The 43,026-nt window shown below is 45.1% G+C and carries 47 protein-coding genes, 32 tRNA genes and 1 pseudogene (1 of these 80 running past the window's edge); 65 read left to right on the top strand and 15 right to left on the bottom strand.

Annotated elements, in window-relative coordinates; all coding sequences use genetic code 11:
* Positions 1-106: 106 nt before the first annotated feature.
* The 3 genes from QUA54_RS07835 to QUA54_RS07825 all read right to left on the bottom strand — a co-directional run bounded on the left by QUA54_RS07835 (position 107) and on the right by QUA54_RS07825 (position 2,408).
* Positions 107-757 carry an ABC transporter permease gene (locus QUA54_RS07835; protein ID WP_333414054.1) on the bottom strand — a complete coding sequence of 217 codons (651 nt, stop codon included), beginning with the start codon at positions 755-757 and terminating at the stop codon, positions 107-109.
* 153 nt (positions 758-910) lie between these two features.
* Positions 911-1,666 carry an ATP-binding cassette domain-containing protein gene (locus tag QUA54_RS07830; protein WP_333414053.1) on the bottom strand — a complete coding sequence of 252 codons (756 nt, stop codon included), beginning with the start codon at positions 1,664-1,666 and terminating at the stop codon, positions 911-913.
* 184 nt (positions 1,667-1,850) lie between these two features.
* Entirely contained in the window at positions 1,851-2,408 is a 558-nt protein-coding gene (locus QUA54_RS07825) for an NUDIX hydrolase (RefSeq protein WP_333414052.1), read from the bottom strand.
* Between the two features lie 252 nt (positions 2,409-2,660).
* Here QUA54_RS07825 and QUA54_RS07820 point away from each other — a divergent pair, with 252 nt between their 5' ends.
* On the top strand, positions 2,661-2,933 hold the full coding sequence (locus tag QUA54_RS07820) for a hypothetical protein (RefSeq protein ID WP_172189516.1): 273 nt from the start codon (positions 2,661-2,663) through the stop codon (positions 2,931-2,933).
* 440 nt (positions 2,934-3,373) lie between these two features.
* Here the strand turns inward: QUA54_RS07820 and QUA54_RS07815 are convergent, their stop codons facing one another.
* Positions 3,374-3,805, bottom strand: a complete 432-nt coding sequence (locus QUA54_RS07815; RefSeq protein ID WP_172189517.1) for a hypothetical protein — start codon at positions 3,803-3,805, stop codon at positions 3,374-3,376.
* Between the two features lie 267 nt (positions 3,806-4,072).
* Here QUA54_RS07815 and QUA54_RS07810 point away from each other — a divergent pair, with 267 nt between their 5' ends.
* From QUA54_RS07810 to QUA54_RS07790, 5 genes and pseudogenes are all read left to right on the top strand, one after another.
* Entirely contained in the window at positions 4,073-4,246 is a 174-nt protein-coding gene (locus QUA54_RS07810) for a hypothetical protein (RefSeq protein ID WP_333414051.1), read from the top strand.
* A 68-nt stretch (positions 4,247-4,314) separates the two neighbouring features.
* Positions 4,315-5,226, top strand: a complete 912-nt coding sequence (gene era, locus QUA54_RS07805; RefSeq protein WP_333414059.1) for a GTPase Era — start codon at positions 4,315-4,317, stop codon at positions 5,224-5,226.
* Between the two features lie 90 nt (positions 5,227-5,316).
* Positions 5,317-6,144: a TIGR02452 family protein gene (locus tag QUA54_RS07800; RefSeq protein WP_333414050.1), complete on the top strand. Its 828-nt coding sequence runs from the start codon at positions 5,317-5,319 to the stop codon at positions 6,142-6,144.
* A gap of 293 nt (positions 6,145-6,437) precedes the next feature.
* Positions 6,438-6,669, top strand: a pseudogene (locus QUA54_RS07795) (DUF433 domain-containing protein).
* Positions 6,666-6,881 carry a DUF5615 family PIN-like protein gene (locus tag QUA54_RS07790; RefSeq protein ID WP_333414049.1) on the top strand — a complete coding sequence of 72 codons (216 nt, stop codon included), beginning with the start codon at positions 6,666-6,668 and terminating at the stop codon, positions 6,879-6,881. The pseudogene QUA54_RS07795 and the gene QUA54_RS07790 overlap by 4 nt, the downstream one beginning before the upstream one ends.
* A 29-nt stretch (positions 6,882-6,910) precedes the next feature.
* On the opposite strand, the gene ppsA is transcribed toward QUA54_RS07790, so the two are convergent.
* On the bottom strand, positions 6,911-9,619 hold the full coding sequence (gene ppsA, locus QUA54_RS07785; RefSeq protein WP_333414048.1) for a phosphoenolpyruvate synthase: 2,709 nt from the start codon (positions 9,617-9,619) through the stop codon (positions 6,911-6,913).
* 113 nt (positions 9,620-9,732) lie between these two features.
* Between ppsA and QUA54_RS07780 the strand changes: the two genes are divergently transcribed.
* The gene (locus QUA54_RS07780; protein WP_333414047.1) at positions 9,733-9,981 is read left to right on the top strand and encodes a hypothetical protein; all 249 of its coding nucleotides are present in this window, start codon (positions 9,733-9,735) and stop codon (positions 9,979-9,981) included.
* 314 nt (positions 9,982-10,295) lie between these two features.
* On the top strand, positions 10,296-11,420 hold the full coding sequence (locus QUA54_RS07775) for a PD-(D/E)XK nuclease family protein (RefSeq protein ID WP_333414046.1): 1,125 nt from the start codon (positions 10,296-10,298) through the stop codon (positions 11,418-11,420).
* Positions 11,421-11,471: 51 nt separating this feature from the next.
* On the opposite strand, the gene QUA54_RS07770 is transcribed toward QUA54_RS07775, so the two are convergent.
* Positions 11,472-11,678 carry a hypothetical protein gene (locus QUA54_RS07770; RefSeq protein ID WP_333414045.1) on the bottom strand — a complete coding sequence of 69 codons (207 nt, stop codon included), beginning with the start codon at positions 11,676-11,678 and terminating at the stop codon, positions 11,472-11,474.
* On the opposite strand from QUA54_RS07770, the gene QUA54_RS07765 reads away from it, so the two are divergent.
* The 3 genes from QUA54_RS07765 to QUA54_RS07755 are packed head-to-tail and all read left to right on the top strand — an operon-like array spanning position 11,659 to position 12,524.
* Positions 11,659-11,880 carry a hypothetical protein gene (locus QUA54_RS07765; protein ID WP_333414044.1) on the top strand — a complete coding sequence of 74 codons (222 nt, stop codon included), beginning with the start codon at positions 11,659-11,661 and terminating at the stop codon, positions 11,878-11,880. The genes QUA54_RS07770 and QUA54_RS07765 overlap by 20 nt on opposite strands.
* Entirely contained in the window at positions 11,873-12,295 is a 423-nt protein-coding gene (locus QUA54_RS07760; RefSeq protein ID WP_333414043.1) for an aspartyl protease family protein, read from the top strand. The genes QUA54_RS07765 and QUA54_RS07760 overlap by 8 nt, the downstream gene beginning before the upstream one ends.
* Positions 12,288-12,524, top strand: coding sequence for a hypothetical protein (locus QUA54_RS07755; RefSeq protein WP_333414042.1), 237 nt, complete (start codon positions 12,288-12,290; stop codon positions 12,522-12,524). The genes QUA54_RS07760 and QUA54_RS07755 overlap by 8 nt, the downstream gene beginning before the upstream one ends.
* A 79-nt stretch (positions 12,525-12,603) precedes the next feature.
* Here the strand turns inward: QUA54_RS07755 and QUA54_RS07750 are convergent, their stop codons facing one another.
* The 3 genes from QUA54_RS07750 to petM form a co-directional block, all read right to left on the bottom strand.
* The gene (locus tag QUA54_RS07750) at positions 12,604-13,521 is read right to left on the bottom strand and encodes an NAD(+) kinase (RefSeq protein ID WP_172189530.1); all 918 of its coding nucleotides are present in this window, start codon (positions 13,519-13,521) and stop codon (positions 12,604-12,606) included.
* Position 13,522: 1 nt separating this feature from the next.
* Positions 13,523-14,500, bottom strand: coding sequence for an NmrA family NAD(P)-binding protein (locus QUA54_RS07745; protein WP_333414041.1), 978 nt, complete (start codon positions 14,498-14,500; stop codon positions 13,523-13,525).
* 198 nt (positions 14,501-14,698) lie between these two features.
* Positions 14,699-14,803: a cytochrome b6-f complex subunit PetM gene (petM, locus tag QUA54_RS07740; RefSeq protein WP_172189541.1), complete on the bottom strand. Its 105-nt coding sequence runs from the start codon at positions 14,801-14,803 to the stop codon at positions 14,699-14,701.
* 70 nt (positions 14,804-14,873) lie between these two features.
* On the opposite strand from petM, the gene pdxA reads away from it, so the two are divergent.
* Together pdxA and QUA54_RS07730 are read left to right on the top strand one after the other, a co-directional pair.
* Positions 14,874-15,977: a 4-hydroxythreonine-4-phosphate dehydrogenase PdxA gene (gene pdxA, locus QUA54_RS07735; RefSeq protein WP_333414040.1), complete on the top strand. Its 1,104-nt coding sequence runs from the start codon at positions 14,874-14,876 to the stop codon at positions 15,975-15,977.
* A gap of 114 nt (positions 15,978-16,091) precedes the next feature.
* Positions 16,092-19,700 (top strand): OmpA family protein, encoded by a 3,609-nt coding sequence (locus QUA54_RS07730; RefSeq protein WP_333414039.1) that lies wholly within the window; start codon positions 16,092-16,094, stop codon positions 19,698-19,700.
* 240 nt (positions 19,701-19,940) lie between these two features.
* Here the strand turns inward: QUA54_RS07730 and QUA54_RS07725 are convergent, their stop codons facing one another.
* Both QUA54_RS07725 and QUA54_RS07720 read right to left on the bottom strand, forming a co-directional pair.
* Positions 19,941-20,765, bottom strand: coding sequence for a biotin--[acetyl-CoA-carboxylase] ligase (locus QUA54_RS07725; RefSeq protein WP_333414038.1), 825 nt, complete (start codon positions 20,763-20,765; stop codon positions 19,941-19,943).
* Positions 20,766-21,132: 367 nt separating this feature from the next.
* Positions 21,133-21,255, bottom strand: a complete 123-nt coding sequence (locus QUA54_RS07720) for a hypothetical protein (RefSeq protein WP_278187183.1) — start codon at positions 21,253-21,255, stop codon at positions 21,133-21,135.
* Between the two features lie 6 nt (positions 21,256-21,261).
* Between QUA54_RS07720 and QUA54_RS07715 the strand changes: the two genes are divergently transcribed.
* From QUA54_RS07715 to QUA54_RS07570, 30 genes are all read left to right on the top strand, one after another.
* Positions 21,262-21,335 (top strand) — tRNA-Asp (locus tag QUA54_RS07715).
* Between the two features lie 132 nt (positions 21,336-21,467).
* Positions 21,468-21,542, top strand: a tRNA-Glu gene (locus QUA54_RS07710).
* Positions 21,543-21,616, top strand: a tRNA-Cys gene (locus QUA54_RS07705). It begins immediately after the preceding tRNA gene.
* A 102-nt stretch (positions 21,617-21,718) separates the two neighbouring features.
* Positions 21,719-21,814: transfer RNA gene (locus QUA54_RS07700), tRNA-Ile, on the top strand.
* A gap of 3 nt (positions 21,815-21,817) precedes the next feature.
* Positions 21,818-21,892 (top strand) — tRNA-Trp (locus QUA54_RS07695).
* A gap of 6 nt (positions 21,893-21,898) precedes the next feature.
* Positions 21,899-21,975: transfer RNA gene (locus tag QUA54_RS07690), tRNA-Glu, on the top strand.
* Between the two features lie 4 nt (positions 21,976-21,979).
* Positions 21,980-22,061, top strand: a tRNA-Tyr gene (locus tag QUA54_RS07685).
* 34 nt (positions 22,062-22,095) lie between these two features.
* Positions 22,096-22,169, top strand: a tRNA-Tyr gene (locus tag QUA54_RS07680).
* An 8-nt stretch (positions 22,170-22,177) separates the two neighbouring features.
* A tRNA-Ser gene (locus QUA54_RS07675) sits at positions 22,178-22,262 on the top strand.
* Positions 22,263-22,271: 9 nt separating this feature from the next.
* Positions 22,272-22,344: transfer RNA gene (locus QUA54_RS07670), tRNA-Phe, on the top strand.
* A 6-nt stretch (positions 22,345-22,350) separates the two neighbouring features.
* A tRNA-Asn gene (locus QUA54_RS07665) sits at positions 22,351-22,425 on the top strand.
* Positions 22,426-22,435: 10 nt separating this feature from the next.
* Positions 22,436-22,514: transfer RNA gene (locus QUA54_RS07660), tRNA-Gln, on the top strand.
* A gap of 5 nt (positions 22,515-22,519) precedes the next feature.
* Positions 22,520-22,593 (top strand) — tRNA-Gln (locus tag QUA54_RS07655).
* Positions 22,594-22,622: 29 nt separating this feature from the next.
* A tRNA-Leu gene (locus tag QUA54_RS07650) sits at positions 22,623-22,699 on the top strand.
* Between the two features lie 23 nt (positions 22,700-22,722).
* Positions 22,723-22,803: transfer RNA gene (locus tag QUA54_RS07645), tRNA-Leu, on the top strand.
* A 4-nt stretch (positions 22,804-22,807) separates the two neighbouring features.
* Positions 22,808-22,880 (top strand) — tRNA-Pro (locus tag QUA54_RS07640).
* A 131-nt stretch (positions 22,881-23,011) separates the two neighbouring features.
* Positions 23,012-23,085 (top strand) — tRNA-Leu (locus QUA54_RS07635).
* An 11-nt stretch (positions 23,086-23,096) separates the two neighbouring features.
* A tRNA-Met gene (locus tag QUA54_RS07630) sits at positions 23,097-23,175 on the top strand.
* Between the two features lie 5 nt (positions 23,176-23,180).
* Positions 23,181-23,252: transfer RNA gene (locus QUA54_RS07625), tRNA-Thr, on the top strand.
* A 6-nt stretch (positions 23,253-23,258) separates the two neighbouring features.
* Positions 23,259-23,335, top strand: a tRNA-Thr gene (locus QUA54_RS07620).
* Positions 23,336-23,340: 5 nt separating this feature from the next.
* Positions 23,341-23,411: transfer RNA gene (locus QUA54_RS07615), tRNA-Gly, on the top strand.
* Between the two features lie 179 nt (positions 23,412-23,590).
* Positions 23,591-23,662: transfer RNA gene (locus QUA54_RS07610), tRNA-Gly, on the top strand.
* Between the two features lie 5 nt (positions 23,663-23,667).
* Positions 23,668-23,742 (top strand) — tRNA-Val (locus QUA54_RS07605).
* A gap of 4 nt (positions 23,743-23,746) precedes the next feature.
* A tRNA-Arg gene (locus QUA54_RS07600) sits at positions 23,747-23,819 on the top strand.
* 332 nt (positions 23,820-24,151) lie between these two features.
* Positions 24,152-24,225 (top strand) — tRNA-Arg (locus tag QUA54_RS07595).
* 7 nt (positions 24,226-24,232) lie between these two features.
* A tRNA-Ala gene (locus QUA54_RS07590) sits at positions 24,233-24,309 on the top strand.
* 195 nt (positions 24,310-24,504) lie between these two features.
* Positions 24,505-24,577, top strand: a tRNA-Ala gene (locus tag QUA54_RS07585).
* 5 nt (positions 24,578-24,582) lie between these two features.
* A tRNA-His gene (locus QUA54_RS07580) sits at positions 24,583-24,656 on the top strand.
* Between the two features lie 4 nt (positions 24,657-24,660).
* Positions 24,661-24,743 (top strand) — tRNA-Ser (locus tag QUA54_RS07575).
* A 148-nt stretch (positions 24,744-24,891) separates the two neighbouring features.
* On the top strand, positions 24,892-25,461 hold the full coding sequence (locus QUA54_RS07570) for a 3'-5' exonuclease (protein ID WP_333186656.1): 570 nt from the start codon (positions 24,892-24,894) through the stop codon (positions 25,459-25,461).
* 183 nt (positions 25,462-25,644) lie between these two features.
* Here QUA54_RS07570 and QUA54_RS07565 read toward each other — a convergent pair whose 3' ends face one another.
* Complete coding sequence (locus tag QUA54_RS07565) at positions 25,645-25,767, bottom strand: hypothetical protein (protein WP_333414037.1); 123 nt, start codon at positions 25,765-25,767, stop codon at positions 25,645-25,647.
* A gap of 22 nt (positions 25,768-25,789) precedes the next feature.
* Here QUA54_RS07565 and QUA54_RS07560 point away from each other — a divergent pair, with 22 nt between their 5' ends.
* The 17 genes from QUA54_RS07560 to QUA54_RS07485 all read left to right on the top strand — a co-directional run bounded on the left by QUA54_RS07560 (position 25,790) and on the right by QUA54_RS07485 (position 37,655).
* Positions 25,790-26,362: a dihydrofolate reductase family protein gene (locus QUA54_RS07560; protein WP_333414036.1), complete on the top strand. Its 573-nt coding sequence runs from the start codon at positions 25,790-25,792 to the stop codon at positions 26,360-26,362.
* Between the two features lie 101 nt (positions 26,363-26,463).
* Positions 26,464-26,535: transfer RNA gene (locus tag QUA54_RS07555), tRNA-Lys, on the top strand.
* 345 nt (positions 26,536-26,880) lie between these two features.
* Positions 26,881-28,110, top strand: coding sequence for an elongation factor Tu (gene tuf / locus QUA54_RS07550; RefSeq protein ID WP_333414035.1), 1,230 nt, complete (start codon positions 26,881-26,883; stop codon positions 28,108-28,110).
* A 115-nt stretch (positions 28,111-28,225) separates the two neighbouring features.
* On the top strand, positions 28,226-29,008 hold the full coding sequence (locus QUA54_RS07545; RefSeq protein ID WP_333414034.1) for an ATP-grasp domain-containing protein: 783 nt from the start codon (positions 28,226-28,228) through the stop codon (positions 29,006-29,008).
* A 127-nt stretch (positions 29,009-29,135) separates the two neighbouring features.
* The gene (locus tag QUA54_RS34415; RefSeq protein WP_445301535.1) at positions 29,136-29,285 is read left to right on the top strand and encodes a DUF6888 family protein; all 150 of its coding nucleotides are present in this window, start codon (positions 29,136-29,138) and stop codon (positions 29,283-29,285) included.
* Positions 29,285-29,491 (top strand): DUF6887 family protein, encoded by a 207-nt coding sequence (locus tag QUA54_RS07540; protein WP_333414033.1) that lies wholly within the window; start codon positions 29,285-29,287, stop codon positions 29,489-29,491. The genes QUA54_RS34415 and QUA54_RS07540 overlap by 1 nt, the downstream gene beginning before the upstream one ends.
* Before the next feature lie 178 nt (positions 29,492-29,669).
* Positions 29,670-29,743 (top strand) — tRNA-Lys (locus tag QUA54_RS07535).
* 189 nt (positions 29,744-29,932) lie between these two features.
* A complete protein-coding gene (locus QUA54_RS07530; RefSeq protein ID WP_333414032.1) occupies positions 29,933-30,895 on the top strand; it encodes a GNAT family N-acetyltransferase in 963 nt (320 codons plus the stop codon).
* A 304-nt stretch (positions 30,896-31,199) separates the two neighbouring features.
* Positions 31,200-31,397 (top strand): radical SAM protein, encoded by a 198-nt coding sequence (locus QUA54_RS07525; protein ID WP_333186638.1) that lies wholly within the window; start codon positions 31,200-31,202, stop codon positions 31,395-31,397.
* A 126-nt stretch (positions 31,398-31,523) separates the two neighbouring features.
* The gene (locus tag QUA54_RS07520; protein WP_172191997.1) at positions 31,524-31,724 is read left to right on the top strand and encodes a hypothetical protein; all 201 of its coding nucleotides are present in this window, start codon (positions 31,524-31,526) and stop codon (positions 31,722-31,724) included.
* A 539-nt stretch (positions 31,725-32,263) separates the two neighbouring features.
* A tRNA-Lys gene (locus QUA54_RS07515) sits at positions 32,264-32,331 on the top strand.
* A 371-nt stretch (positions 32,332-32,702) separates the two neighbouring features.
* A complete protein-coding gene (locus QUA54_RS07510) occupies positions 32,703-33,395 on the top strand; it encodes a hypothetical protein (RefSeq protein WP_333414031.1) in 693 nt (230 codons plus the stop codon).
* A gap of 53 nt (positions 33,396-33,448) precedes the next feature.
* A complete protein-coding gene (locus QUA54_RS07505) occupies positions 33,449-33,946 on the top strand; it encodes a hypothetical protein (protein WP_333414030.1) in 498 nt (165 codons plus the stop codon).
* A 27-nt stretch (positions 33,947-33,973) separates the two neighbouring features.
* Positions 33,974-35,413 (top strand): hypothetical protein, encoded by a 1,440-nt coding sequence (locus QUA54_RS07500; protein WP_333414058.1) that lies wholly within the window; start codon positions 33,974-33,976, stop codon positions 35,411-35,413.
* Positions 35,414-35,486: 73 nt separating this feature from the next.
* On the top strand, positions 35,487-35,945 hold the full coding sequence (locus QUA54_RS07495) for a DIP1984 family protein (RefSeq protein ID WP_333414029.1): 459 nt from the start codon (positions 35,487-35,489) through the stop codon (positions 35,943-35,945).
* A 287-nt stretch (positions 35,946-36,232) separates the two neighbouring features.
* Positions 36,233-36,502: a type II toxin-antitoxin system prevent-host-death family antitoxin gene (locus QUA54_RS07490; protein WP_333414057.1), complete on the top strand. Its 270-nt coding sequence runs from the start codon at positions 36,233-36,235 to the stop codon at positions 36,500-36,502.
* 220 nt (positions 36,503-36,722) lie between these two features.
* A complete protein-coding gene (locus QUA54_RS07485; RefSeq protein WP_333200851.1) occupies positions 36,723-37,655 on the top strand; it encodes a hypothetical protein in 933 nt (310 codons plus the stop codon).
* A 168-nt stretch (positions 37,656-37,823) separates the two neighbouring features.
* Here QUA54_RS07485 and QUA54_RS07480 read toward each other — a convergent pair whose 3' ends face one another.
* Positions 37,824-38,078: a DUF433 domain-containing protein gene (locus QUA54_RS07480; RefSeq protein WP_333200853.1), complete on the bottom strand. Its 255-nt coding sequence runs from the start codon at positions 38,076-38,078 to the stop codon at positions 37,824-37,826.
* A 429-nt stretch (positions 38,079-38,507) separates the two neighbouring features.
* Here QUA54_RS07480 and QUA54_RS07475 point away from each other — a divergent pair, with 429 nt between their 5' ends.
* Positions 38,508-38,855: a hypothetical protein gene (locus tag QUA54_RS07475; RefSeq protein WP_172192009.1), complete on the top strand. Its 348-nt coding sequence runs from the start codon at positions 38,508-38,510 to the stop codon at positions 38,853-38,855.
* A 135-nt stretch (positions 38,856-38,990) separates the two neighbouring features.
* On the opposite strand, the gene QUA54_RS07470 is transcribed toward QUA54_RS07475, so the two are convergent.
* Entirely contained in the window at positions 38,991-39,383 is a 393-nt protein-coding gene (locus QUA54_RS07470; protein WP_172192011.1) for a DUF4189 domain-containing protein, read from the bottom strand.
* 152 nt (positions 39,384-39,535) lie between these two features.
* Between QUA54_RS07470 and QUA54_RS07465 the strand changes: the two genes are divergently transcribed.
* From QUA54_RS07465 to QUA54_RS07450, 4 genes are all read left to right on the top strand, one after another.
* On the top strand, positions 39,536-40,363 hold the full coding sequence (locus tag QUA54_RS07465) for a hypothetical protein (protein WP_333200856.1): 828 nt from the start codon (positions 39,536-39,538) through the stop codon (positions 40,361-40,363).
* Positions 40,364-40,375: 12 nt separating this feature from the next.
* Positions 40,376-41,014 (top strand): ThiF family adenylyltransferase, encoded by a 639-nt coding sequence (locus tag QUA54_RS07460; protein WP_333414028.1) that lies wholly within the window; start codon positions 40,376-40,378, stop codon positions 41,012-41,014.
* Between the two features lie 125 nt (positions 41,015-41,139).
* A complete protein-coding gene (locus QUA54_RS07455) occupies positions 41,140-41,496 on the top strand; it encodes a peptidoglycan-binding domain-containing protein (RefSeq protein WP_172192017.1) in 357 nt (118 codons plus the stop codon).
* A 281-nt stretch (positions 41,497-41,777) separates the two neighbouring features.
* The gene (locus QUA54_RS07450) at positions 41,778-42,344 is read left to right on the top strand and encodes a DUF924 family protein (protein ID WP_333414027.1); all 567 of its coding nucleotides are present in this window, start codon (positions 41,778-41,780) and stop codon (positions 42,342-42,344) included.
* Positions 42,345-42,555: 211 nt separating this feature from the next.
* On the opposite strand, the gene QUA54_RS07445 is transcribed toward QUA54_RS07450, so the two are convergent.
* Positions 42,556-43,026 carry the 3' portion of a sorbosone dehydrogenase family protein gene (locus tag QUA54_RS07445; protein WP_333414026.1) on the bottom strand. Its footprint extends 876 nt past the window's final position, so only the last 471 of its 1,347 coding nucleotides appear in the window; its start codon lies off the right edge, out of view; the stop codon is at positions 42,556-42,558.

Raw genomic sequence — 43,026 nt, 5'->3', positions numbered from 1 at the left:
TAAGTTAGGAGTTGGGATTCAATCAACTCTCAGCAAAACTTTTCATTATATCATAAAATTATTTTGCAAGAGGTCTATTTTATCCGCAAATTTTGTAGTGAGGAAGTTAGTCATCATTAATAGTTTTTAATGCAGTTTTCGAGAGTCGCCCTTCTATTAAGCCCAGCCCAAAATCCGCCGCTAATGCCATCAAAGCCGCGGGAATTGCCCCAGCCAAAAGTAACTGATTGTTGACTGTAGCAACGCCCCGAAAAATAAACACCCCCAAGCCACCGGCACCAATTGCAGCCGCAATCGTTGCCAGTCCGATCGCAATTACTGCTGCAACTCGCACGCCCGCCAGAATCACGCCCAGTGCCAGGGGAATTTCCACTTGCCATAACAGTTGCATATCAGTCATTCCCATTCCTCTCCCGGCTTCCGTAATCGCCGGATCGACGCCGACAATACCGGTATAAGTATTGCGGATAATAGGCAGTAAAGAATACAGAGTGAGGGCGATAATTGCCGTGTTATCGCCTATTCCACCCACTATCGGCACCGGGATTAGCAAGCCAAACAAAGCTAAACTGGGAATTGTTTGCATAATATTAGCAAATCCCAAAATGGGCTTTTTCAATTTTGGTTTTCTGGTGACTAAAATCCCGAGGGGAATCCCCACACTAATAGCGATAAAAATTGCAACAGTTACTAAATATAAGTGTTCGGTCGCGCGCTGAACTATCTCCGCACCATACCGATTGATAAATTGCATCATGTGGAAATTAGTAATTAGGAATTGACAATTGTAAATTTTACTATAATCGAATATCTCGTAGGAGTCGGTTCACCAATATCTTTAATTTCCCGCCATCAGCTTCAAAAACCGACCCATAGCTATAAACGAATGATGGGATCGCACATCATATTATTACCCAGTCCCGGGTAATTGCAAACATTCAAGAAATGCGCGAGCTTCTGGATGCTGAGATTTTAGAAAATCAGCGGGCGATGCCAATTCAACCAACCGTCCATCTTGCATCAAACCTATTCTAGAAGCTAACAAAAAAGCTTCTTGAATGCCGTGAGTCACAAAAATCACTGTTTTGCCCAGTTGCTGCTGCAATTGACCGAATTCCCGCTGCAATTCCAGACGAGTAATCGGGTCTAAAGCACCAAACGGTTCGTCCATTAACAATATCGGAGGGTCAGCCGCCAGTGCTCTAGCGACGCCCACCCGCTGCCGCTGTCCGCCGGATAACTGATGGGGATAGCGTTTGGCGAAGTGCTGGGGGTCGAGGTTGACTAATTCTAACAGTTTGCGGACGCGAGATTGAATGCGATCGCCCTCCCAACCTTCTAATTTCGGCACTAAACCGACGTTTTGTTCGACGGTAAAATGGGGAAACAAACCGATTTCTTGAATCACATAACCAATTTTTCGGCGCAGTTGAATTGGGTTCCACTGAGTTGTCGGTTTTCCCATGACAAGAACTTCGCCGCTGCTTGGCGTTAGTAAATTGTTAATCAATTTCATGGTAGTAGTTTTGCCACTCCCGCTGCGCCCCAGCAATACTAAAACTTCTCCTTGCAGCACTTTGAAATTGAGTTTGTCTACTAAATGCCTGCGGTTGAGGCGATATGTCACGTCGAGACATTCGACAGCAACTTCATTATTGAGAGGCATGATTAGTTCCGGTGATTTGGGTTTTCAAGAATTTTAGAACTTACAGACAAGGGGATAGAAACCCGGTTTTTTTCTTAGATAATTTACTGCTTAACCCAAGATTTGTCAGAGAAACCGGGTTTATGAGCGTAAGTCCTAAAATTAAAACCAGCGAGCGTCGGGGGACAATTCCCAATTCTAAAATCTAAAATCTAAAATCGATTTGATTTTGCCATTCTAGCAGTAAGGCTCGACATTGGAGGCAAGTTAATTTTTTGAGTAAGTCGCGAATTCCGTCTGGGGTGGCCGGATATGCAGCACCGATCAGTTCGGGGCTTACTGTTGCTGTAGGGTGCAATTCTGCAACAAAACCGTAGAGTTTTTGATTGGAGAAGGAACTGTTTATTGCCCAGCCAATGGTGTTGATCGGTTCGATGCGGGCGATCGCGCTTTCTGTCACGCCTAGTTCCCTCTGAATTATAGGTGGAACAGCCTCTGCTGGCGTGGCTTCGGCTGGTACGCGACCGCCGGGAAAATCCAGGGTTGCGGATGCCACGCCGGGGCGATACATCGGTGAGGGAAACACAAATTTTTCAGCTTGAATTGTCAAGATTACAACTGAATCTGCTCTTTCTACTCGCCAATATTCTACTGTTTTTCCTTCGGTTGTTTCGAGATGTTCGGCGATTAGTTTTACCCAATGAGACTTGATTTCTACAAAGCGATCTAGAGTTTTCCACTGGGATTTGGCAGTTGGGTTCATGTGGGAATTTTTGAAATAAATCAGATGTTGTTTGCTATGGTAGTCTATCGTTGCCGAACCCAACAATAAAAGATCGACCTTTTCAGCTTTGAGCCAGTTTTTTCCTCTCGATTGTAAATTTTTGCTACAACCCTACACATTCGCCTCGATAATTCGGTAACATAGACTACATAATCAAAGTTTATCTGCGCCTTCGCTCTGGGTTGTTTTAACCGCGCCCTGGTGCAGACTCTTAGCTAGACAGGAGTAGTTATGCAACTGCAAACAGATATTCGTACTTGGCAATCCCAAGCAACCCCAGGAAGCTTCGCCAGTGCCGGCGACTGGGAAAAATTTGGCTGCGCCGTACCTGCACCAAAATTGACTCCTTCTATGTGGGTTAAATTATTCAATCCGCCAACAGCATTCAGCTTTGACGAAGCGTGGCTGTTGTGTGAATGTTCTGATGAAAAGTGGCTGGCTTGGATTCCTGATTATGGCGAAATTTTACTGAGTAAACATGAATTTTGCGCTACTAAATCGTGAATTACGCAGACAAACTTTCATAAACCGGGTGTTAAAATCCATATCCCTCGGGTTCCACGGGATATTTTGGACAAAAGCTGGTTTCTGCGTAATTATGTCGTTTGCAGAGAGGAATGCAAGTCCTCAAAGTTTGATAAGGACTTGCATTCCTCTCTGCAAACCTGTTATATGATGTCATTTTAGCGGACATCATATAAGCCCTAATAGATATTAATTGAAATTTCACTAACAAAAAGAGCAATAGGTCTTCTATTGCTCTTTTTGTTTAAAAACACTCTCTAGTTTTTGTCTTCAGACACTGGAAGTTATATCAAGTGGGGTCGATTGACCACAATATCGTCGCGGTGAGGGGTTTACTGTATCGATGCTTGCATTGGAGATATTGGTGAACCCGTCCCTACAGCAATTACGGTCAATTTAGCCGCCGTGATATTGCTGGCTTATCTGCAAACTGCACGGTTATTTACGTTTCTAACAATCGTGCCTACTCTGCCATTAATCTGAACCGGGTTCTTGGTGCTGGCTCGAATCAAGAGTGGTTGTTTGGCGAGACATTCTCTGATTGATGCTGCCCATGCGGTGAGAGCTCCGGTGTATTCTGTACGACCCGCTGGGGCGCGAAACTGATCGGTAATTAGGTAATCCGAGGTGATGCTAGTGTCAGTAGCAACATTGGTAATAATTGGAAAGTCAAAGGCTTTGGGCAAGGTTCTGTCCTGGATTCTGCCCGGTAGCAACTGGTATTTCATCGAGCCACCCTTGTAGTCAAAACCTGCTTGAGGGCTGGTTGGAGGGCTTGTTTGAGCCAAGGCGGGAACAGGCAAGCTTGCTACCAAAACGGTGCAAAAACTCCAAAATAATTTCGATTTCATCCGATTCATCTCCTCAACTTTATGACGATTAGCACTAATTTAGGTACGATTAAAAGACACTCGCTTTTATTGAGAAAGCGCCTGATGATATTGAGCTTTTGAGTTTGAACTCAACGCAGCTAATTTATTACCAAACATTCTCAAAAATGTTAAAACTGGTTTGCCTGACAAACTGTAGAAAAGTTTCAGTTGAGTTAGACATTTACACACCTGAAGTTGTTACAGCATTGGGGAGTCGGTTTTACCAGAATGATTCATTTTCGATCGATGTCATTGGAACTTTATCAAATTTTGTCTCAGATATCAAGTTTTGCCGATCGCGTATCACGTTTTAACACTGGTTTGCGGCTCGATCGAGGTTTTGGTGTTGCGGGCTATACCTGGGCGAGAAAGATGCTAGAGTGCATCGATGGGCGTTTGAGTATTTTCAGGCGACAATAGACACAGAAGGGGCTTGAAAATAGGTGATTTTAGTGGAAGATAGTAAATTTATCGACGTATCGGACATTATGGGTGTTCCCGTGGCTCCGGCGGGTTACAAATCGGGATTTGTAGGTATTGTCGGACGCCCGAATGTCGGAAAATCAACGCTGATGAATCAGTTAGTGGGGCAGAAAATTGCGATTACTTCGCCGGTGTCTCAGACGACGCGTAACAGGCTGCGGGGCATCCTAACGACACCGGAAGCACAAATTATTTTTGTAGATACTCCCGGAATTCACAAGCCGCACCACCAATTGGGCAAGGTTTTGGTGCAGAATGCCCGCACAGCGATTCAGTCGGTGGATGTGGTGCTGTTTGTGGTGGATGGTTCGGTGGAATCGGGAGGGGGCGATCGATATATTGTCGAAATTCTCAGCAATACCAAAATTCCGGTGATTTTGGGGATGAATAAATTGGACGAACAACCGTCGGATTGCGTGTTGATCGATCGAACTTACGAGCAAATCGTCAATCCTGAGTGGCCGGTGGTGAAATTTTCGGCTCTCACGGGCGAGGGTGTCGAGCCGCTGCAACAATTGTTAATCGAACATTTGGAGGTTGGGCCTTATTATTATCCGCCCGATTTGGTGACTGACCAGCCGGAACGCTTTATTATGGGCGAATTGATTCGGGAACAGATTTTGCTGCTGACGCGGGAAGAAGTGCCGCATTCCGTAGCAATTGCGATCGACATAGTTCAAGAAGAAGCAAAAATTACTCGCATTCTGGCGACAATTCACGTCGAACGAGATTCCCAAAAAGGCATTTTAATCGGTAAAAGCGGCAGTATGCTCAAGTCGATCGGCAGTGCGGCCCGCGAACAGATTCAAAAGTTAATTGAAGGCAAAGTATATTTGGAGTTATTTGTCAAGGTGCAGCCGAAATGGCGGCAGTCGCGCACTCGTTTGGCGGAATTGGGTTATCGGGTAGAAGAATAAAACTTTATCTGTGGGCAGTTTCCCTCTCTTAATCCTGATGTGCTCAGAAGCAGAGTTGAGAACTTCATCGAAACCACCAAGGAGGAGTGTATGTCGTTAACAGGTATAGCCAAGGAAACATTACAGATTCTAGAAAAAGGCGAGTTCATTTCAAAGCACGGCCATGTTATTAATTTTGCTACCGAGCAGAAGCTGGCAGAGAAAAATACTAAGTTGTATCGACCCGAAGAAGTTGAAAATTTATTGCAAAATACGCAATGTGATGCGAAACAGAGTCTTTTGGTGGAAGTTACCGATGAGACCACTCAAGTAGCCGCCTACCGTTTGGTAAAAGGTGAAGGTTGCCGCGATCTCGTGCTCCTAAACTATGCCTCCGCTCGAAATCCTGGCGGCGGATTTATTAATGGTGCAAAAGCACAAGAAGAAGATTTGGCTCGCTGTTCCGGGTTATATCCCTGTCAATTGACACAACCCGAGTATTATGAAGCAAACCGATCGCAAGATTCTCTTCTTTACACCGATTACCTGATTTATACTCCAAAAGTTCCTTGGTTTAGAATCCGCAGTCGTGAATTGCTCGATGATTATTTTGTAGCATCTGTTATTACTGCGCCCGCACCAAATGCAGGTCAAGTATTGCGTCGCGATCCCAATGCGCTTCCCGATATTGAAAAAGCATTGCGGCGACGTGCTGGATATGTACTTGCGGTGGCACAAGATAATGGACATCGATCGTTGTTACTCGGTGCATGGGGGTGTGGCGTGTTTTGCAACGATGCCAGTATGGTAGCAGATGCTTTTGGTCAGTGGCTTGAGAGTCCGCGATTTCATGGATGTTTCGATCGTGTAGTTTTTGGTATATACGATTCGGCTAAGAGTAAGGATACATTGAAGGCATTTAAAAATAGATTTAAGTAAAAGTATTGCATTCTCAGCCTCGCTGTCGTCAATGCCTCTAACAATCCCAACGCACGCCGACTTTCAGGAGGTCATCGGCTGGAGTTTGAGGTAGTTTTTAGCAGGCGATTGGGAGCGTTATCTCGCAAACACTGCCTGACCTTGGAGATGATTCGGAAGCTCGATCGAGAGCTTTACCTACAGAAAATTGGTAGAATAAATAGATACGCTTCGATCGCGCACCTATGCAACAAGCTAGTATATCCAATCTTTTCACCAAACATCAAACTAGGAGATTCTCAAAAATTCCAACTATGAACTACCGACACCACATCACGATCGAAGCAAATAAACGCAGTGGTAAGCCTTGTGTACGCGGCTTGCGAATTACGGTTTATGAAGTGCTTGAGTACCTGGCTTCCGAAATGACCGAAGCTGAAATTTAAGGGCGATTTTCCAGATTTGACGCGAGAAGATTTAAAAGCCTGCATTACTTATGCTGCTGACCGCGAGCGTCGGTTTATGACCGATCCCTTATCCGCATGAAATTACTTTTTGATGGAAATTTGTCGCCCAAGTTGCCGAATCGTTTGAGCGCTCTTTTCCCAAATTCGCTTCACGTTCGAGATGTGGGAATGAAAGCAACGATCGACCTAATAGTTTGGGATTATGCAAAAGATATGACTGCGCACTTCTTAGTCAAACGCAGTCAGCCTGGGAACCCTAGCAATAGGGATATTTTGACAGAAATGTCTTAAGAATTCCCCTACCTTCAGGTCGAGGAGTGTCAAAGGATTTCTACATACCCTTCTGTTCCATGTACGCGAATTCGTTGCCCATCTTCGATCAGTTTGGTGGCATTTTCTACTCCGACAACTGCCGGTAAGCCATATTCACGTGCGATAACTGCTCCATGGGTCATCAGTCCACCAACTTCGGTGACTAGACCTTTTATGGATACAAATAATGGTGTCCAGCTAGGGTCAGTAAACGAGGTGACTAATATATCTCCATCTTCTAGATCGGCGTCTTCCATGTTTAGGATGACACGTGCTCGTCCCTCTATAACTCCGGAAGAAACAGCCAGGCCTACAATAGCTTCAGCCGGGAAGTTTTCTCGTTTGTACGCACCGGCAATCATTTCACCATCAGAAGTGAGAACACGTGGGGGAGTTAGTTTTTCAAATGATCTGTACTCGTCTTTTCGTGTGCTGACGATCTGGTAATCCAGTTTATTTGTGCGTACAACTTCGTGCAGTTCTTCAAAAGTGAGGTAGTAAATATCCTGTCTTTCATGAATAACGTTGGCTTGTACGAGTTGTTCCGCTTCTTTCAGCAACGCCTCCTTATAAACGAAGTAGCGATTAACGATGCCGTATTTTGGATATTCACGATAGCCTGCGAAATTCCGGACTAGGCCGATCATCCGCTTTGTTTCTTTGGCTTTTTGTTCACCATCCGGTAATTGCTTCAATCGTTCTAACAACTCTTGTTCTTTGTTCAAAGCCGCCTGTCGCCCCTGCTCAAATTTCCGCTTACCGGCACCAGGCTCAAAGTTTTTGATGTTACTAAGGATTATGGGAAAAAGTGTCGTTGGTTTTTCGCTCCAACGAGTTCTAGTAATATCGATTTCTCCGGCACATCGCATTCCGTATTTGTTGAGAAAAGCATAGATGGCGTCCTGGGCTTCCTGTCCACCATCAAGCTTAACCAGCTCATCCAAAAAGCTATCGTCTTTTAGATGTTGCAAGTAATTGATTACTTCTGGATACGGGCGAATCACATCTGCAACATCCAACAACTCCAGACCCATTTCCGAAGTAATATTGTTGGATACGGATTGAGAAAGCGTGTCTGCTACGTTCTTTTCACTTAACCACTCCATCATTTTCTCATTGATCCAGGAGGAAGCATTCATACCAGTCATAAGCACACCAAAACTCTGTGAATCAGAGTTGGTCTTCTTTAATTGCTGGATATCTTCCAGGATAAAATCAAACAGATCCGATCCTGATTTCGTTTGGATGGTTTGTTTTAACGCTTCGATCGAGGTTTGACTCTGTTGAATCAAATCAGCAACAATCGCCGGATCGTAGTCGTTTAGGGTTTGAAAATCAGCAGGCGATCGACCTTTACTGCTTTTGCCGAGACTCCGATCGTCGGGTAACGATTTTATAAAATCTCCCCGCTCTATGATGGTTGTAAGTGCGTCTTTCATGAGCGGATCGGATTTTCCCAATGTGACGTTTAATACAGTTTCTCTGCTGACAGGTGAAGCCAGCGTCGCTGTAACATCAACAAATAACCTTCCACCAGCAGTGTGCATGGGTGCATGGGTCGTTAACAGGAAAAAAGACAATCCCAATGGTTTCATGGCATCGGTCATCATTTGGTTGTGACCGACAGATACATAGACGTGGTTTTCCCGATCGTTCGCTTCAGGGATGGGGTATAAAGTAGTGATTGGCCGACTCTGGACAATATAAAATGTATCATCAACCAAACACCATTCGATGTCCTGGGGACAGCCGAAATGTTCTTCGATCTTTCTGCCCGTGCGCTCAAGCTGTAAAATCTGCTCATCCGTCAGCGCTTGCCTGTTCTGCTGCTCAGGCTCAATTTCCTGCTCTTTCGTGCCGCCATCTTTTAAGGCATAAACAGCCAGTTTCTTGGTAGATATTTTCTTATCGACAATCGTGCCGTTACACACTTTATAGTTATCGGCATTCACCAGGCCGGAGACCAAGGCCTCGCCAAGTCCGAAGCTGGCATCAATGGATAACACTTTTCTATTAGAAGTTACGGGATCGGCAGTAAACAAAATGCCTGCCACCTGCGGGAAGACCATCTTCTGAACAACCACAGACAGGTGGACTTTACGGTGGTCGAAGCCGTTTTGAAGGCGGTAAATTACTGCTCTCTCGGTAAATAGCGATGCCCAGCACTTGCTGATATGCTGATAGATTGCCTCCTTTCCGATAATGTTCAAATACGTATCCTGCTGGCCTGCAAAAGAGGCAGTCGGTAAATCCTCTGCAGTTGCGCTGGATCTTACTGCATAGGCATTTTTTTCATCAAGCCTGGAGAGGAGGCGGGCGATCTCTTCATTAATGTCTTGAGGAATGGCTATCCCTTCGATGACCCTACGAATCTCACCGCTAAGTTCACCGATTTTATCCCGGTCTTCCACCTTTAGAAGCGATAACCGATCCAGTAATTCGTTAATCGACGGCGTTTCCCCAATGATTCTTTTAAAGGCTGCAGTAGAAATACAGTAGCCATCCGGTACGCGGATTCCTTCAATCTTGGAAAGTTCCCCCAGGTTTGCGCCTTTACCCCCAACAAGCATGATTTTTGTTTTGTCAATCTCCTGAAAACCAAGCACATAGGAACTCATATATTTACCTCCTGTGGCAATTCCTTCTTTAATAATTTTGATGACATCCTTCGGGCTAAAACGATTTACCGGAGTATTGTACTTCAACTCGACACTCAAAAGTGCATCTTATCCCGAAATAGCCCCTCATTTAGTGTTGATGGCATTTCTGCATCGAGTGATTAATGGTGGGGGAACATTGGAGCCGGACATATGCCATTGGACGCGACTGAATGGATTTATGTTTGCGTTATGGTGAGGTAACATTGGGAATTGAACAGAAGGTTTGGCGAACTCGGAAAGTCGATCCGTTGAGTAAAGGGTTGGAACAGTTAGATGGATATTTGGCTCGATTGGGACAAGATGAAGGGTGGTTGATTGTATTCGATCGACGCGAGAATGCGATCGAATTAGAAGAACGACTGAATACTGAAATTCATCTGACACCAATGGGGCGAACCGTTACAGTTATTCGTGCGTGAAGAAGTTCTGATGAATGCCTCGATTTTTGCGCTCGCCGAAAGTGTGCGATCGACTCTAATCTCAAAGATAATAAAGATAGCTTTTTTCAGTGCGACGGCTTAAGTGTTTAAGTTGAATTGTGCGGCGAACTCGATCGAGGAAAGGAGATTCTGATGGGGAGTAAGAAGAGGTTGACATACATCCTCAAGCGGCGGTATTATTCGACTATATGCAGTGTTGTACCGCAAATGCGATACAATTATAAGTTAGGTAGCTTGAGCCTCTGGCTAGGGCCGTACGGTAAACTCACTTGTTGATAGTAAAACATAGGTGAATGTTAGTGGCGCTTTTCAGTCGGCTCTTAAATCTCAATACAGGCAGTATTCCGCTAGAAGATTTCTTCACTGAGTTGGTCGCCTACCTCTTCAGTACAGACAAGGAAATTCTCTATTCTTGGCTTAAGAATTTAAACTTATTGGATATAAATATTTATTTGGATGCCTATGTTTCAACACAGAGGGAGTTTGAGCCTCTTGATGATCATCGTTTAGCTAGCCGCCCAGATATCTTAATTGAGCTAGTAGATGCTAAAAGTCGTAGCATCATCTTTATCGAAAGTAAGATTGGCTCTCAGGAAGGCTACGAGCAGCTTTCAAGGTATGCCGAGATTTTGCATGGAATTTCAGGGTTCCAGCACAAATTTCTTTTGTACATTACTCGTGATTTTGATCCAAAAGATCAAGCAGATATTTTCAAGAATATTTCTCAATCTACCGTTCAGTTCAGGCAATTGAGGTGGCATCAGTTCTATCGATTTTTGAAATCTCAGGCAGATACAATGCTTGTTAAAGAAATTGTGAAATTTATGGATGAGTATCGCATGGCACATAACAATCAGTTCTCTTCTATTGACGTGATTGCGTTAGCAAATTTCACAAAATCACTAAAACTTATGGAAGAGACAATGTGGGGAGAAGTCAGTCAGCGCTTTGAGAAAGTTCTGGGAGCAATTAAGCAAAAGTCTACAGCTCTTACCCAGATTCAATGGCATGGGCGGTATTTAATGACTGCCTCAATGCCAAGTGGAAGATGGTGGTGTGGTCTAGGCTTTATTCTAAAGACATCACATTTAACTGATTACCCAATAGTACGTCTCGTACTTGAAGTAGATCCTAATTCACCGCGTCGAGCAGAAATTATTGAAACGATGAAAGATATTTGCGAACAGTACGGTTGGAGGGGTTATAACTTAGATAGCTCAAAAGACTGGGCAGGAATAGTTCGAGACAAAAGTTTACAGGATTTTCTTTCTGAAGAAGACCATGTGGTGGCTGTCAAAAGATTTTTCCTGCAAGCACTAGATGAGTTAGAAAAGATCAAAGATCAGTATTCAAAACTTCCTTGGGTAGCAATTCAAGGCAATGGAGAAAGCTCTGATGATACGTTGCCAGCTACCTAACAAATCGTTGCAACGGCGGAATAAAGATAATCGGTGGGGATGCCAGGGTTACTAACCGCCGTTGAACTCAATCGTTATCTCGCAAACGCTGCCTGACTTTGGAGATGATTCGGAATCTCGATCGAGAGCTTGACCTACAGAAACTTGGTAGAATAAATAGACACGCTTCGATCGCGCACCATGCAACAAGCTAGTAGCTCCAATCTTTTCACCGAACATCAAACGAGGAGATCCCCAAATGCCATTGGCTGAACTCATCTCACAAATCCAGGAACTTTCAAAAATTGACAAGCTTCGGCTGATGCAGTTTCTGGCAACAGAACTGGTCAAAGAAGAAGATGCAACAAACTTTTTTGTTGCCGATCGAGAGTATCCGGTCTGGTCGCCTTACAATTGCTCTGAGGCTGCCAATGTTTTAATGAATCTTCTGACGACAAAACAACAAGAACAGAATGATTGACGCTCAGAGATTTCCCTACAAAATCATTGACAGCAGTCTTGGCATGGTCGATCGAATGCCGTATCTGCCATTGACACTCAGCCTGAACGGTCAATCTTTGAACGCTGAGGGCTTATTAGATACAGGCGCAAGCGTTAATGTTTTGCCCTACGAGTTAGGGCTACAACTGGGCTTAGTCTGGGAAAATGAGACACTCTCAATCGTATTGGCTGGGAATTTGGCTCGATTTGAAGCCCGCGCAGTCGTTGTTAATGCTCGAGTTAGTTCATTCCCAACGCTTAACCTGGCATTTGCCTGGACACAAGCAACCAATGTACCTTTGATTTTGGGGCAAGCTAATTTCTTATTCGAGTTTGATGTCTGTTTCTTCCGGGCACGTTCAGAATTTGAAATCCGTCCTAAGCAGAGTGAATAGAAATGAAGACACTCCAACTATACCGTTATCTCGTAAACGCAGCCTGACTTTGGAGATAATTCGGAAGCTCGATCGAGAATTAAGGATTCCGGTGGATAAATGTCGCCCTACATTACCAACACTAATTGCTGCTTTATTCTACGATTTATCAACAGATAAAAAAATCCAAATCCCTTCAATCGGCGAAAAACGGGAACGGGAATTGCGATCTCCTACAGCTAGGACTTGATATGATATCTACGAGCAAGCCAACTGGTTGAGCCAACAATCCCCGTACCTTGATAGTCGGGGAGTGTCAACAACAACTATCAAGGCAACTCAACGGAACTCGGTTTAGCAATGTGAGGCAAGCCCCAGCCCAATTTTTCCCGCAAAATGTGGAAAAACTCAAAAGATTGCACCCGAATAAAGCGGGCTGGGTACGGAGAACGCTCGACTTGCACCCAATCTTCGGGCAGAACATAACATCCGCCGTTACCGTCTACCACCATTACCAGGCGGTTTGGACTCGCCGGCAAAATCTTGACCGGCTCGGTGTTGGAAAACACCAAAGCCCGCGAAGCCATTGAATGCGGGCAAATAGGCAGCAACTGCAGCACCGGCACTCCGGGAATGATGACAGGGCCGCCGGCAGAAAGGGCGTAAGCTGTCGATCCTGTGGGAGTCGCGATGATAACTCCATCTGCGGCAATGTCAATAGAGGCGTGTTGCCCGATCGCCACTTCAAAATGACACATACAAGTCAGCGGTTCCCGGTGCAGCACCATTTCATTGAGACAAAGAGCTTCCCAGAGGCAGTCGTTTTCTCGAAACAGCCGCACCGCCAGCATCGATCTTTCTTCTATTTCGTATTCTCCGGCGATTACCTTTTCCAAAGCTTGCGGCAGCAAGTTCAGGTAAGTTTCTGTTAAAAAGCCCATGTGACCGGTATTGACAGTCAGCAGCGGCACTCCAATCGGAGCGACTTGGCGAAATGCCGACAGCACCGTACCGTCGCCGCCCAAAACCACTGCAAACTCCATGTCGCTGTCAAAACCGGGGGGGACGAGTTGTTCGATCGGGTTGTGGCACAGGGGGCGATCGGGGCTAGAATAGCCCAGAATTCCTCCGGAACCAGAAACCGAGCAAACCTCCCAGCCGCGGGCAGTCAGCTTGTCTTCTAACTCTGCGGCGATACGACAAGCCACAGGTTTAACGTCGTTGTATATAATCCCAGCTTTCGGCACTTTAAAATGTAAAGGGCATTTTTTGTTTACTCCGTTTTTTAGTTTTAAGCTGCTCGTACTCTATTTCCTTGAGCTTCTTCATAATCAGATTAAAGTATTCTTCCAGATAAGACTCCAAAGTAGTAGTTTCTTTGGGGTCGATTCCGAAGACACTGTAAACGTCATCCATCGGAGCTTTCAAGGGTTTTCCGGCTGCCAAAACTTCTGAAAAAGCCAATCTGTCAGCTACGTTCCAACTCCACTGAAAGAACTTAGCAAATTGACGAGTAGCCTTCAACAAGGCGTCTGGGGTGCGCGTAATTTTAGCTTGCTTCCCTGACAGCCTTTCGCACAAACGCACGATTTCTTCAGCATCCCAAGCGCGATTTCCGACAACCGGAAAGCTTTTTTTCTCGGTTTCAGGAACGGACAGAGCCCGGACGGCAAATTTAGCAACGTCCTGAGTGTTCATGTAGGCAAGGGCTGACGGCTTTTTGGGCAGCCAGACTGCCTGATTGTCCAAAATCGGCATTGCATACAGACTCAGCAGTCCTTGCAAAAAGCCGCAAGGTCTCAAGATTGTATAGTCTAGACCGGATTCTGCTAAGAACAATTCGGTACAGCGCTTGATTTCCAACAAGGGGACTTGAGGATATTTCTCGGCGTCGAGAAAGGAAAAGAATATGTAACGCTTGATGCCTGCTGCTGCTGCTGCTTGAATCAGCGATACTTTTCCGTCCCAGTCTACTCTTTTGATGCTGACAGAATCCGCAGCACTGGCTGTTGCTGCATCGATAATAGCACTGACGCCTTCTAGGGCCGGAGGCAGACTGTCTGGCTGGCAAAGGTTCCCCGGTACGAGTTCAGCGCCCCATTCTTTCAAAAATGCAGCTTTTCTGTAACTTCTGACTAAACAGCGCACCTGGTAGCCCTCGTCTAGGGCGCGGCGGGCTATTTGGCGGCCGAGAGTGCCGGTGGCACCTAAAATCAATAAAGTCATCTAGGGATTAATTTATGAATCTTAAACTTTCAATAAGATGGTATCAGGTTTTTGTTAAGTTTTTTATAAAAACTTAACAAAAACCTGAATTTTTCTCATTTTAGGCTTGAGATATTCGGCAGAAGGCTTGCTTTCGGCAGAAAGTAGACACTAGAAGGCAGAAGGTAGAAGGCTTCTGAAGGATTGGTTGAAAAAAACTTATTCTTCGCCGCCTTGCAATTTGAGCAGGAGGAAGCCTCCACCTATACCCACGAAAATTAGGGAAAAGGACAAAAAGGCTGCATTGAAAATTTCAGGATTCATTGTTTGATAAGTCCAATTGGGCGATCGCATTAAATAAAGATAATATAATTTGGGGCTACCAGCTACATGAATGCTAAAATTTCAGTGCCCAAATTCCTGTATTTTGTTGGAGAGAACTGCCTTGAGTCTCGATCGGGAAGCAAAACTAGCTGTAACTCTGGGAGATCCGGCGGGAATTGGCCCGGAAGTGATTCTCAAGGCATTGGCAGATCCCGCTGCTGCTTTGAGGGCGACGGTTATAGGTTCTAGGAGAGTTTTGCAGCAAACTTACGATAAGTTGCGATCGAGCAATCCAGCAGCAGAAGCGGCAAATCCCGAAACATTAAACATTATTGATATTGAACCAGACAGCAAGTGGGGCGAAATTGTCCCGGGCGTCGGGAGTGCAGCTAGCGGGGCGGCTAGCTTTGCTTACATGGAAAGCGCGATCGCCCGTACCATCGCCGGCGAATTCTCCGCGATCGTGACAGGCCCGATTTCCAAAACTTGCTGGCAAGCGGCAGGTTACAATTATCCCGGACAAACAGAACTCCTCGCAGAAAGGGCAAAATCGCAGCGATTCGGAATGCTGTTTGCCGCCACATCTCCCCACAGCGGCTGGACGCTCGTAACTTTACTGGCTACCACACATATTTCCCTCCGTCAAGTCCCCGATGCTTTGAGTCCAGAATTGCTGAGCGAAAAACTAGAATTGCTGGTAGAGTGTTTGCGGGAAGATTTTGGGCTGGAAAGACCAAAAATAGCTATTTCTGGCTTAAATCCTCACAGCGGCGAAAATGGCAAACTGGGAAATGAAGAGCAAGACTGGATGATACCTTGGTTGGAAACGCAGCGCGATCGCTTTCCTCAAGTGCAGTTAGACGGGCCAGTCCCCCCCGATACTCTCTGGGTAAAACCGGCTAAAGTTTGGTACGGTTTAGCCACAGAAGCTCACGACGGTTACTTGGCAATGTACCACGACCAAGGGTTGATTCCAGTAAAATTGATGGCTTTCGACAAAGCTGTCAACACTACAATTGGCTTGCCTTTTGTCCGCACATCTCCGGATCACGGCACAGCTTTTGATATTGTAGGTCAAGGGATTGCAGATGCCTCCAGCATGAAGGCAGCATTGCAGTTGGCGGCTCAGTTGGCTAGTCGCAGAACAGCAGTTAAAATAGGGCGAGAGCTTTAGTACGCCTGACGCTTGGAAAAATTGTGTCATTCCTATTGATTTTCGCTGGGGTGAGGCGGCAAGCAAGCTGATAATTTCCTTCGGTAGATTAAAATCACGTTTAGGTAGCGCAGTATGACACCATCTAATGATAATTCAGGCAAAATATATCAGTCAGAAAAAGAGGTTTCTGATGCAACTATGGCAAGTTCTAAAGCTGGAGAGCAACTTCAGGAATTGCTAACCATACTGACTGAATTCCAGTTATTAAAAAAATCAAAAAAAGAACCGAGCGAGCTGAAATTACCGCTTTCTGAAAAGTCTGTTCAGCGATTTGAGGATGAGGAAAATCGGCGCAACCAATTGTCTTTTCGGATCGAATCACCGCCTATTGTACCCGAAGTATTAACTGACAATGAAGAGATGCCCTCTCAAAGACAAGAAAAAAATAATGAAAAACCTGATTTATCTATAATCGCGAATGTAGAAAAAAATTATAGACCGTCGGAGGAAGAATTAGAACAAGCAGTGGAGGAGTTTAAGCGGTTACAGCAACTGCTGTTTGAAAGAGATTTACCGGAATTTTACAGTAATGTTTTGAGCGTGGAACAAAGGTTAGAAAATTTTGAGCAGCTCATGTCTGAGCCCGAAGAGTTGAGGAATTTACTGAGACCGTTAATTCCTGAGTTAGTGAGAGAAGAATTAGAGGGGTTGAAGTCGGAATTCAAAAAGGCGATGGAACTCGCGAGCAATAATAAAATTAATGGACTCGAATTGCCGACGAAATTAGCGGATTTGGAAAATCAAATTGCTAAATTCAACCAGCAGCAACTGCCGAATGCTGAACAGTTAATGCAACGGCTAATACCGGTGGTGGGCGAGCTGCTCAACCGCAAGCTAGAGGAGTCTAAGTTAGAAGTAGCTTCGGCGATCGCACCGAAAGTCAATCAAGTAATTTACAATCAAAACGGACTTGAAGAACACGTAGTAAGAATTGAAGATAGAGTTGCGAATATTCAGCAGCGTTACCAGCAGCAACCAGAAGATTTAATCAAGCAGCTAGTACCGGTAGTTAGCGAGTTGCTGAACCGCAAAATTAGTGAATTGAAGTTAGAGGTTATAGCAAGTGTCGCACCCTCAGTACAAGTAAGAATAGCTTGGGTAGAAATAGAAGAAAAAGTATTGAGTATCATCGAACGCCGGCTGGCTGCGCAACAGTCGCCAATCCAAAAGCCAGAAGAGATAATGGCGATGCTAATGCCAGCAATAACTGATTTGCTGAACCGGAAAATCGATGAATCAAAATCAGAGGTAACAGCGGCGATCGAACCTTTGATAGAATCAGCAATTCTTCAAAGAGAAGTTCAAGGAAAATTGAGCGACGTAGAAAGTAGACTAAATAATCTTCAGCGACAGCAAAAGTCTCAGCCGGAAGAAATAATGGCAAGGTTGATGCCGTTAATGATTGAGTCGCTGAACCGGAAAATCGACGAGACAAAGTTAGAGGTGAGAGAGGCGATCGCGCCGGCTGTCAACAGGGCTATTCAAAACAGCGGTATTGCAGCACAAATATTAAATAATGACAGTAAGATTGTCGCAGTTCAGCAGCAAGTTTTAGCCGAAATAGAAGGGTTGATGGCAAGAATAATGCCAGTGATTGTAGAAATGTTGTCCCGAAACATCGGCGAAGCAAAGCTAGAGATAGAATCTGCGATCGCCCCGGCTGTTGATGCAATCATTCAGAATAAAAGGATCGATCAAAGACTCGGGAAGATCGAACAACAGATTGTGGCGATCGAACACCGGATTTATGAATCGACAGACTTGTTTACAGATTTACTGAAACCTTTGATTGATGAGCTGATGGTTAGCCATCACGCCCAACTAAAAAAATCGGTACTCGAATCTATTTTACCATTGTTAGATGAAGTTGTCGGTTATAATTACAGACTCAACGATAAAGTAGGGGAACTCGATCGCAAAATTACTGATGCTGAATGGGGAGGCAATCGGGAAGAATTACTGGCCAGAATTAAAATCATCTTTCCGGAAATGATGATTCAAACAATTAATGAGTCAAAAAAATCGTTTGCCGAAACCATAGCTCCAATAATTGATGAAGTAATTAATACCAAAACCCGACAAAACAGGCAGTCGATGGGAGTAGCCATATCGCCGGCTATTCCTGTGGGAATCAGCCACAGAATCAGTGAATCTCCCGATGAAATTGCAATGGCGATCGCGCCGGAAATGGCCGCCGCTATCAAACAGCAAATTCATCTCAAGCGAGAAGCAATGTCGGATGCACTTTATCCGATTATCGGCAGCACGATTTTAAAATACATCGCCGAGAGGATGCGGGAGATTAATGAAAAACTCGAATCAGCTTTAAGTCCAGAGGGAATTAGTCGCAAAATTAAAGCCAAATTTCAGGGCATTTCTGAAGCAGAATTGCTGATGAAAGAAACGACAGCACTGAGTGTTAAAGCTGTTTTTTTAATTCAAGCAAAATCGGGATTAGTAATTTCAGCAGTGCAGCATTCTCAACGCGAACAGCTAGAATTAGACACGGTAGCAGGGATGCTGACTGCTATTCGGGCTGTTGTCAACGATTGCATATCTCAGTCGAGAAATATTGCAGAGATTGATGCTATAGAATACGGCACATCTACGATCGTATTGGAAATAGCGAATTCGTGTTATCTGGCAGTAGTTATGCAAGGAGAAACCCGCCAGTGGTTTAAGTACAAAATGCGAGCGATATTCAAAAAGATTGTTCAAGAATACGGGGTTCAAATCCAGTCATTTAACGGCGATCCAGCCACTGTGCCGGCAGAAGTAAACTCGTACTTGCAAAAATTAATCGATACAGAGGTAAAAGTTAAATCTCCTCAACTTCCAATTTTACCAATTATCTGTTTGGCAGCGTTAGGTGTAATTGGTATACCTTGGGGAATTCATCAATACCGCAGCGGAGTTGAAGCGAGCTTAGAAGCAGATACGAATTTAGCTTTACAATCTGCTCCGGAGTTATCGGTTTATCGCCTCGCGGCAGATGTTAAAGATAAAATATTGGAGATTTCTGGACGAGTGCCGAATCAAAAGCTGCGCTCGAAAGCGGAAAAAATCGCTCAGCAAGCGGCTCCAAAATTAGGAATTGAAAATAAAATTATAGCTGTTGAAGTCCCTCCCGATCCGGTTTTAGTCGAAGCCGATGTCAAGCGGACGGCAGCTCTTTTGAATAAGGTAGAAAGCATTGATATCTCGGCTCGCTATGCAGAGGGAAAAGTCGCCGTTGCAGGTAGCGTGAGCAAAGTGCCAGATGCTCAAAAAATAACTCAAGCTTTTGAGAAAATTCCGGGGGTGAAGTCTGTAACAAATACAGTAATAATAGGAACTAAACCGCAGTCAAAAATAATGGCAGTTCGCGTGTATTTCGGTGCCGGTTCGGCAAGTTTGCAGGCGAAAGACGTAGCACAAAAGCTTAGCAAAGTCAAGGAATATATGGAGGAAAATAGGACGAAGAATTTGAGGATAATTGGCTACAGCGATTTTAAAAGTGCTCCGGCCGAAAATCAAAAGTTGGCACTGGAAAGGGCGACAAATGTGAAAGGTATTTTGGTTAAACAAGGGATAAATGGCAACAGAATACAAGTTGCTTCTACTAAGGGTCGTCCCGAAGGTGTGGAACCAAGTCAACCGCTGTGGCTGAACAGATTGGTAGTATTTGAGGTGATAAATTAAAATGGGGAATAGCGAATAGGGGATAGGGAATAGGGGATAGTTAATTGGGAATTTTCCCTAATGACTAATGACTAATGACTTATTTCTCTTAATTTATAGTAACTGGCAAGAAGGTTAGGACATTTTTTATCGCTGAAAATATTGCTCTGACTGCATTTCCCTTCTTCCTTCTTCCTTCTTCCCTCTTCCTTCTTCCTTCTTCCCTCTTCCTTCTTCCTTCTTCCTTCTTCCTTCTTCCTCTTAAATTAATCTAACTCGCCCGGAGGTAAAGGGTTGTATTCGATCGCCCGCCAAGCATACTAACAAGCGGCCGCATCCATCAATGCCCGCGGCTTCTCCGCAGATGGTTTCGGAGGAAAGTTCGATCGCCACCGGGCAGCCAATCAACGCATCGCGGCGGCGCAATTCCGGCAAAAGTAGCGCTAAACCGGACTTGGAGGCTGGCTTGTCTGCGGTAGAAAACATATCGGCTAGTTCGAGTAAATAGTGTCGCAGCCGATCGAGCAAACACAGTTCATCTGGTACTGTACTAGCAATAGAATGCAAGCTTACCGCATTGCCGATCGCCCTTTCATCCAATCCCGCAGCCGCGAAATCTACGCAGCGGTTGAGTCCAATTCCGACAACAGCGCGAGTTTTACCAAAAACATTGCCGGAAGTAGCTTCGCAGAGAATTCCGGCTAATTTGTGGCGATCGACCCAGACATCGTTTGGCCATTTCAGGCGCAGCATATCGCGACAGTCGGGAACCAAATCTTCGATCGCGTAAATCACGGCTAAACCGGCTGCTAAACTGAGTCCTGGCAACAGATTGGGGTTGAGGTTGTCGAGTACAAAACTAACAGTCAAGACACCGCTTGGGGCGTGCCAGGTGCGCCCGTGTTGGCCGCGCCCGCTGGTTTGTCGCCTAGTAAATACAGCATCTCCGTGGTGGAGTTGGGCCGCGCGGGCGATCGCCCAACTGTTGGTACTCGGACAGGTATCCAAGGAGTGTAGCCAGTGAGGGAGGTTTGGGCGATCGGGTTCTGGGGTTGCGGGCACGGGAGTTAAGGGCAATTCAGACAAGGTGTGATTTGTAGTATTTGATATCTAAAAGCTGATTATCGCATTTTCCAGAAGTGCGACCTCGCGCGACGGCGAGAACTCAGAGAAATTGGAGTGTAGTACAGTTTCAGCATCAGATTTACCTTACGCCACCACATCAGTTTAGCCGCACAATTTCTTGATTTATAAGGGTTTGGGGGAACGCAGAGGGTTGGTTGGAGCGATCGACACCCCTTTAAAAAACCCAATTTTAAAAAAAGTTGTATTACCCCCTTGACAGTCTTGTATTATGCAATGTAGTATAAATGTATGGCGAAGGGGAAAGAGCTTCAAAGCCTTACCCCACGAGCAATATGAACCTTGAAAACAGAATAGGAAGTTAATCGTGTCACATAATTGTGGACATCGGCGGTGTAGACTCCGGCAACAATAGCCCGATCGGGTTGTAGTACGCGGAATCAACCGCCACCCCGTCCCAACTTGAATAATTCAAGGACAGAATATTGTTCATTTTCGCGGGGGTATAGCTCAACTGGTCAGAGCAGTCGCCTGTCGAGCGAAAGGTTGCGAGTTCAAGTCTCGTTACTCCCGTCAGTCGATTTTAGATTTTAGATTTTAGATTTTAGATTTACTCCACAGGAGAAGAATCTGTGAATTGGAACTTTGGTCTAAAATCCACACCTCCTGTCGGAAAGCAAGTATCCGTTTTTCGGCGGGGGTCAAAGTCCCGTAGGCAAAAGTCAAGCCGTCTCCCCCTCAAGGAGAAGATTGCGAGTGCAAACCTCGTCGGGACTCCCAGGTTAGGTGGCCGAGTGGTTGAAGGCGTCGGTCTGCAAAACCGAATTTCGCGGGTTCAAATCCCGCCCTAACCTCTGTTCCCAATCAGAAGTTAAAAATTAGAAATTAAAAGATTAAACTAACAGTCTTTTAATTGATTTTTTTAACTTTGAAAAGGAACGAAACGAAAGTGACATTGCAGCGTAGCTTAATCGTAAAGCGCCAAGTTCATACCTTGGTCAATGCGGGTACCGCTTCGCGGAAGCAAGCTACAAATCCCGCCGCTGCCACCACAAGCAGGGATGGTGTAACTGGCAACACTCTGGTCTCCAAAACCAGCATTCTGAGTTCAAATCTCAGTTCCTGTGCCAATTTATAGTGCTGTAGGCAAATGGTTTAAGCCGCTTGGTTTTCACCCAAGTGATTGCGGGTTCAACTCCCGTCAGCACTTCCAAACTGGGTCGGCCCTCCTATTGGCGTGGGTAGCTGTCTGTAAAACAGTAGCTTAAAGCGTTGCTGGTTCAATTCCAGCCCGACCCATTTGTAACTGCATTTAATCCGCAGTTGCAATTTTGAGAACGTGGTGTAGCCGGATAACATCTCAGTTAATAAAACTGAAGATTGAGGGTTCAAATCCCTCCGTTCTCGCTCGCTGAGGAGAGGTGGCCGAGAGGCTTAAGGCACCTGTTTGCTAAACAGAATCGGATCAAACCGACGCAGGTTCAAATCCTGTCCTCTCCGTTGAAATTTCCCCCGATAGCTCAGTTGGTAGAGTGCTTGTGTGAAGAACAAGAGGTCGTCAGTTCGATACTGACTTGGGGGATTGCGTTGCCTTATAGCTCAATGGTAGAGCAAGCGGTTGTTAACCGCTAGGTTGTAGGTTCGAGTCCTACTGGGGCAGCCATTTTTTAAATTGCCGGGTAGACAAATTGGTAAAGTCGCCTATCTCTGAAATAGGAGTTTATGTAGGTTCAAAGCCTACCCCGGCACCCAATTATTGGGAAGTCGCCTAATCGGTATGGCACCGCTCTTTGAAAGCGGAAAAATGCAGGTTCGATCCCTGCCTTCCCAGTTCTGCTATTACCAAAGCAGATCAATTACACTCCTGTAGCCCAATTGGCAGAGGCCGCAGTTTCAAAAATTGTGTTGTGTGAGTTCAAATCTCACCAGGAGTACCAAATTTTTAACTAAGTTTCTACTTGCTCCTATGGCGGAATTGGCAGACGCGGCAGACTTAAAATCTGTTTTATTTTGAGTGTGAGTTCGAGTCTCACTAGGAGCATGAACGGGATGTAATTCAGCGGCCAGAAGCCATGCTTTGGGAGCATGGAGTCGTTGGTTCAAATCCAACCATCCCGACTTTACCCCTGTGATGTAATTGGAAAACATCACTCGCTCAGAACGAGTGTTTTTTGCAGGTTCGAGGCCTGTCAGGGGTATAAGGTTTTATTCAATCTCAAATCTCAAATCTCAAATCTCAAATCGGTTTTGCCCCTGTAGCCCAATTGGTAGAGGCGCTAGATTTAGGATCTAGTTAGTGCTGGTTCGATGCCAGTCAGGGGTATTTGGTGACATCGCGGGTGAAGTAGCCTGGGTAGGCTTGGAGGTCTCATAAGCCTCTTAATAGCAGGTTCAACTCCTGCCCCCGCTACCAAAAATGCAGGTGTGATGTAATTGGCAACATAAGGCTCTTGTAAAGCTTTCTTGCGAGTTCAAATCTCGCCATCGGCTTGGCGTGCTGGTGTAGCTCAATTAGGCAGAGCAACTGATTTGTAATCAGTCGGTTGTAGGTTCAATTCCTATCACCAGCCCCACAATTGCGGATATGGTGTAACGGTAGCATTCGAGTCTTCCAAACTCTAGGCACGAGTTCGAGCCTCGTTATCCGCTTGGGCAAACAAGAAGTTTTTTAATCTCACATCTTGCACCATTCTCAAGAACAGGCAAGATGCCTGTTCCACAAAGAGTAGATTTTCTTGTGGAACGGGCCGGAGAGCGCGTTCAAAAGGCTTATTCACAAGGGTGCAACATCTCAGTTCAATCCAAAATCTCAAATCTCAAATCGGTTTGCGGGTGTGATGTAAAGGCTAGCATCTGAGTATGCCATTCTCAGCGCATGGGTTCGAGTCCCATCATCCGCTTTTGTAGTCCTGTAGCTCAACGGTAGAGCGTTTGCCTTACAAGCAAGATGTTGCAGGTTCAAATCCTGTCAGGACTACCAATATGGGAGTGTAGCTCAATGGATAGAGCGCCGCGCTTCGGACGCGGATGTTGTGGGTTCAAGTCCTGCCACTCTCGTTGTTTTTACTTTAATTTAAGGAGGTTGATTCCATTGAATGGATAATTTTTTATATTAAGAGCGATCGCCCTTTGCGTGTCCCAATTTTTGGAGCCTACATACTTTAGTACGAGAGGAAAGGTAACGCTGTCAAAATCAGCGGGCGTTTGAGAACGAGGAGTGCATTGAACCCGGCAGGTTGGCTTAAAGGTAGCCATCCTTTAAAGAGTGTGTAATAACTCATCGGCGGAGTTCCTCTAGTAACTGATAAAACGCAATGCTCTAGTAACTTGCACGGAAAGTGCGTGAAGCGCAGCTATCCCGTAGGGAATCGCGCATTAACAAAAAACATGGGAGCGTAACTCAACTGGATAGAGTGTCGAGCTTCTACCTCGAATGTTGTGGGTTCAAGTCCTACCGCTGCTGCTGTCTGGGGTTCGTAGCTTAATTGGTAAAGCATCTAACTGGCTGTTAGAAAGATATCGGTTCAAATCCGATCGCAATCCACCACACCAATTTTAGATTTTAGATTTTAGATTTTAGATTTACTCCAGAGGTGAATCTTTGACGCGAGGTGATTCGATTTTAGATTTTAGATTTTAGATTTTAGATTTACTCCACAGGTGAATCTTTGACGCGGGGTCATTCGATTTTAGATTTTAGATTTTAGATTTTAGATTTACTCAACAAGTGAATCTTTGACGCGGGGTCATAGCTCAATTGGTAGAGCGCTTGCTTTGCACGCAAGAGGTTAGGAGTTCGATTCTCCTTGATTCCACTGCGGTGTCTGAAGCCAAATCGGTAGCGGCGCTGGTTTGTGGAACCAGTAATAGCGGGTTCAATTCCCGTCAGACACCCCTTGGAAGATGCCGCTAAATGGTTGGCAACCAGTCTTGAAAACTGGGGTACAGTTAACTGTAAGGGTTCGATTCCTTCATCTTCCTTTTAATTAACCACCGGAAGTCGAAAAGCGAGACACCGTGCTGATAACGCGGCGATAGGAGGGGCAGTACCTCCTCGGTGGATGGATTGGTTTATAATAAGTCTAGGTGAACTTGTTGTGATTTCACCGGATAAAAATAAAGGTTAAATATGAATTTAAAAGATTACAATTACTATCTAGTGCTTGACCTTGAAGCGACCTGCTGTGACAAACAAAGAACTATCAAACAGAGTGAGATGGAGATTATTGAGATTGGAGCCGTTATGCTTGAAGCAGAAACGCTAACTATTATTGATGAGTTTCAAAGCTTTATTAAGCCAGTTCGCCATCCTATGCTGACTGAATTCTGCAAATTGCTAACATCTATTTCTCAGGCACAAGTCGAGGAAGCTCCCACTTACCCGGAGGCGATCGCACTTTTGAAAAAATGGCTGTCTGGTTACTCAAACGGCGTGTTTGCTTCTTGGGGTGATTTCGATCGCAAACAATTTGAACAAGACAGCAATTTTCACAAAGTACCTTTTCCCATTGCTTATCCTCATGTCAATCTCAAACAATTGTTTACAGAAAAGCAAGGTTTGCGAAAACGGTATGGCATGGCGAAAGCTCTGCAACTCGCGGGTTTACCGCTAGAAGGAACTCATCACCGAGGCATAGATGATGCTAGAAATATCGCCAAACTGTTGCCTTACATTCTGGAGCGAAAACAGTTGTCCTGATTTGCGATCGTACTAGAGTAAGAAAAATTATGGGGAGGTCGCCTAAGTGGAATGGCACCGTAAAAACTTTGGAAAAGCGGCTCCCAAAAGGACGATCGGGTTTGTTGAGTAGGGTAAAAAGTTGCTTCGCGACGTTCCCTGAAAACGCAAACTGGCAGCGGGTTGCAGAAGCACTGAAAGGAATTAACAGTCCGAGATGGGGGCAGTTCCCGTCTGCTTGCGGGCAGTAAGGAAGCGCGTTTCCTGAAAGTTGCTGTCGATCGATGCGGGTTCGAGTCCCGTCCTCTCCATATTATTGTCTTTCATTTTAACAAAATCGAGGTTAAACATGAGAAAACTAAAATATTACGTTGCTTCCACCGTTGACGGGTTTATTGCTCGCGAAGATGGCTCATTTGATTGTTTTCCTATGGAAGGAGAGCATTTCGCAGATTTGTTCGATTCCTTTCCTGAAACTTTTCCGGCTCACTTTCAGCAAGCACGAGGCATTCGTGCAGAGAACAAGCAGTTTGATGCTGTTTTGATGGGACGGAAAACCTATGAGGTAGGGCTAAATGTTGGTGTAACTAATCCTTATCCTACCTTGAAACAGTATGTCTTTTCGCGCACTATGAAAGCCAGTCCCGATGAGAATATAGAACTTGTTTGGGACAATCCTGTCGCAGTAGTTAAGGAATTGAAAAAAGAAACGGGTAAAGACATCTGGCTCGGCGGTGGTGGCGCTTTAGCGGCAACTCTTTTTTCTGAGATTGACGAGATGATTGTAAAGTTGAATCCGCTAGTTATCGGATCGGGAATTCCTCTTTTTTCCGGTTCAATCGAGCCGACCAATTTGGAACTTGGCGATCGCAAAATTTATAGCAACGGTTTCATGTTGCTTCATTATCGAGTGAAACATTAGCAATCAGGACTTTATTCGTTGCAATTGCGGCGAGCAAGAAACGAGTGAAGTCCTTACTACAAAGTGATTTTATACCACTTACACAAAAGCTGAATTTTTATGGGTGGTTAGCAAAGCGGTTATGCACCCGGCTTTTAACCGGTACCAGATAGGTTCAACTCCTATACCACCCACTCAATCGATTTTAGATTTTAGATTTTAGATTTTAGATTGAGGGATATCTGTGAGATTTTAGATTTTAGATGGAAGGGTAGATTGTTGCGGCTCTGCTGCGTTTATCTGCGTTCATCTGCGTTATCTGCAATTATCTGCGGTTAAAAATCAAAAACTTGGAAAGTGCGGCTGTGCGGACAGCAACTGGTTGGGAATACCAGCGTAGAGCGAAAGCTGTAGAGGTTCGACTCCTCCACTTTCCTTTTTAATCATTAGTCATTAGTCATTAGTCATCAATAACAGGCTAAGGACTAAAAACTCATGATTAAAAACCAAAAACAACTCTTAGAGAAGAATCAAATGTAATGTCACGCACCAAATTTGAACGGAACAAACCCCACGTCAATGTCGGTACGATCGGTCACGTTGACCACGGCAAAACAACCCTAACAGCGGCGATTACAATGACGCTGGCTGCACAGGGTCGGGCCAAGGCTAAAAAATACGATGAAATCGATGCTGCACCGGAAGAAAAACAGCGGGGAATCACGATTAATACGGCTCACGTTGAGTATGAAACTGGCGATCGCCATTACGCTCACGTTGATTGTCCGGGTCACGCTGATTACGTGAAAAACATGATCGTGGGTGCCGCTCAAATGGATGGTGCAATCCTCGTCGTGTCGGCCGCCGATGGGTCGATGCCTCAAACTCGCGAACATATCTTGTTAGCACGGCAAGTGGGAGTGCCGAAGTTGGTTGTCTTTTTAAACAAGAAAGATATGGTGGACGATGCGGAAATTTTGGAGTTAGTCGAGTTAGAAATTCGCGAACTTCTCAGTTCTTACGGTTTCCCGGGCGATGATATTCCAATTGTCGCAGGTTCGGCACTGAAAGCGCTCGAAAAGATGACTGCTAATCCGAAAATACATCGCGGCGAGGATGAGTGGGTTGATGGCATTTACAATTTGATGGATGCGGTAGATGACTGGATTTCTACGCCCGATCGCGATATTGACAAACCTTTCCTGATGGCTGTGGAAGATGTGTTCTCGATCAAAGGTCGGGGAACTGTCGCCACGGGCAAAATCGAGCGGGGTAAAATCAAAGTCGGCGATACTGTGGAATTGGTGGGAATCCAAAACACTCGCACGATAACTGTGATCGGTGTTGAAATGTTCCAGCAAATTCTGGATGAAGGAATGGCTGGAGATAATGTCGGTTTGTTGCTTCGCGGCATCCAAAAAGACGAAATTGAGCGGGGGATGGTGCTTGCTAAACCCGGTTCAATTCAACCTCACACTGAATTCGATTCTGAGGTTTACGTGCTGTCTGAAAAAGAAGGCGGCCGCCGCACTCCTTTCTTTGCGGGATATCGCCCTCAATTCTTCGTGCGGACAACGGATGTTACAGGTACGATCGCATCTTTTACCACTGATGACGGCAGCGCGATCAACATGGTAGTTCCGGGCGATCGGGTTAATATGACTGTGAAGTTGTTGCAGCCGATCGCGATCGAACAAAATATGCGTTTTGCCATCCGCGAAGGTAATCGCACTGTCGGCGCCGGTGTCGTCTCCCACATTCTCAAGTAGACGCTTCCGGAACCAATTAGAATCAGTAGGGTGGGCAAAAGTCCACCTTACTGATTATTTTTTATGTACAATTACTCATATTATTGTTCTGCTATGTACCAAAAATAAAGCTGTCATGATATTTCTTTTTCCTAGCGATTACTTCAATCCAAAACAGGTTGATGAGATGTACATTGAGCAAGCTGCATCGCTTAATAAAGCAGGATTCAACACTGCGGCTATCTGCTTAGAATCCTTGGGGGACAATTCACCTAAAATCAGCCCGCCGCTTCCCCCAAACTCAGAAGTAGTTTACAGAGGTTGGATGCTTTCACCCTCGGACTACGAACTGTTGGTTAATGCTGTAGAGAGCGCAGGAGCTTTTCCCTTTACCTCCCAAGCTGAGTATTTATTAACGCACTATCTGCCAAATTGGTATCCTGCGATCGCCGATTTAACCCCAGCAACTAAGTTTTACACCATTGATGATGATTTGGAAAGCGAATTGAGAACATTAGGCTGGGAAAGGTTTTTTATCAAAGATTACGTTAAGTCTCTCAAAACCTCAGGCGGTTCAATTATTGAACACCCATCAGAAATTAGAGCGATCGTTGCCGAAATGCAAAAGTTCCGAGGAACCATAGAAGGTGGGATTTGTGTGCGACTTGTCGAGGATTTTGTTGTAGAATCAGAGAAGCGTTACTTCGCTGTACGCGGCAAACTATTTGCTGCTTGTGAGGGCGAAGAAATCCCTGATATTGTGAGGGAATGTGCTGCCAGAATTTACAGCAAATTTTTCAGTGTGGATGCAGTAGAGCGCCAAGATGGAGTCAAGCGAATTGTCGAGATTGGAGATGGGCAAGTATCAGACTTGGTTGGATGGTCTGCCGAACGTTTTGCACAACTCTGGGGCAGATAAGGTAGGATCGGAAAGACTCATTATTTTATAATGTTGAGCATAGGCGATCGGTAGAATAAATTGTATACTGAAAAAATATGATTTAACTAACAGGGGTTAAATGCCTACCAACGCACAATAGAGGGGTTTGTATCGAATTGGCTACCAGTTGACGTATTTAATGTTTCAGCCCATTCACCTCATTTGCATTGACGATCGCACTCAAAATTTATTCATCTTGGCAGGAAATAACGAGGAAATCGAGTTGGAAATTACGCCGAATGGGGAGGTGCTGTAATGAGTCAAATTAACTACAGTGCAATGTCTTACCGAGAGTTAAGGCGGTACTTTCTTGACCACCGAGACGATCGAGCTGCTTTTCAAGCTTATCTAGCAAAACGTCGGGAACGATCGCCGAGAGTCATTACAACAGTTGACGATCCAGACTTCGATGTCAAAATTCAGACAGCAATTCGCCAGCAAATGGCACAGCATCAGAAGTAGCGCAGTACAGCGCCATAACACCGCATTGCAGCGAATAAACGAAAGCCGCTACTTAAGTTACTTGAGGTTGTAATGGCGCGATCGCACTTGCGTTAAATATTGACCCCGGGCGATCGCCACAAATTTATACAAAAATAGTTGAATTTTCAGAACAGTTGTGTTATAGTAGCCTAGATGCGGGAGTATAGCTCAGTTGGTTAGAGCAGGTGACTCTTAATCTCAAGGTCGAAGGTTCAAGTCCTTCTACTCCCATCCCAAATCCTGAAACCAAATTTATCGAAACTCACGAGTGCAATCAACTGCTGTAGAGGTTGGATGCGTCTGGGTATTTGCGTTGTGGGATTTTTAATGTCGATCGACAGATCCGATCTGTCGATCGATAAAAGTGCGATCGCCCAAGCTATTTTTAAACTGAATAACAACAGGAAATGGTGATTAGCTATGATGGCAAATCTCTCGGCGCGCTGCTATTCGGGCGATCGCGATTTAGAGGCGATCGCACATTTAATCAATACTTGCGAAGAAGTCGATCGGCTCGATGAAGGTACTTCCATCTCGGAATTGCAACAAGAATTTAACGCGCCATCCCTAGACAAAGCCCGCGATATCCGCCTTTGGGAAGATGCGGAGGGAAAATTAATCGGTTTTGCTCAGTTGTCGGTTTCTGAACCGGGCGAAGTAATTGACGGTTGGCTGTGGTTTCGCGTCCACCCAGACGCGCGCGGAGGTGATGTGGAAGCAGCGGCGATCGCCTGGGGTGAAGTGCGAATGCGCGAGGTGTCTGCGATGCGGGGCGGGCGCGTGAAGCTGCGAACCTACGCGCGCGCTGAGGATGGCGATCGCATTTCTGTGCTGGCAAGTTGCGGTTTTAAGGTCGATCGCTATTTTTACCGAATGGCGCGATCGCTCTCTGAACCGATCCCAGAACCGCACTTTCTCGAAGGTTTCGCCCTGCGTCAGTTCCCCGGCGAACAGGAGGCGGCAGCTTGGGTAGAAATGTTCAACCAGTCATTTATCGATCACTGGAATCATCACGATTTAACAGTGGATAAATTTAAGCACAAGTTAGCTAAACCCGATTACAGAAATGATTTAGACTTGATTGCTGTTGCTGATGACGGCACATTTGTCAGTTTTTGTTACTGCGAGATTAGTGTGGAAGAGTGCGATCGTACCGGGCGCAATGAAGGCTGGATTGCTTGTCTCGGCACTAGGCGCGGCTTCCGCAAAATGGGATTGGGACGAGCGATGTTGCTCGCTGGTTTGCATCGACTGAAAGCTGCCGGTGTGGCTACTGCTATTCTCGGCGTCGATGCTGAAAATTCCTCAGGTGCATTGCGTCTTTACGAGTCTGCTGGCTTCCACAATATTCGCAACAGCATTTCCTATGTTAAGGATGTTTAACCCATGTTACAGTTCGCGATCGCGCTTTGACCCAAGAAACCCGGTTTTTTACCTGATCTGCGGGTAGCAACGAAACATTTTCCGGAAAAAACCTGGTTTCTCGCCACTCGTGTAAGTTTTATCTAAAAAACTTTTGCTACCCCCTTGACACCTGTGTAGTATGTTTGTAGTATGTAAATATGGAAAGCGCAGGACAAGCAAAAACCTGTATTTTTCGTGCAAATTCTGAACGTTGACAACTAAATATTGCTCAAAATTTCAAGAAACATCAATTTGAAAGTCTTGCAATACAGACTCGATTGTCATGTTGTTACTTTATACGAAACTGTTCGGTTACAAACTGACTCGCCCCGAGTCAGATGTTGTACGAAATCAGTCTAATTTCAACGAATTTCATGCGGATTCAGAACAGACAAGCTCTGCCAGATTTCAATCAACCAAAAAGGCTGAGGAACTCCGCAAAATCAAACAAGCTTATCATTTAGAACGGCGCTTATTTTAGTAAAGATTATCATATTTCGTGAATCTTTACCGATACTGGCAATTTGCTAAATCTCACAAAAAGCCAAAGTCGAGAGCAGATAAGCTACCAATCCCAAATCCAAAATTGCTCTAGGAGGTATCGGTAATGGTTCACATTCGTTTTGAAGGACGTTCCTATGACTTGGCAGAAAACCAAGTGGGGATCGCGGCAGGAATGAGCGATCGAGCTATTAAAGAACGTCTGGCCAACCATTTTGATGTCAAGGGCGATCGCTTCGAGTCTTACGTGCTCGATCGGCGTCCCAGCGGCGATTTAATTGTCCGCCCAGAAGCCGTTTACGGCTAGAAATTCACTTTGATTCCGCGCCCCAATTCGAGAAGCCTACACACATTAGGGTTCTAGCTCTGAAAAGATTGCGGGTTCGAGTCCCGCTGAAGGCTTCGGCTTTTATGGTGGAATGGTAGACACACTAGAAACTGTCCAAAGCTTTTTATACTTGCGCGGAACAAAAATTTCATCAGCTATTAGGGGGCGCACCCCAACTAAAGAAGCTTACAAACTGGCAACGTTCGACTAAACATCGAATAGTAGGTTCGATTCCTACCTCGCCGCGAGGCGCAAAAAAAACAAAGCTTCTCTGACTTGTGCGCTGCCTCTTATACCTGAATTTTTTAGAGTTGAAAAACAGCTACACCGCACCCCAACAGTTGAAGCTTACACACTTTTTGGTCTTCTAAACCAAAGGTAATAGGTTCGACTCCTATCATCCCCGCCTCGGGGATGTAGCTCAACGGATAGAGCACATAATGTCAATAGCTTTAGCGACTTGTGCGGGGTATCTGTCAGGTAGTGAAAAAACACTTCGCGTCCTAACTGAGGAAGCTTACATACTAGCTCATGGTAGAGCAATTCCCTCTTAAGGAAAAGGTCGCGGGTTCAACTCCTGCGTATGAACAACGGCTTTCTTGACTTGCGCGAAGTGATTTTCACTATTATAAATAGTCACCATGATTTAGCAATTAGTCTCGATGTTTAAAAATCTTGTTCCGCGCCCTCACAAATGAAGCGAATACACACAATCCATCCGATTTGTCGCAGGTTCAAATCCTGCCAGTCCCTTAAAAGGGACTGTAGCTCAGGGGTAGAGCGTTCGGCCTGTCAAAACGCTTTGCTAACTTGCGCGGAACATCTCATATCAAATCAGGTTTCAATATCTCCTTTCTTAGTCTCTTAGAGAGAGACTTTGTTTGACTATTGATCTGTTTTAACCGAGTACGCAATGAATTTTTAACGCTAATTTAGTATCTTAGGCAAAGTTGACTTATGAGCGAACATCGCTTAGCTGAAAATGTCATTGAGCGGCCTCGTGGAGGGTTGAGAATCAGCTCAAGAAAGGTAAAAGGGCAAAAAACATCTCTGGTAAAACTAACTGAAGAAGCTACTACAGATGGACTGCTTAGCCCCTACTTAATTAAGCCTAGAAACAAGACAAAATGGTTTTCCGATTGTCTGGGCCCGCTGTACCAATGGCTGCAATCTCATGTAGGTCAGTATTGGGATGATGTTTACAGCAAACTGTGTCAAATTCTCGATATCACTACTTTATCCGGCCAACATATTCTCTCTCACGTATGGGGCTATGTGGAACGGAATGCTGTGTTAATTGATGGGGTTCCTTATCGAAAAAAACGTGGATTTTATGGTACAGATATTCCTCTTGGTTATTGGTACAAGCAACTTTATATCCATCCTGAGACTGGAATTCTTTGTTTAGCTAAGAGAATTCCGAAAGTACCTAAAAAAAAGCCAGATGATTTTGTATTCGTAGATGCTTATCATCATTATCGCAAAATAGATGATTTGTGGTATGCGTTCGAGCTAGCAGATATTGAACCCTTGGCAATAAACACAAATAAATCTTCTGTGAACCGGGAGAAGTACGTTGCGAGCAAACGTCAGTGCAACAAAAAACAAATTAAGTTAATTATGGAACAACTAGCTAAAACTAAGGACTGAAGTCCTGACTGCAAACGAAAGATGTGAAAGTGGTGAGGAAGGAGAATTAAATTATGAAAACTACAACTATAATTTACCGATCGCCCAAGGAGATAGACAGTCTGATTCATGCTTTCCAAGAATGCAGCTTGCCGCGAAGTCAATGGACGCACGAAGCGCATTTAACGGTTGCTCTGTGGTATCTGTTTTATGACTCCGAGCAAGAAGCAATCAATGCGATTCGCAATGGCATTAAACGTTACAACTCGGTTCAAGGAATTGAAACCACACAAAACAGCGGGTATCACGAAACGGTAACGCTATTTTGGGTGCGAAATGTTGGCCGATATCTCGCCGATGAAAGTCACAATCGCTCGATCGTACATCTGGCTAACGGTTTAATTGCAAAATATGCCGATTGCACTTTACCATTTCGCTATTACACCCGCGATCGCCTGATGTCCTGGGAAGCCAGAAATAGCTGGGTTGAACCCGATTTGAAGCCCCTCGAATCCGAAACAGCCAGGGATTTCAATCCATCGCGGAATGAGGCGATAAGCACAAAATATTAGTTAACAATCAAAATGGGAGATTGTACAATGAATATGAATGCAGCCGAGCGGGATTTACGTTTGGAAATGCTCAACAGTCTGCTCACCACTCCTCACCGTCTATTAGAAAAAGTAGCAGAAATTCACAAGTTAATTATCGAATTAGACCCAATTTTTTACGGTCATTTAGCAGTGTGGTATCAGCGTCACGGCGACGTGCGCGATCACAAGGAAGTTTTTGCCGGAAACTTGCTAACTTCGGCGCTGACGGAACACCGAGATGCCGGTTTTATGATGCTGCAAGAGTTCCCTCCCTACGAGGTTTCGCGGATTGTGGACTTTATGAAGCAGCACCAGAATAAGGTGCCCCGCAGCGCGCGTACTGCTGTCACTCGCTATCTGAAATCGCGGGAAAAGAATGCACAGTTTTTCGATCGTGCCGCCATCCGCAACCGCAAGGCGATGAAGCATTTGTACGCAACGCTGCACGTCAAGCCGAGCGATCGCGCTAACGCTATTCTGTTTAAAGACAATCCGCCGGAAGACTCTCTGGCATTCGTTTTGAAGCAGTTAGCAAAGGCGGCGACACCTGCGGAACAGGCGAATTTGATTGTGGAGTACAAGATTCCGTACACGATCGCAGTTGGTGCGATCAGACAGCTAACGCCAACGGTTTTGGCCGCGCTGATTAACTCGATGTCGCCGCAGGAAGTCATCAACAATTTGAAATCGATTCAGTCGCGCGGCGCGATGGATCACGCGGAAGTCAAGCAGTTGATTGACTCGAAGCTGGATGAAGCTGCAAAGTGCGATCGGGTTTCTGCTTACAAAGCGAGTGTTGCGGGCGCGGGCGCAAACTTCGACGCAGCAACGGCGGCGAAGCTGGAAGCGGTGACAAACGAACAGGTGAAGAAGCGGGGCAAGATTGTTAAAGCGACTGGTTTGTTGATTGACAAGTCGGGAAGCATGGAAAGTGCGATCGAAGTCGGGAAGCGTCTCGCTGCTTTGATTTCCGGCATTTCCGATGCTGCACTGTTCGTTTATGCCTTTGACACAATGCCGTATCCAGTGCAAGCAAACGGCAGCGAATTGACAGACTGGGAACGCGCTTTCAAGCACATTCGCGCTGGCGGCGGCACAAGTTGCGGTTGCGCAGTGGAAGCAATGCGAATTAAAAAGCAGGTTGTCGAGCAATTCATTATGGTAACAGATGAAGGCGAAAACACTGCACCTTATTTTGCAGATGCTTATCAGAAATACTGCCGCAGTTTGGGGGTGATTCCTGATGTTGTGATTGTGCGAGTTGGCGCTTGGTGCGAATATGTTCAGAAGCAATTGAAGGAGAAAAAAGTATCGGTAGAAACCTTTACGTTTGCGGGAGATTATTACTCCTTACCGAATTTAGTGCCGATGTTGAGTCGTCCTTCCCGACTAGAATTGTTGATGGAAGTTCTGGACACGCCGCTGCCGGTGAGGGATGATAAGTAAATTGTAGGGTGCGCCGTAGCGCACCTTACTTATTATATAGTTACAATTAGTACGGAGCTGAAGGACACACACTATGAAACTAGCTGAAGCTTTAATTTTAAGAGCTGACTGTCAAAAAAGAATGGAACAACTGCGATCCAGATTGACAAGAAGTGCTAAAGTACAGGAAGGAGAAGAACCTGCAGAAAATCCCCAAGCACTGATGAGCGAAATAGATGCTGGGGTGCAAGAGCTGGAAGACTTAATTAAAAAAATTAACAAAACTAATTCGCTGACAACTCTGGAAGATGGAGTGACTTTATCGGATGCTTTAGCCAAAAGAGATGCTCTCGGGCTTAAGCGTGGCATCTACAATTCTGTAGTTGACGCAAGCGCTTTGAGGCAAGACCGCTATACTCGATCGGAAGTCAAATTTTTCAGTACGATCGACGTTGGTGAACTGCAAACGCAAATGGATCGAATGTCTAGACAGTATCGGGAGTTAGATACTAAAATACAGCAAGCAAACTGGAATACTGAACTTATTGATTGAGCAAGTTGGTAGCCAAACCAATAGAAGCGAGCACAAAACCCTGCCAATTGGGTTAAGTTGGCACCAGCCTTTTAAGCTGGCATGAGGGGTCATGCTAAAACCTCACAAATTAAGCCCAGTATTGTTACAAGGGTACAGGGCATTGTTAAAGTTACTACCGCGTGCAGGTCTATTGATATTGGTGAGGGTGGGTTAGGGGTTTCTTGCTCAATTGCAAAAAATATTGGGAATTCCAGTATGATGTCAACTAAGATTACATACACTGAAGCTGAAGCAAATTTAAAAATCTGTGCGATCGCGCTGTTGAAACTGGGGAGGTAATAGTTATTACTAGACCGAACGGCAAAAATGCGGTTTTGATTTCTGAGGCAGAATTAGAAAGTTTGCTAGAAACGCTTTATTTGCTGAGGTCGCCTGCCAATGCAACTCGTTTGTTTACAGCATTAAAAAGAGCTAAAGCAAGAGTCATTCAACCTCAGACACTCGATGAAATTTGCAAAAAATTTGGCATTAATGAAGAGGATGATACTGAAAATGAGGTAGCGATCGCCAGTTAAACCATTGATGACCGAATCACAATCTTCCACTATACTCTAAACTTGGGAGGAGCAGTTGTTGACTTCAATATTAATCAAAGATTTAGAGGGATAATAAGTAAATTGTAGGGTGCGCACTGCGCACCTTACTTATTTTTAGGGTATCATAGACCTGACGGGGTTGTCACCCTGTCAGCTAGCGCTCAATATTTAAATGCTCTATCATTTTGGCAAACACCTAATGAGCAAAAAGAAACCTGAACCCAGACAAATAATTTATGAAAGTCCAAACCGTCACCCCTACGCAGCAAAGGTTGGAATCATCTTGGATAAAGGATATGAATTACCCTTTCAGGGTGAAGCGTGCCTTTTAGTTGATGATAAGTCTATTGTCCGTATATTACCATCACAAGATGTGAGCCAGTTGGGGAGTGAAAAGCCGCAAAAACTAGATGTATACGTGGAAGGATTTGCGACTGCGGGTGAAGCTGAACAGAAGGGATTAAAGCTCTCATTGGCTCTGCTATGGGCAGCCGTATCAAGGAAGCATCCACTTCGCCTTGATTATCATACTCCACGACCTTGTATGGTATACGATCGTACCAAAGAGAGCGGAAGTGGATGTATGGTAACGGCAAGTTTCACCGTGGTTATGAACAGCAGCAGAATGGTGCAGCTTGTCAAGGAGATATTTTCAGCTAATATTATTGATGTTGATGAAAAACTCTTAGTATCAATGGAGCTGTTTGCATCTGCCAGACTCGAAACTACTGAGCGTGCTCGATTTGTTGGACTGGTCTCTTCCCTTGAACCACTCGCCCAGCAAGAAGCTTATGAGAACGCAGAACTTAAAGAGTTAGTGAAGAGTTTTGTCGATCAATTAAAAACTACCTCTATTCCCGACGATATTAAATCGTCACTCATAGGTCGGATTAATGGCCTAAAGCAGGAATCAGTTTCTCGAGCGATTAGGCGCCTTGTCAAGGAACATTTTCCTGAAAATAAAGATGCAGTTTCTACGGTTGAAGAAGCTTATGACATTCGGAGCAAAATTTTGCATGAAGGTGCTTTTGATGCAGATTTGGCTCAAAAAAGCAACGAGATTGAGGATATTATTAGGCAAATCTACTCTCGCATCCTCAAATTAGAGTTGTATGTTCGGCCAAACCAATAAGCAAGCGAAAGTTATCTTATGTGGAGCAACTAGATCCCCTTGAGGCGGTGTTGGAGTTTCGAGAAAGAGTTAGAGAAAATTTAAGGGGAAGTTGAGATTTAATATCAATCTTTACTACCAAACATCTCCCTCAATATCCTCAAGCGACAACTTTTTACCTTTTTTAAATTATTCTCTACTTTGAGCAATAATTTCTTGTAATTCTGGATTAGCGATGGATGACACTAACTGGGAATCCGCAGCAGCCAAAGCCGCGCGCAACTTTTCCGAAGTGAGTGCAGGATATTTTTCTAACACCTGCTGTTCCGTCCATCCCGCAGCAAAGAGGCCCAGCAAGAATTCTACAGACAATCGAGTTTCTGGCGCTGCTGGTTGACTTGTTGAAGCTTTCGGGTTTGGATGAATGAGCTTTCGCCAGTCCATTGTTTTACTTAAACGATTGGGGAAGATTCCGCCGATTATACTGCATTTGGGTACAGTAAAAACACTGACCTCGTTGACTGACTTTGTAACAGTGCCACCGCAGGTCATACCATTTTAGATTTTAGATTTTGGATTTTAGATTGGGAATCACTGATGAGTTAAGGGTTTGGAGTTTGGCTAGAGTCACATTTTTTTTGAACTGGTGTCATTTCGCGGTTTTGCGATTAAATTGTTATTACGATCGCACTACAGCACTTTCTTATAGAGTAGAGTGATGGGGTAGCGACGGGGCGATCGCCCTTTTTCCTTTTGTCCGTTTAAATACCAAACCGCGTTAGCGAAGCCCTCGAAGAGGATCGTACTAAATCTCAACCCACTGTGTAACCCACGGTGTAGCCCACAATACAACTACTTTAACTTCTTAAAACTATGGGAAAAAAGTCGAAAGCCAAAAAATCCCAGGTCAAAAAACCCAGTTTGCTCTGCCAGCGACTGCAAGAAGCTCTCGATCGAGGCAGCAAAGTTTGGATTAAAACAAATAATAGCAGTTTCGGCGGCATCCCGATTAATCTGTTCGGGGAGTTTGCGGAACTTTTGGTAATAGTTCCCCCTCACGAACAGGCGGAAAATATCGATGCTTACGGACAAGTTACGTGGCTGATTCGAGTCTCTGATATTATTGCACTCGCTTACCCTACTGAATACTGGTCTAAAGATAGATTAGAAAGTTTGCTGCCACCTGATGCAGTTACTTCCGAAGTAGGAGATTCACTGTAAGGCGCGCAATGCGCACCCAACTTTTAGCGGAGTTGTATTTGGTAAGGTGCGCAATGCGCACCCTACATTTCCTATTTTTTAAGCGGTTTTACGAACGAAAATATACACCGCTCGGCTCAATTTTTATCAATTTAATTAGTTGTTGCAAGCTGAAAGTTGGACTTTACAGTTGCCGCCATCTAGTTCGCTGCAACCGGCGAGAGCTTGAGCTTCTGCTGCTGCTTTATCGTCGCCCCAGCCCGCACCTGCTCCTCCTTTGCCTACTGCGATCGCTCCACAATTATTGCTATTAGATGTCAGCGGTTCGCAGTCGTTAGCACCTTCGCTTTGTTCATTGCAGACGGCTACTGCTGCGTTTAGCGCTTCTTTCTCTGTAGCATGATCCCAACTAATACCAGTGGCGTCAGAAGTCGGAGAATAAGCAGTAGCTCCATAGGTGTCCTGAGCTTTAGCTACCTGGACTGAGCCAAAAAGAGGAAGTGTCAAAGCTGTCACTACAACCAACTTAGAAAAGAGCTTTTGCAGCATATTTACTTGAGAAATCTACAAGGTTAAATTTGGAGGTTCGCTCAATATTAGATTAGGATATTCATTCCTGTCAACACTCTTTACAAATATTTATATTAGTTAAATTAAAAGTGTGTTCTGTAAAAAAAAGTAAGATTACGGAGGTCAATTCAGTGGCAGATATCCGCAAAATCCTCAGCCAACTCGCGGCTAAAGAAGGGCAGCTACTCGATACCCAATTCCTAGCTCCCTGCGTGCGCGGGGGAAGCGTGCGGATAAGGGTTAGCTCAATGATTTATACTTTTCAACCGCAGCCGCGAAACTTTGAAGGATGGGCTATTTTTGAACCAATTAATGAGAAAATTGCTGCGGTGATTGAGGAGCCGAGTTTGCCGCAAGTGGCAGAGTATTTGCAACTGCTCGTACCCGTTCGCTTGCAGTTGGCTTGCGTGCTGCAAGGGCAAACTTGGCTGGCTTATCCTGTTAACGAATCTGATGCTAAACAGCGCACTGGTGTTGCGAAACCCGTACCAGTTCATTTAGTAACTGAAGGTTCGCAGTTTGAGCCGATTGTTGCGCGGTGGGACGGTCATTGTTTGTGGTTTGAAGAGATTGACAGGCGCGCCGCTCCGCTGCCGTCTGAGGAATTGAAAGCAGCTTTGAAAAAGTTGATTTTGCCTCAAGATGTTCGCTTTAAAGGGATGACGCCAGAAATGCGAACTGTTTACGGATTGGTGTCCCAAAATATTAAAGATTTCGATCCGAAAGTGCGGGAAGAAAAGCGCTTGCAGCGGGCGTTGAAAATGGGCGGCGGTGAATTGCGGGATTTTTTCGATCGCGAAAATTATTGGCTGGTTGAATGGACTAGCGGGAGTGGAGAACACCACACTTCTGCGATCGCCAAAAATGATTTGACAGTTATGAGTGCGGGCATTTGTCTCAGCGGATTGGACAAAGACTTCGACTTGCATTCATTGGTTGGAGTCGTCGAAAATCGATAATTCTTGATTACCATGAGTATATTTTTTCACGAACAACTTTACAGAAGTGCCGCAGTGATGTCGCTGGTAAAAAATTTCCCGGTAACGGTGTGCGGCGCGGGCGCTTTGGGTGCGAATATAACAGAAAGTCTGGCGCGATCGGGCTTTTGTCAGTTAAAAGTCATCGATCGCGATCGCATCGAAGAACGCAACCTTTCCACTCAACCCTATTATCGATCGGACATCGGCGCATTCAAAGCCAAAATTCTCGCCAACAACCTCTACCGTGCTTTGGGAGTCAGCATTGACGCTCACTCAAAAGAATTGACGCCTGCAAATGCCGATCGGCTGCTGGCCAACAGCGCCACAGTCATCGATACTTTTGATAACAGTATCGGCCGACAAGCAGTCAAGGATTACTGTGCCAGTGTCTCCCTTCCTTGCGTGCACGTCGGATTAGCTGCCGATTACTCCGAAATAATTTGGAACCAACACTATCGGGTTCCTTCAGCGGCGAATGATGACGTTTGCGATTACCCGCTGGCTAGAAACTTGGTAATGCTGACAGTTGCAGTTGCCTGCGAAGTAATTGTTACCTTTGCTGCTACCCAAGAGCAACAAAATTTAACTTGCACGATCGGAGATTTTGCCGTTAAGCCACTTATATTGTAGAATGTCGGTTGACTGTTGCCAGAAACCCGGTCGAGATTGGATGTGTCCATCCCAGAAACCCGGTTTCTCACTCTCAAACAATCGTCAAACTTGCAAAAAACGCTTGAAAATTTAACAGGGAAAGTATGGCAGGATCGCAGACTTTTTATTTTGTACTAGCAATTCTCGGTCTATTAGTTTTGACTGGCGCAAATGGAGCCAACTATGCAGCGGGCGACGCAGTTTGCCACACTAATGATTGCCATAGACCAGAGGTGAGACACCATAAAAGGATTTTAAAATGCGGCTCGAAAGGGCACGATGTGAAGAAACTGCAAAAGTTGTTGAACGCGCGGGGCTTGTCCCCACACCCGATCGTAATTGATGGCGTTTTCGGTCCGACAACCGAAAATGCAGTGAAAAGATTTCAGCGGCAAGCTCATATTCCTGTAGACGGAGTTGTGGGAGGCAAAACTTGGGACAGACTGTTTGCTAGTTCGTAACTTGAAGCACCGGACAACAAAGGTTCCTAAGTCAGTCGATTTTAGATTTTAGATTTTAGATTTTAGATTTACTCGATAACAGATGAATCTGGAAGCTTAAACTCTGTAATCTAATTTTTTTTCTCGACCCTCGATCGCCTCGGAAAGCAAGTACCTGTGTTTGGGTGGAGTCATCTTTGGTAATAATTAATCCCTGGATTTGTAGTTGCACATAAAGTAGATTTTGTGCAACTACAGATACCTAAATTGCCATCAAGAATCAATGGCTAACTAGATTGGTAATGAATGAAGTTTTAGATTTTTGGTTCGGTCGATCGCACTCTCCTGAGTTTGGCAAAGTCCAAAAGAAGTGGTTTGAAAAAAATGCGGATTTTGATGCAGAAGTGCGATCGCGCTTTCTGTCGCACTACGAACTAGCCGCCTCCGATCAACTCGACTCATGGCAAGATTCCCCCGAAAACTGCCTAGCATTAATTCTACTGCTCGATCAATTTCCGCGCAATATGTTTCGCGGAACACCTCAAGCATTCGCCACAGACAGCAAAGCTTTAGCCACCGCCGAATACGCTGTTAATCACAACTTCGATCGCGAATTGCTGACTGTACAAAAATTGTTTATTTATCTCCCTTTTCAACACAGCGAAAACTTAGAAAACCAGCAAAAATCAGTGGAACTATTTCGCCAACTCAGCGGCGAACCTGACAGCGATTCACTCATTGAATACGCGCAGCAGCATTTGAAAATAATCGAGCGTTTTGGGAGATTTCCCCACCGCAATCAAATTCTAGGACGCGAAACAACCCCGGAAGAAGCAGAGTTTCTTAGACAACCCGGTTCGGGATTTTAAAGCGCGATCGCAAAACCTCGATCGTTCTGATATATTCGAGGCTTGTAGAGGCAGTTTTAGGCCGCAATCACAACCAACAGCAGACAATCTCTCTACCAAACCCGCTGCAACCCAACGCATCTCAAATTGAATAGTGAAATTAGAAAAGAAGATAAATTCTTGATTCAACAAAAAGTATACGAGGGTGAAGAATTTATCGATCGCCCAATCGTCACCCCCGATACTGCACCCGATAAATCCGGTTATTCGCTTCCTCAGTAAACAGCAAACTCCCGTCAGGTAAAACCAGCAAACCAACAGGCCGCCCCCAAGTTTTCGGGCCCGACGGATCTGTCAGAAAACCAGTTAGAAAATCCTCATAATAACCTTGAGGGCGTCCGTTCGCCGCATTAAAAGGTACAAACACAATTTTATAACCAGTTCCAGAGTTCCGGTTCCAACTGCCGCGAAACGCCACAAACGCCCCGTTCAGGAATCTTTTGGGAAACGTTTTGCCGTCGTAAAACTGAAGCCCCAAAGCCGCCGAATGCGCCTGAAACAGCACGTCCGGCATTAATGTTTTAGCCGCTAAATCAGGTCGCTCGCTCGTACCGTTTCGGACGTGGCGCGGGTCGAGCAAATTCGGCTTAAAATAAGCGTAAGGCCAGCCGTAAAATTCCCCTTGACGAATTCTTGTCAAGTA

The organism is Microcoleus sp. MOSTC5 (assembly GCF_036701825.1).
Classification (GTDB): domain Bacteria; phylum Cyanobacteriota; class Cyanobacteriia; order Cyanobacteriales; family Microcoleaceae; genus Microcoleus; species Microcoleus asticus.
This window is presented reverse-complemented; position numbering and strand designations above follow the sequence as displayed.

Coding starts and splice junctions, on each gene's coding strand:
- pdxA (WP_333414040.1), top strand. CDS start 14,874: ATGCTAAAATTTCAGTGCCCAAATTCCTGTATTTTGTTGGAGAGAACT.
- QUA54_RS07780 (WP_333414047.1), top strand. CDS start 9,733: ATGGATTTATGTTTGCGTTATGGTGAGGTAACATTGGGAATTGAACAG.
- QUA54_RS07570 (WP_333186656.1), top strand. CDS start 24,892: ATGAATTTAAAAGATTACAATTACTATCTAGTGCTTGACCTTGAAGCG.
- era (WP_333414059.1), top strand. CDS start 4,315: ATGGGTGTTCCCGTGGCTCCGGCGGGTTACAAATCGGGATTTGTAGGT.
- QUA54_RS07775 (WP_333414046.1), top strand. CDS start 10,296: ATGTTAGTGGCGCTTTTCAGTCGGCTCTTAAATCTCAATACAGGCAGT.
- tuf (WP_333414035.1), top strand. CDS start 26,881: ATGTCACGCACCAAATTTGAACGGAACAAACCCCACGTCAATGTCGGT.
- QUA54_RS07830 (WP_333414053.1), bottom strand. CDS start 1,666: ATGCCTCTCAATAATGAAGTTGCTGTCGAATGTCTCGACGTGACATAT.
- QUA54_RS07835 (WP_333414054.1), bottom strand. CDS start 757: ATGATGCAATTTATCAATCGGTATGGTGCGGAGATAGTTCAGCGCGCG.
- QUA54_RS07505 (WP_333414030.1), top strand. CDS start 33,449: ATGAAAACTACAACTATAATTTACCGATCGCCCAAGGAGATAGACAGT.
- QUA54_RS07520 (WP_172191997.1), top strand. CDS start 31,524: ATGGTTCACATTCGTTTTGAAGGACGTTCCTATGACTTGGCAGAAAAC.
- QUA54_RS07540 (WP_333414033.1), top strand. CDS start 29,285: ATGAGTCAAATTAACTACAGTGCAATGTCTTACCGAGAGTTAAGGCGG.
- QUA54_RS07745 (WP_333414041.1), bottom strand. CDS start 14,500: ATGACTTTATTGATTTTAGGTGCCACCGGCACTCTCGGCCGCCAAATA.
- QUA54_RS07770 (WP_333414045.1), bottom strand. CDS start 11,678: ATGAGTTCAGCCAATGGCATTTGGGGATCTCCTCGTTTGATGTTCGGT.
- QUA54_RS07825 (WP_333414052.1), bottom strand. CDS start 2,408: ATGAACCCAACTGCCAAATCCCAGTGGAAAACTCTAGATCGCTTTGTA.
- QUA54_RS07765 (WP_333414044.1), top strand. CDS start 11,659: ATGCCATTGGCTGAACTCATCTCACAAATCCAGGAACTTTCAAAAATT.
- QUA54_RS07565 (WP_333414037.1), bottom strand. CDS start 25,767: ATGAAAGACAATAATATGGAGAGGACGGGACTCGAACCCGCATCGATC.
- QUA54_RS07530 (WP_333414032.1), top strand. CDS start 29,933: ATGATGGCAAATCTCTCGGCGCGCTGCTATTCGGGCGATCGCGATTTA.
- QUA54_RS07560 (WP_333414036.1), top strand. CDS start 25,790: ATGAGAAAACTAAAATATTACGTTGCTTCCACCGTTGACGGGTTTATT.
- QUA54_RS07810 (WP_333414051.1), top strand. CDS start 4,073: ATGTCATTGGAACTTTATCAAATTTTGTCTCAGATATCAAGTTTTGCC.
- QUA54_RS07510 (WP_333414031.1), top strand. CDS start 32,703: ATGAGCGAACATCGCTTAGCTGAAAATGTCATTGAGCGGCCTCGTGGA.
- QUA54_RS07815 (WP_172189517.1), bottom strand. CDS start 3,805: ATGAAATCGAAATTATTTTGGAGTTTTTGCACCGTTTTGGTAGCAAGC.
- QUA54_RS07455 (WP_172192017.1), top strand. CDS start 41,140: ATGGCAGGATCGCAGACTTTTTATTTTGTACTAGCAATTCTCGGTCTA.
- QUA54_RS07475 (WP_172192009.1), top strand. CDS start 38,508: ATGGGAAAAAAGTCGAAAGCCAAAAAATCCCAGGTCAAAAAACCCAGT.
- QUA54_RS07460 (WP_333414028.1), top strand. CDS start 40,376: ATGAGTATATTTTTTCACGAACAACTTTACAGAAGTGCCGCAGTGATG.
- QUA54_RS07790 (WP_333414049.1), top strand. CDS start 6,666: ATGAAATTACTTTTTGATGGAAATTTGTCGCCCAAGTTGCCGAATCGT.
- QUA54_RS07485 (WP_333200851.1), top strand. CDS start 36,723: ATGAGCAAAAAGAAACCTGAACCCAGACAAATAATTTATGAAAGTCCA.
- QUA54_RS07525 (WP_333186638.1), top strand. CDS start 31,200: ATGTTGTTACTTTATACGAAACTGTTCGGTTACAAACTGACTCGCCCC.
- QUA54_RS07480 (WP_333200853.1), bottom strand. CDS start 38,078: ATGGACTGGCGAAAGCTCATTCATCCAAACCCGAAAGCTTCAACAAGT.
- QUA54_RS07495 (WP_333414029.1), top strand. CDS start 35,487: ATGAAACTAGCTGAAGCTTTAATTTTAAGAGCTGACTGTCAAAAAAGA.
- QUA54_RS07450 (WP_333414027.1), top strand. CDS start 41,778: ATGAATGAAGTTTTAGATTTTTGGTTCGGTCGATCGCACTCTCCTGAG.
- QUA54_RS07760 (WP_333414043.1), top strand. CDS start 11,873: ATGATTGACGCTCAGAGATTTCCCTACAAAATCATTGACAGCAGTCTT.
- QUA54_RS07500 (WP_333414058.1), top strand. CDS start 33,974: ATGAATATGAATGCAGCCGAGCGGGATTTACGTTTGGAAATGCTCAAC.
- QUA54_RS07800 (WP_333414050.1), top strand. CDS start 5,317: ATGTCGTTAACAGGTATAGCCAAGGAAACATTACAGATTCTAGAAAAA.
- QUA54_RS07470 (WP_172192011.1), bottom strand. CDS start 39,383: ATGCTGCAAAAGCTCTTTTCTAAGTTGGTTGTAGTGACAGCTTTGACA.
- QUA54_RS07545 (WP_333414034.1), top strand. CDS start 28,226: ATGATATTTCTTTTTCCTAGCGATTACTTCAATCCAAAACAGGTTGAT.
- petM (WP_172189541.1), bottom strand. CDS start 14,803: ATGAATCCTGAAATTTTCAATGCAGCCTTTTTGTCCTTTTCCCTAATT.
- QUA54_RS07720 (WP_278187183.1), bottom strand. CDS start 21,255: ATGAACAATATTCTGTCCTTGAATTATTCAAGTTGGGACGGGGTGGCG.
- QUA54_RS07820 (WP_172189516.1), top strand. CDS start 2,661: ATGCAACTGCAAACAGATATTCGTACTTGGCAATCCCAAGCAACCCCA.
- QUA54_RS07730 (WP_333414039.1), top strand. CDS start 16,092: ATGACACCATCTAATGATAATTCAGGCAAAATATATCAGTCAGAAAAA.